The organism is Priestia endophytica, from assembly GCF_026790145.1.
Taxonomy (GTDB): Bacteria; Bacillota; Bacilli; order Bacillales; family Bacillaceae_H; genus Bacillus_I; species Bacillus_I endophytica_A.
Genome location: NZ_JALAMS010000024.1, coordinates 1 through 57,671, shown reverse-complemented (window position 1 = coordinate 57,671; position 57,671 = coordinate 1). Strand labels below are relative to the sequence as shown.

The window sequence follows — 57,671 nt, the reverse complement described above, 5'->3', positions numbered from 1 at the left end:
GCAGCTATTCTAGAGCTTTCCTTAGTTAAATAATTCACATTATGTTGAAAAAAGGCTGCTATAGGTATTCTACCATACCTATAAAGGAGAGTTAAAAAGGAATATTCGTATAGGTAGAAAGTGCAAAGACAGATGACTAAAAATAGTGTATAGTCAAACATAAGGAGGAACTAAAGTGGGGTTTACTCATTTTAACGAACAAGGTCGCGCTAATATGGTCGACATCTCAGAGAAAGCTGAAACAACAAGAGTTGCAACAGCTGCTTCAAGCATTGAAGTAAACAAAGAAACATACGATAAGATTACATCACAAGAAATTGGAAAAGGTGATGTATTAGCTGTTTCTCAAATAGCAGGCATCATGGCGGCCAAAAAAACGTCTGATCTTATTCCAATGTGCCATCCTTTATTTATAAAAGGAGTAAATATTGAATTTAATTGGGCTGAAAAAGAAGGAAAATATCGCTTGCTTATTGAAGCTACTGTAAAGACAAAGGGGAGTACAGGAGTAGAAATGGAAGCGCTAACGGCAGCGTCCGTATGTGCTTTGACCGCTTACGATATGTGCAAAGCCATCGATAAAGGAATGGTTATTGGTCCAACGTATTTGCTTACAAAAACAGGTGGGAAAAGTGGAGATTTTACAAGGGAACAAGGGTTAACAGATTGGGGGGTATAGTGTGAGTACAGAACAATTAAAAATACCGCAGGCAACAGCCAAACGCTTGCCTTTATACTATCGTTTTCTTAAGAATTTACATTCCTCAGGAAAACAGCGAGTATCGTCAGCAGAGCTAAGCGAAGCGGTCAAAGTAGATTCAGCAACAATTCGTCGTGACTTCTCTTATTTTGGAGCTTTAGGAAAAAAGGGATATGGTTATAACGTAAACTATTTACTTACATTTTTTAGAAAAACGCTAGACCAAGATGAATTAACAAAGATTGCGCTAATTGGTGTTGGTAATCTTGGAACAGCATTATTGAACTATAATTTCATTAAAAATAATAATACAAAAATTGAAATGGCTTTTGATGTTGATGAAAGCCGAGTAGGCCAGAAAATTAGTAATGTGCCTATTTATCATCTTAATGATTTAGAAGAAAAGCTAGGTAACGATATAAGCGTTGTTATTTTAACAGTACCTGCAACAGCTGCTCAAGGTATAACAGACAGATTAGAGCATACTAGTGTAAAAGGGATATTAAATTTTACACCAGCGCGCATCAATGTGCCAGATTCAATTCGTATTCATCATATTGATTTAGCTGTTGAGCTTCAAGCGCTCATTTATTTTTTACGCAACTATCCAACAGAGTTAGTCAACTGAGGGAACGTGTAACACATTCCATTTAGAGGAGGTGGGAGAAGATGCTTAGCACGGGAAGTATTATTCTCATTGTCTTTGCAGCTCTCTTAATATTCGGTCCTAAAAAACTGCCTGAGTTAGGAAAGGCAGTTGGAAAAACACTGCGTGAATTTAAGCAAGGTGCACAAGGAATTGCAGATGATGAAGGGAAAGAAAAAGCAAAAGCGGATCATACTGATGTTAAATAATGCAAGGGTGAAGCGATATGAATGAACAAAACATGTCGATTTATGAGCATATTGGAGAGCTTAGGAGAAGAGTTTTAATTGTTGCAGCCGTTTTTTTAGGTGCAACAATAGCAGGCTTTTTTCTTGCCGACAGTCTTATTGTCTATTTACAAAGTGCAGATGAAGTGAAAGACCTTGAGATGAATACATTTCGTCTGACAGATCCAGTGAAGATTTATATGCAGTTTGCCTTTATTATTGGATGTGTTCTTTCTTCACCTGTGATTCTTTATCATGTATGGGCATTTGTAAGTCCTGGATTACTTGAAAAAGAAAGAAAAGTAACATTAAGCTATATACCATTCTCGGTGCTATTGTTCTTAGCGGGGGTATCATTTTCTTATTTTGTTCTCTTTCCATTTGTCGTTAAGTTTATGACAAGCTTAACAGAGCGTTTAGACGTAAATCAAGTGATTGGAATTAATGAGTACTTTGAATTTCTTTTTCAATTTACATTACCATTTGGGATTTTGTTTCAAATGCCTGTTGTTGTCATGTTTCTCACTCGTTTAGGCATTATCACACCAATGACATTAGTGAGCATCCGCAAGTACGCATATTTTGTATTGCTCGTCATCGCAGCGATTATTACACCTCCAGAGCTTTTGTCTCATCTAATGGTGACGTTACCGTTGCTAGTTCTATATGAAATCAGTATTGGAATCTCTTATTTTTCTTACAAAAAGAGTATGAAAGTGCAAGAAGAAGAGGAAAAATTCCATGTACAATAGAATATAAAATAAAGACAGCCTTTCATAGCTAAAGCTTGTGAAAGGCTGTCTTTATCTTCTACTGTTTCTTTTTCATCTTTTTGATACGAAAATGAAGGATAAACGCTCTAATGGCAACCCCAATTTCTAGCGTTGCAAAAATGGTAAATACAATCGTCATAAAGTTAAAGACTGTTTCATGCGCATTTCGAATCGCAAGAAACGTAAAGATAAGTCCTAAAAATCCATACATAATTCCCAAGTTGAGGGGAGTAGTTCTCATAGCTGAAAGCCTCCGAAAATTTGTTGAAGTTTCTCCTGTTGGTCGATGTATTTTTCAATATCGTCTTTAAAAACGTACTGCATCATCACAACGAATGTATTCATTGAAACATGTGCGAAGATGGGAACAAGAATAGACGATGTTTTAACATAGAGAAAAGCAAATGTTAGTCCCATCGACATATAAACGAGAAGGTGTGAAAAATCTTGATGAACAAGAGCAAAGATAAAGGAACTAATAATGGCTGCGATAAAGAAGTTAGATCGCTCGTAAAGCGAACCAAAAATGATTTTACGAAATACTACTTCTTCTAAAATAGGACCTATTATAGAGACAACAGCAATTAGTAACGGAACAACCTCTACTAAGCTCATAATATTCTGGGTATTTTCTGATTCAGGGTTCACGCCAAATACTTTTGTTTCGATATTAGATGCAATTCCTTGCGCTAAAAGTGCCATAAAAACGCCTAGAATTGCCCAAGATATAATTTTAGACCAGTTGTATTTTTTACGCATGTTCATATCTGGTCTTAATAAGAGAAGCGTAATGATTAAAGCAAGGATAAAGCTAATGATTGTCCAATAAATGTTTGCCGTGACAAGCTCAGATCTTGTAGAAAATACATTCATCTTTACGAGGGCATACAAAACTGGATATACAGAAAGCTGCATTAATACGTACGTTAAAATGACATACCAGTAACGTTTAGTCAAGAAATGAAAACCCCTTTATAATATATTTGAAGGTAAAACTTATGTACATTGCAAAACAATTCACCTTAGCTATTGTAACATATGATCGAAATGAGCTAATACTAAACGCAATCAGCGGTTTATCTATTTTACGCTCCACAGTGAACAGAAATACATAGAATATCTTGTCATGTGCGCTTGAAGTCCTCTATAAAAAGAAAACCCTTACTAAAATTTTCGGACTGAGCAAAAGTGTTTTAAATTTTTAATACTTTTTACTTGCAAAAGATACCCAATTTATTTAATATAATAATTGTGTTAGCACTCATAGAGGTTGAGTGCTAATAAATAAAACTTACACATTATTGAGGAGGTTGTTTTACTTGTTAAAGCCATTAGGTGATCGCGTAATAGTTGAACTTGTAGAAGCTGAGGAAAAAACATCAAGTGGTATCGTATTACCAGATACTGCAAAAGAAAAGCCACAGGAAGGTAAAGTGGTAGCTGTTGGTACAGGCCGAGTATTAGAGAGCGGTGAGCGTGTAGCGCTTGAAGTTTCTGAGAGCGATCGTATCATCTTCTCAAAATATGCAGGTACTGAAGTTAAATATGAAGGAACAGAATACTTAATCTTGCGTGAAAGCGACATTTTAGCTGTTATCGGCTAAGCACGTAATTTACTTTTAAATATCATAACGTACAATACATGAATAAATACTAGGAGGTTTTTAACATGGCGAAAGATATTAAATTTAGCGAAGACGCACGTCGCTCAATGCTACGTGGTGTGGATGTTCTTGCAGACGCAGTAAAAGTAACGCTTGGACCAAAAGGACGTAACGTTGTTCTTGAGAAAAAATTTGGTTCTCCACTAATCACAAACGACGGTGTAACAATTGCAAAAGAAATCGAACTTGAAGATGCATTCGAAAACATGGGTGCAAAACTTGTTGCTGAAGTAGCAAGCAAAACAAATGACATTGCTGGGGACGGAACAACTACAGCAACTGTTTTAGCTCAAGCAATGATTCGTGAAGGCCTTAAAAACGTAACATCTGGTGCTAATCCAGTTGGCGTACGTAAAGGGATCGAAAAAGCAGTTGCAACAGCTGTTGCTGAACTTAAAGGCATTTCTAAACAAATTGAAGGCAAAGAGTCTATCGCTCAAGTAGCGGCAATCTCTGCAGCTGACGAAGAAGTTGGTCAACTAATTGCTGAAGCAATGGAGCGTGTTGGTAACGACGGCGTTATCACAATTGAAGAGTCTAAAGGATTCTCAACAGAGCTTGAAGTTGTAGAAGGTATGCAATTTGACCGTGGATATGCTTCTCCATATATGGTAACAGACCAAGATAAAATGGAAGCAGTTCTTGAAGATCCATATCTTTTAATCACAGATAAAAAGATTACAAACATTCAAGAAATTCTTCCAGTACTAGAGCAAGTAGTACAACAAGGTAAACCACTACTATTAATCGCTGAAGATGTTGAAGGGGAAGCTCTTGCAACACTAGTAGTGAACAAACTTCGCGGTACATTCAACGCTGTAGCTGTTAAAGCACCAGGATTTGGCGACCGTCGTAAAGCAATGCTTGAAGACATCGCTACTTTAACTGGCGCAGAAGTTATCACTGAAGATCTTGGTTTAGATCTTAAATCTGCAAACATTACTCAACTAGGCCGCGCGTCTAAAGTTGTTGTAACAAAAGACAACACAACAGTTGTTGAAGGTTCTGGAGATTCTCAACAAATCGCAGCTCGCGTAAGCCAAATCCGTGCTCAATTAGAAGAAACTACTTCTGAATTTGACCGTGAAAAATTACAAGAGCGTCTTGCTAAACTAGCTGGCGGCGTTGCCGTTGTTAAAGTTGGTGCAGCAACTGAAACAGAACTTAAAGAGCGCAAACTTCGCATCGAAGATGCCCTAAACTCTACTCGTGCAGCAGTAGAAGAAGGAATTGTTGCTGGTGGTGGTACAGCTCTAGTTAACGTATATAACAAAGTAGCTGCTCTAAGTGAAGAAGGCGACGTTCAAACAGGTATCAACATCGTTCTTCGTGCGCTAGAAGAGCCAGTACGTCAAATCGCACACAACGCTGGTCTTGAAGGATCAATCATCGTTGAGCGTCTTAAAAAAGAAGACGTTGGCACTGGTTACAATGCAGCAACTGGCGAGTGGGTAAACATGGTTGAAGCTGGTATCGTTGACCCAACAAAAGTAACTCGTTCAGCTCTTCAAAACGCAGCATCTGTAGCAGCTATGTTCTTAACAACTGAAGCTGTTGTAGCTGACAAACCAGAAGAAAACGCTGGCGGCGGAATGCCTGACATGAGCGGTATGGGTGGAATGGGCGGCATGATGTAATTCATGTTTCCTAAATCCCAGTGAAAATGGGATTTCTAGACCCTTATATACTCTTGAATTAACCATCGGGTAACAAAAGGGTAACATTTTCTTAAATAAGGGTCTAAATTAGAGGTTTTCCATTAGTTCTTTGAACTTTTGGGAAGCCTCTTTTTTCATCTCTTTTGTTACATGTAAATAAACATTTTTAGTTGTATCTTCATCTTTGTGTCCTAACCGCTCCATTATTTGTGGAAGGCTTACCCCTGCTTGTGCTAATAAAGAGGTATGAGTATGGCGTAATGAATGCGGGGTAAGTTTAGAATTTAATCCCGCTATTTTTAATAAACGTCTCATACGATTTTCTATTTTTTTAATGTAGAGGGGGTAACCAGGTAAATCCTCATCTATGCTTGCAAAAACAAAATCTTCATTATGGTATATATTGCGGTGTTTTATCATCGTTTGCTTTTGAGCTAATCTATGCTTACTTAATTCATTAATCACAGTCTCATCAATATCAATTATGCGTACTGCTGTTGGTGTTTTAGGTGTTAATAATTTGTATTCTTTTCTGTTGTTAGTTGGATTGTAATATGTTTTTGAAATGCTAATCGTCTGCTCTTCAAAATCAATATCCCGCCATTTTAAGGCACACAGTTCACCTGCCCGTAAACCAGTATAAGCCATCAATAAAAGGAGCGGGTAATCTTGAGCTAACCCCAACTTATTCGCTATATTGAGAAAGTGCTTGAGCTCCTCTTTTTCTAAATAGTTTGGTAAACTTTTTCTACCCTCTAACTCTTCAATGGTGGTTTGATTTTTAGGAACCTGAGTGTATTCTGTTGAATCTTTTTTTAGTATTTCTAATTCTACGGCTTTTTTAAAGATCATTCTGCCAGTTCGATGAGCGCCTTCAATTGTATTCTGAGCATACCCTCTTTTCTTTAAGTCATTTAAGGCATTCTGGTATTGTCTTCTGGTGATGTCTTTTAATTTTAGTTTGGCAAAATAGTCCGCTAGTCGTTTTATTTCATGGTTACGAATGCGTATAGTACTTTCTTTTACCATACCAGTTCCTTCATAAAGAGCTAACCACTCCTTGGCAAACTCCTCAAATGTTACATCACTTTCTTCTACATATAGGCCTTGATTTATTTCGTTTTTAAGCATGGCAACAGCAACTTCCGCCTCCTTTTTAGTTCGGAAGCCGCTTTTTTTCTTTTGCTTTCGTTTTCCAGTTTTGGGATCTTTGCCGATATCGACAATATAAGCCCAACTTGCTCCACATTTACATTTCTTACTATTGCATTTACAACGTGGTCGATATATATGGCTCATAGGTTATCCCTTCCTTCCTTTTCTTCTAAACGTATTCTGTATGCTTCTTGCTTACAAGCCTCATTACAATACTTTTTACGTCCAGATTTTATAAAGGGTAACCGACAGTTCTTATTTTCACAAAGATACACATTTTTAGAATCGTTAATTGTTTGCCATAAATCATAATAAATTGCGGCAAGCAAATACTTAGTATATCTTTTTTCCGTAATCATAAATCCTTTTGTTGGAGGTTTAGAGATAAGGTCACCTACACTTAAATTGATCCCTCCTGATATATGTGACTCCAGAACTTTGGCCAGTGTATATTGGGCAATTTCTAACATAGTCTTTTCTTCAAAATCTTTTGGTAACATGAGAATTGCTTCCCCTTTGGTCCAATGAATAAAATAACGGTCCATTATCTCTCTATCTTCAGTTAGACTACCAAACATTCCTCTATGAATTTTAATCTCAACTATTTCGTTTATTAGCTCATCAGAATTTGTCTTTCTGACGACATGATATAATCTCAAAATTTTTTGAACTTCATTTATATTCCATTTCCATAATTCAATAGGCTCAAAAATACTAAAACCATAATTTGTGAAAATATATGAGGATTGCAAGGTTGCCTTTATTGCTGGAGATTGAGAATTCACCTGTATACTATCTGGCTGTTGAATTCCTAATAACCCATACTTCTTTGAAAATACTTCTATATCTTTGTTGGTTTTTAAACTAGCAAATTTACTCATTATGCCATCATTATTAAAAACAATCTGATGGGAATCGGATTCTAACCCAGCCAATTTTAAAGCAAATGACATTTTCCCCCTTAAAGCTTTATTCCAATTATCAATACTGTTTTTTAGCATTTCTTTGGAGGCAGGCCCTAAATTCTGCTCTTCAACTATTATGTGTTCGGTTTTCGCAAATTCTACAGGGTATAAATTGATTTTTGAACTACGAGATAACGGATAATAGTTATACATTAAATTCCTCCTTTTAAATTAGTTACTATTTGTTACGTTACTTAGCTATAATTAGTTGTTTTAACGTAACAAGATTGAATATAATGATTGTAACACCAACACCAACACCAACACCAATCAATACCGAAGGAGGGTTACTATGAAATATTTTATGAGAAATGACGAAATCAGAAGAGCTAAGGGATTAGTTCCTAATTGGCTTATTGCCGAAAAGTTAGGTATTCATGAAAATTCTTTCTATCGACTCTTACGACAAGAATTACCGAAAGAAAAAAAGGAAGAGATTTTAAAAATAATTGAAGAATTAAAGCAGGATTAGCTTGTTTAAAGGAGGCCTTTCATAATGAGTGAACAAGAACTACCTCAAATATTAACTGCTCAGCATATTGCTAAATATTTAGGGATCTCTCGACGTCGTGTTTATGAGCTTTTACAGATGAGTGAAGACATTGGTGGGATAAGGTGTTTTCAAATTGGTTTATCAAAGAGAGTAGATAAAGAAGACTTTTTTAAGTGGATTGAAAGGAAGAAAGAGAATAGATGATATGAACTTGATTAAAAGGAGGTACTCAATTGATTACATTCAATATATCCCCGAACGGAAAAGCGGCTATAGCGTATGCAAGTAAATTAAACTGGTCAGTCTTTCCGCTTCATACACCAAACGGTAATCTTTGTTCCTGTCATAATCCTAATTGTCAAAGTGCTGGTAAACACCCTCGTACAAAAAATGGTTTAAAAGCAGCATCAACCAATCTCAGTGTTATAGATGAGTGGTGGAAAAAGTGGCCGGATGCCAACATAGCGATAGCCACAGGACAAGCGAGTAAATTTGTTGTTTTAGATGTTGATCCTCGACATGGTGGAGAAGACTCATTGGGACTACTAATAAATCAGTATGGACCACTTCCAAACACGATAGAGGCTATTACAGGGGGAGGAGGTCGTCACATATTATTTAAAAATCCAGGTCAGGTCAAAAGCCGAACTAACATATTACCTGGATTAGATGTTAGGGGTGAAGGGGGGTACATTGCAGTAGCTCCCTCAATTCACATTAGTGGACAAACATATGAATGGGAATTATCCAGTAGACCTCTAGAAGTATCTTTAGCAGAAATGCCTTGTTGGTTACTGCATAGGATAACTGATCCAGTAAAGGATCAACTATCAAAGAAAACGGAAAGTTATTGGCTAGATATTCTGAAAGGGGTTGAAGAAGGAGGTCGAAATATATCCGCAGCCTCTCTTGCCGGATATTTGCTGCGTCATGGTATTGCAGCCCCAGTTGCCTATGAATTAATGGTTTTATGGAATGAAAGGAATAACCCTCCAGAATCTATTGAGGTTATAGAAACTACCTTTAATAGCATTTTAAGGAGTGAATTAAGGCGAATGAAAGGAGGCAGGAAGTATGGGGCTTAATACGGATTTAATGGCTGAATACGATGCACTTAAAGAGCTTAGTAGAAGAGAACATAGCAAACAACAACCGGTTGAATAGCATGAACCTATACCATTTGATGAGCATAAACTGCCTATCTTCCCGGTGGATGTGTTCCCAGCTTGGTTGAGGGAGTATGTAAAAGGAGTGGCGGAATCTACACAAACACCCATTGATGCACCTGGCATGGCAACCATAGCTGTATTATCAACTGCGTTAGCTAAAAAATTTTGTGTCCGGTTAACAGGAGAGTGGAGTGAATCTTTAAATACTTATTCTATATTAGCGCTACCCCCTGGTAATCGGAAAAGCTCAGTCTTTAAAGCATTACAAGAACCAATTACAGCTTTTGAAAAAGAGGAAAGGGAACGCCTAGCTATGAAAATTTCTGAACAAAAAGTAAAGCTGAGAGCCAAACAAAAACGCGTGGATCAGTTAGAAAAGGAATATGCCAAGAATGGAGACAAAAGCACGCTAAATGAAATATACGCTTTAACCAACGAGATGGAAGAAGAAGATATATTATCTATACCTCGTTTTATAACTGAGGACGTAACTCCGGAAAAGTTAGCAGATTTAATGGCCGAGAATAACGAAAAGATGTCCTTATTGTCAGCGGAAGGCGGTGGAATATTTAGTATTATGGCTGGTCGTTATGCATCAGATGGAAAAGCGAATCTTGAAATGTTTCTAAAAGGTTTTAGCGGTGATTATTGTGCAATAGACCGGATAGGGAGGGAGACAAAAGTATTAGAGGAGCCTGCATTAACTATTGGGCTTTTTCTTCAACCGCACGTTGTCTATTCTGTTCCATCTAGTTTTCAAGAGCGTGGATTAATGCCGAGGTTTCTATATTCTTTCCCAAAATCATTGGTTGGATACCGTAAAATTACCCCCCCGTCAATAAACGAAGAAGTAAAAAAACAATATCGTTTAAACATAAAAAAGCTTTTACGTATAGATGTTAACGAGTCGGTTCAACTTACCCTTACTAGTGATGCTATACAAGCAGAAGAAAATTTTAGAACGGAAATTGAAACCATGTTTTTAGAGGGAGGAGAATTGGCTGAGATGAAGGAATGGGGAAGCAAGTTAGCTGGTCAAATTATACGAGTGGCAGGCTTACTACATGTTGCTGAACAAGCCGAAACCTTGCAACTGGATAGTCCAAACCCTAAGGAGATAACAAGGGAGATTAACAAGGATACGTTCATGAAAACGCGAAATCTATCTGGTTATTTCATAGAACACGCCAAAGCCGCTTATGGAAGTATGGGAGCTGATAAAGGGCTACAAGATGCAAAGTATTTGTTGGGAGTAATTAGACGACAGGACAAACCTACAATTGCGTACAGAGATATTCAATTATTAACCAACAAGCGTTTTAGTACTGCTAGTGAATTACAAGACTCATTTCGTGAGTTAGAGGAGCGTGGATTTGTCTACCAAAGAAAAGAAGGAAGAAAGACGTTTTACGATGTGAACCCTTTCATATTATCCCCTAAGAAAAATACCTACATGGCCTACAATTCACAGCAACACCCGGTAGAGAGGGAAAGGGGGGGGAGTTCTCCTCAACCTACACCAATCTACACAACCTACTAGTCATTGATTAAGGAAACAAGTGTAGGTAAGGTAGACCACTGTAGTAAGAAAGGTGGAAACGAACAAAGCGAAGAGTTACAAGAGATTAAAGAAAATGTAGGAAGTGTAGGTGAAAATCGAGAGATAAAAAATCTGGACGGTGAGGATTTAATTATTTAATGAATGCTTTAAAAGTTTTTCAATTAATTGAACAGTTAGGTTTTGGTTTAATAGCTGAAGGTAATGATATCCGGATAAAAAGGGGGGAGGTTCTGCCAGCAGCACTTAGAGACAACGTCATAGAGTATAAGCCGCAAATATTGGCTATGCTCAAAAGGGACAAAAAAGCTAAGGTAAATGGATTGATGATTGGTATTCCAGGTAAACTTTACACTGTCACTTTAAGCAAGATTAGCAGCATTTATATTGAGCAAATAGAAGGTGGATGGGAAGCATGGAGGGAAACCCATTACCCGTGCCAACGTAAACTAATCAGTAGCAAAATTATAGCTAATGGCAATACATTTGATTTTGTTCTTCTAAGAGTAAAACAATACCTTGACTATATTAATAGAAAGAGGAAGCCAACATGATATTTAGCTTATTAAATTTATAGGTGTATGTGTAAAATCTCTTATATGCAAAAAAGGATGTAATGTACTAAACCTTGCTAAAAGATGTACCGTAATAGTAGCCGGATAGGTTGTGTTAAAGCCTTTTTAGGGGGGGGTAAAGAAGTGGTTCCACTGTATAAAAACGAAGTGAGATTAAATAGACCGCAAGACGTTAGGAGGATGTTGTCAAGGGTTATTAACCACTTATTAACTACTGGGGAAATGACTAATGAGAAAGCAAAGGCTATTAACGCTTTATCAAATACAACTCTAAAAAGTATGGAAATGGGAGACTTGCATGAAGAACTAGAGCAACTCAAGGAAGTGGTACAAAGACTGGAAGGGAGGGGCAAATAAGTGAGTGTTAAAGCTAATATAAATGCTTTGAAAAAAATGAACGAAAAAATGTATCCGAAATTAAGTACTGACGAACGTTTTAAAATGGTTCTCAGAACATTTGTTACTGGTGACGAGGTCCAGCGTGAAAAGCTGGTTAAATCATGTCCAAAGGTTACCTATTACGAATCGGAACACGCCTACATTGAAAGAATAGAAGCTTCCAGGGATATTGTTACAGTTTTTATAATACAACTTTTAGAATATGACAAGATAATATCTATTATGAAAATCCTGAAGGGGGTTAATAGTAAAGCACATGGGTTCAATGCTGAAATGAAAATAGTTAATGAGGTCCAGGCTTTTCTATTAGCGTTCGAAACTTTTTGTGAGGAATATGTGGGGATAGATTCGAAGGACATGATTCAGGCTTGGTACGGTTATGATGAAAGATATATTTGTAAAATTAAAAAAATTATGGATTTTTTAAATTGTTATCAATTGGAACTAGATATACTAACAAAGGATATTTGGTTAGAAAAGGTCTTCATTAATGGATGGGAAGAACGATTGGAACCTTATTTAAACCCAAAGATATAGCTATCTCCTGTAACCTTTGGTTGGGAATAGAATGTATCCATGCAATTCCAGATGCTGATTTAAACTATGTTGGAGTTATCGAAGAGGAAATTGATTGTGATTTATGCTGGTGAAGTAAATGGAGACTTTGACTTAAGCAAAACAAAAATCAAGATCAACCCTGAAAAATATAAAGGACGAAATAATCCTCCAATTAAAGGAACTGACTTAAACAACGAAGAACTAAAGTCTTATATTAAACGAGTTTACTACGTACTGCTAATATATAACCACAATTGTAGAATTAAATTACCTAATTTTATAAAGGTGGTTCTAATATATCTTCTTATGGAATTATACAAGAGGAAATAAAATTACGTACAGAAATTAGAAGAAAAATAGATGATAATGATCTTGCTTTTTATAAGTGCTTTTACAGAGTATTCGTTTAGTGTAGCTAAGTTAACACGCCTTATTACTGACAAAGTAAATTATACTTTTGGGAATGACGAAGACTATTCGGATGAAGATGAAGTCAATGATATCGACGAGTATTTTTACAATGATGTCCTACATGCGGACGGGGATTAAGTTTTGTGAATGATGCCGATAATGGTTTCTGTACGGACTTCTCACGGTCATAACTTTCACACAATAACTCTTTCCTTTTACTATATTGAGATTCACTTAACATAAGGAGAAAAACTGTCTCTTCTACGAGAATCAGTTAAAGGAATAGAATTTAAGAGAAACCTATGATTAATAGAGAAATGCGTAGTCTGCATTTAAATAAAAATAGGTTAATGAATGGATGGGATGTTTAGCTCATCCATTCATCGGTTTGACAGCAAAAATAAACAATGGTTGATGGCACCAGTTTTAATCGCTTTTCTCAATGAATTTCTTGTAAATATAACAGAGAAAATTCTCGTTAAATTTTAAAAATAGTAAGAGAGGGGATTATTATAAAAAAGAATAAAGGGAAATTAACTAAATTACTATTTGAAGAATGGCACCCAACATTGAATAATGGGTTAGACCCGGAAAATGTAGCCCCTTTTTCAAATAAATATGCTTGGTGGATTTGCGAAAAAGGACACGAATGGAAAGCAATAATCAGTAGCCGAAGCCAGGGAAGGGGATGTCCATATTGTTCAGGAAGGTATGTAGACAAGAAAGATAGTTTGGCAATTAAAAATAAAAAAATCACAAAAGAGTGGCATCCAACAAAAAATGGTACCAAAACACCCTTTGACTATTTACCAATGAGTAATCATAAGGTTTGGTGGATTTGCAAAAATAATCATGAATGGCGAACTTCAATATACCATCGAAGTTTAGGTTCTAAGTGTCCTTACTGTATTGGAAAGAAGGTAACTCCTGATAACAGTCTTGCCCTTAAAGATTCCCAGCTGTCTTCTTATTGGCATCCTCACTTGAATGGTAAGTTAACACCGTTAGAAGTAACATGTTATTCAAATAAAAAGGTTTGGTGGATTTGTGAAAATAAGCATTCTTGGAGGTCTTCAATAAATAATAGAAAGAGAGGTAGCGGATGCCCGATTTGTAGTAAAAGTAAAAAAGCTTATTAGATTTATAAAGAAGTGTTTATTAATAAGTTATTATTGAATAAAAAATTGAAAAGCGGAAAGGATGATACCATAACATCTACTCGGATTAAATATTAAATTGGGGGTCACTCCTTATGTCTGAAATAGCAAAGTTCAAAGTTATAAATAATAAGATAAGCGCTTGTTGGAATGTAAAATTGGATGGTACTTTCACAAACCATGTTATGGAGAAGTATTTTAGTAAGATGGATGATGAAGAACGTGAAAAACTTAAACACGCATCTGCAAAAATTTTAAGCTACTGCGTAAATCCTTCTGGTGATAATGGCATTTCCACTTTATTAGGGTTAGGAAAGGTTCAAAGTGGGAAAACCTCTTGTATTAATACCGTAACAGCTCTTGCTCTAGATAATACTTTTCCTTTAGTAATTTTACTTACAGGAACAAAAAAGAATTTATTCAAACAAAGTATGGATCGTGTTAAAGAAGATTTAGGAATTGAAAAATGGGGTAATGACATTGCTTTCTTCTCTACCTTTTCAGCAAAAAGTGATTTACCTGAACAAGACATTATTCGCTTAATTAAAGGTGGAAAAAAGAAGATTCTAATCACCGTATTAAAGGAAAGAACTCATATAAGTCATTTAACAAAAATCTTTTCATTAATAGATACCACGTCTCTTCCAACAATAATTATAGATGATGAGGGGGATCAAGCATCATTAAATAATAAACCAAAGAAGCCCAAAGGGTCGACGACTTTTGAGAACATTAAACAACTAAGAGAAACCTTTAACTTACACTCGTATATTGCTTACACCGCAACTCCGCAAGCAAATTTAATAAAATCCTTTGATATTTTGTCCCCAGAAGCTTGTGTACTAATACCTGCAGGTAAAACTTATACAGGAGGATCCACATTCCATGGTAAAGAGCAGCATAAATATATAAGGACATTTTCTGAGGAAGAGGGAGACATTATTTCCCTGGGAGATGCAACTATTCAGCTGAAAAAAGCTATGGCTGATTTTTTTATTGGTGCAGCTATTAGGTCCCTACGCAAAGATAATGATAAACATTCAATGCTCGTTCATATTAGTGGGAATAAAAATGAACATTTGTTTGGTTTTAAAATTGTTGAGCAGTTAGTTGGAAGTTGGGCTGCAATTCTTTCATCTAATTCAGTAAACAATATAAATAAGAAAGAGTTAACTTCTATATTTAAAGAAAGTTATCAGGATTTTAAAACACACACTTTTAAAAAAATTGATTCTTTTGAACGTATATTAAAACAAGTACATGATGAGTTTTTAGATTTGAAAATTTGGTTAGTTAATAGCTCAAAAGAGGGGCAAGTACCTACTAAAGATAACATGCATTTTAAGAATAACATTCTTATAGGTGGTAATATGCTTGAACGGGGAGTTACGGTTGAGGGTTTAGCGGTGACATATATAACTCGGTGGGCTAAAAAACCTAATGCAGATACTATGGAACAGCGTGCAAGGTGGTTTGGGTATAAGGGTAAGTATTTAGATTTGTGTCGTATCTATTTAACGGAATCGCTACAAAAAGGATTTTCTGATCTTCTAGGTCACGAAGATGATCTTTGGTCAATCTTAGAACAACTCGAGGAAAATGGAGAAAAAATTGAGAGTTGGAAATCAAGAATATTTCGTTTATCTAGCCCGTTTATCCCCACTCGTAAATCTGTTGGATCGGCAGAGGAACTCAAGTATGGATGGATATATCTTGATTTTGCTGAAGAAAAAAAATCACTTGCACGAAAGAATGTACATTTGGTAAATAAGTTTTTTAAAGAAAATGGTGTTGTTAAAAAATATGGAGATTTGTCCCATGTGTTATGTTCCAACTGTAACATTGATACAATTATTGGTCTCTTGGGAGATTTACTTTATCTGAACGAGGAAAATATAAAAACGAAACATTTGATTGAAAACATAATAAAAAGACTATCAAATTATGATAGTTTATCCTATATTGATTCCGTGCTAATAGATCCAACTAAACCTAGAGAGAGAAGCATTTCATCAAAAGGAAGGTTTATTAAGCTACCTCAGGGACATAGCCCAAGAAGAGTTGAAGCAGACCCCAAATATTATTGTGGTGATGCAAACATACTCAAGGGAAAATACCAGCTTCAGTTTCATATTGTAAAACCCAAAAAGGAGGATATCCCTGAAACGGTTGTACTTGGATTGTTTGTTCCGGAAAATACAAAAGAACATACAGGGAGAATGTTAAAAGCAAGTGTATAGTTATGAATATCTTTTGGGGAAATTAGGTATTAGCAGCGATGAGTGTGACTATTCTGGTGTTTTACTAAATGATAAATTCCCAGCTTATATTGCCTTAGACCAAAATAAACATCTTGCTTTAATTGTTTTATCTGAAGATGGATTTGTTGAGCAACATTATTGTACGGATTTAGTTTCATTAAAATTAGGTGTATTGTGTAAATTGAGGGTTGATAAGCAAACTTTTAAAAAAGAAAAATATCATGTGCTTGTTTGTCATACTAATAATGTTCAGATGAAAAAGGATTTTTTAACTTTATGTTTAGCCTTCGTTCGGAGAGAAGATTACAAAAAAATTGGCGAGGAACTTTTTTCGTTCTTTAATTCTTTAGTACAATTGTTCACATCATCTCCATCAAAAAGCTTAGAAAGAGAGAGGCAAGGACTTTGGGGAGAACTATTTTTTATTACTCAAACGGGTAATATAAAAAGTTTCATGAAGTATTGGCATAAAGAACCAAACAGAAAATTTGACTTTGTTAAAGATTGCTTACGGTTAGAAGTGAAATCTACATCCCTACAAGAAAGAATTCATGCCTTTAGTCATCAACAATTATGCAATAGCAAGCCGAATGAAACTATTATTGCCTCTCTAATGTTGAGAAAAGAAGATGAGGGTCTTTCATTAAGAGATTTAATAACTACTGTGTTTGAGCATATTAGCGACGATTTAAGTTTAATTATTAAATTAGAGAAAGCTAGGAAATTCGCAGGTATGGAAACGTCAACGGAAAGAGGCCCAATATATGATGAAAGGTTTGCTAAAGAAAATTTAAAGTTTTATCATGTAAGTAATGTACCCCAATTTCCTCTGCCTGAACCACCTGGTGTTACAGATACTAGGTATAATGTTGACTTATCAACAATAAGAAATATTCCTGATAATGAGTTAGATAAGTGGATAAAAAAATGGTAGGGCGAACTAAAACATGAAAAAGTAAGTAAAAATATTATTTAACCAAAGATATTTTTTTAGGGAGATGTTAATTAAAGTTAACATCTTCCTTGGTTTTATTATAGAATTTGGAATGAATTTAATCATGGTGGATCCCTATATAAAAAGAAATTCACTTTCAATTTGGGCATGAACTAAGTAGTCAATGCATTTAAGAATAAAAATGACATAGTAAGGAATGTTGACGGTTGGGTTGAAGATGCCGAGCAAAATTGTAACTATGGAAAAGTCCTTCAGTTTTTAGAATCCCAAACAGATATTAATATTTTATCTTTGAAAACGAATTTTGAAACCTTTGCTAATAACTATGTTTTTGTAGGCAACAAAACTTCTGTAAGAAGTCTCGCTAACGACATTAAACACAAAAATAGCCTTAAAGTGAAAGAGTTATATAAACCATATGAGTTTAATGTAAGAGACAAAAATGGAGTAGAAGTAAATCTTCGACAGGGGAATATTGGTTTATCTTATGACCACAAGTTTTTTGATATTAATAATCCTAGTGATGAACTTGGGGACATGCACATAGAATACAGTGATGATTTATATATTGATATTGAGTACCAACAGGGAGAATTGTTTAGGGCTAAAGATTATGTGAAATCAGATTCACTTTATGGTCTTGATGATATTTATAATGAATTAATTTTATATCGAGATAACATCATTACCTTATATAATGATTTGTATAACATTATAGATCCAGGACTTGATTTCAACCCAATTCTGGAAAACACCAAATTCAAAACTTCTACTCCTGTTAACTTAGATGAATTTTTTAAAGATGTTTGAGAAAAAGGACCGAGATAGAAAGCGGTCCTTTCTTTATACTCTAAATTTCATTGGTTTATAAAAGGTATTCATTAAAAGATTTATACTTCATTACAAAGCCAAGATTGACTGCTTCCCATAAATATAGTGAAGCAAGCGACCGATAAGGATTCCAATACGCACCTTTTTCAATTAATGCTTTTTTTCCATCATCAGCGTTATATAACCATTTTACCCCTCGTTGTAATCCTACATCTGCTAGAGATAGTACATTTTCCCTTCCTAGGGAAAAGATTAAAAACATTTCAGCTGTCCATGTTCCTATACCTTTTACTTTGGTAAGAGTACTAATAACTTCATCGTTGTTTAATGCATTCAAGGTTTCTAATTCAATCTCTTTTTCAAATACTTTTTGTGATAAATCTTTTATATACCTTATTTTTTGATAGGATATGCCAATCCCCCTAAGTTCCTCGTCTGAAAGCATTAATACTATCTCGGGAGAAACGAGGCTATTTGTCAATACAACAAAGCGGCCAAATATCGTGTCTGCTGCTTTGACAGAGAGCTGTTGACCGATAATTGATTTAACGAGTGATAAATAAAGGTCATTCTGTTTTTTTAATTTTAAGGGACCTATAATTTCAATAAATCTCCCCAACACAGGATCACTTTGACTTAAAATATCTAGTTTTTCTTGCATTCATTATCACCTTTTCAATGTTAAATGTTGTGAAAAATATGGGGTTTATTTCTTGAAAAAGTAAATAGAGAATACCCTCGCACAGCAACGAAGGTATTTCTCTTTATAAAGCTTTTGCTTTTTTATTCCTTATATAAGTCAATAAACCCTTCTTTTAAGTCAATAAACCCTTCACCACTATCAATAATGGAATTGTTATTCCGTTCGACAAGGTCATCAAATGTTAATTGACTTTCTCCACTTGTTATGTTTTGTGAATTATCCAGTTCTTCCAAAACTGCTTTGGCTACAGCTTCTGCTAACAAGCAAGGGACTGCATTACCAATCTGTTTATATATTGAGGTTTTACTACCTTGAAAATTATAGTCTTCAGGAAACGTTTGAATCAATGCAGCTTCATTAATTGTAAGCCTTCTTAGTCTGGTAGGAGGACTACTAGCAAATTGAGGTTTAATGGTTCCTTCGTATAACCCTTTATGATAGTTTACAACCCAATTTTCTCGAGCTTGTCCATGTAGAAATTCCTCATCAATTATAGGTGTTTTGTTTCCCCCCATAGAGGCTGGCAAAGTATTAGAAGCTTCATCCAAATTTAATGGTCTACCCATTCCATTAAAGACATTACCCGCATAAGGGGATTTTCTCATAATGGGATTTGTCGCAAAAGTAATTTTTGCTGTACAGGTTAAAGGATTCTTCTCTGTACCAGCGGGTCCTAAATGAGCGATAGTTTCTCTAATATTTTTGGGATGTCTTTCCTGTTCGATCAATCTTCTTTCAAAGGCTTCATGTTCAATATTCTTGTTTAAGAAACCAACAAAAAATACACGCTCTCTTTTTTGAGGTACACCATAATTTGCTGAATTTAATATATAGGTATTACAACTATAACCCATCTCACTAGCTAATTTATAAATCTTTTCTCTTACTAATTGCCATTTTTCTAACTTACCTAAAGCTTTAACATTTTCAATTACAAAAGCTTTTGGCTTTACGAGTTTTACTACATCTAAAAAAGTCCATACTAATGTGCTTCTTTCATCGTTTGGATCCATCTTTCCTGCCACCGAGAACCCTTGGCATGGGGGTCCTCCGAATACTATATCAACGTCTTTAAATTGCTTTAACTCTGGATAAAGTTCTCGAATATCGCCTTGACGCAAGAGTGTGTGTGGATTATTTAATTGGTACGTTTTACTAGCATCCTTGTCTAGTTCATTTGCCCATATTACCTCAACGCCTGCTTTTTCAAAGCCAATATCCATACCTCCAGCTCCTGAAAATAAGGAGATGCCTTTAAATTTTTTATTCATTTAATTCAATCCTTCACTTATTTTAATTTGATTTTATTAATATTTAAGGTAAAATTTTCTTGTATTATATTTTTATAAAAGGTGGTCGATTTTTTGGAAACCAAAAGTTCAATACTTATTGATGCTTGGGAGGTCATCAATAAAGCGTACGACATTGCTACTAAAGAAGATTTTACTCCTGTCTCGAGTTTTAAAACAGAGATTTATACTGTATTAAGTGAGACACACCTCACTTATAGATACATTATGGTTAATGCATTTTTAGCAAAAGCAACAGATCCTAAAATTAATCCGCTTTGTTTACAAAAAAGTTCAAAGCTTGATGGGGCTTATGACGCTAGAACCTTATGTCATAAAGTATTAGTCCGTTTTGAAAAAGAAAAATTATCTGGAGCACTGGGAAGCTCCAATGAACCATTTTTAAATAAACCAGCAAGAATACCTGAATTAAGTACTGATAACCCAGTAAGAAAAGGCAAAGATAGCAAGTTATTAGGATTACTCTGCGCTTTTTTACCAACGATAATTACGAAAGAGCAAGCATTTGATGCTTTAACTGACGCTATTTATTATGCGTTACAACTGGCCAAAGATAAAGAAGAAATGATTGGCGCTTTAACAATTAATACGCCTTCCTTTATTGAGTTGGAAAACTTTGTTCAAGAATTGCTCACTAAATCATTTGGTGGAGAATCCCTAGCTTTAGCTATAGGTGCTTTAATGAACATTTTTACAGAATCTCTAGCAGGAGAAACCCGAGTAGAAGTTCATGTTGTTAATCAATCTGGGGCTTCTTCTCAAGAAATCAGTGATATAGATGTTTATTTAAATAATGAAATTTTATATGCTATTGAAGCAAAAGACAAAGAATATGCAACTCAAGATGTTATGCATGCCGTTGATAAAGCAGCGATTTCAAATTGTTCTAGGCTGATGTTTATAACGGGTCCAAACGGGAAGTTAATTAGTTCAGAAATTTCTCACGCTGCCCTAATTAACAAGGCTTTAGAAAAAGGTGTTTACCTAACCTTCCTTGGACATCTGGCTTTTACAAAATTAATTCTGTCTCTTAGCCTTGAGAAATCATTTGAAGAATTTTTTCAAATCCTACTTGATATTTCAAATGAAGCAAGACTAAAACCAGATACTGTAAAACACTTTATCGAGGTGGCAAAAAGAAATGGTTTGGCTGAAGTGACCACATCCTGACCACTAAACATATGGAACGGTTATTATATTTTTTGATTTTATAAAAAGCTTTGACTATAGCGTCTATAACAATGTTTAATTTCCTGTTCTTTCTTATTATAAAAGTAAATGAAAGAACGTAAGATATATGGTCCTAAAAGATTTAGATAATGTAACTGAGTTACTAGTTTAAGTTCTTACAAGTAACAAAATAATACTGTACAGAATAAAAGTCTATAAATAAAATGTACCATTGACTAAAAATGGAGTAACAAAAGGGTAACATAGCCCTGTGTTAAACCATTAATTATCGTTAAAGAAATTACATTACCAATCTTAAGAAAACGTTTGATTGCTCGGATTAATCAACTTACGTTAACTTTCATTAAACATGTTACAAAGCGGTGGACTTATGGGCGGCATGATGTAATTCATGCTCTCTACTCCTTAACAGGAACAGCTTATAAAAGCTATCTCTGTGAGAGAAGGTCTCTCATCAGTTTACAAAACTGGTGGGAGGCCTTTTCTTTTTTAGGATGGTTTCTAACATAAAACAATTATTCTATAGGGAGTTGTTTGAGCTGGAATGCTTTTAGTTGAAGCTCCGTAAATAACAATTAGATCTCGGTTTACAGGTATTCTTGAAAAAAATTGTCCGTTTGTTAATAGTATTTGAGTATAGGGTGCTATATTTATTTGTAATTGTCCATCACTACTCACTAACTGGCTATTAAAGTAATCTACTTTCACATTTCGACTTGTACTCTCTTTTACAATAACGAGTGCCTGGTATTGTGGGGGATAAATAAGAGGAACAGGGGCATCTCCGTCATAATATCCCGTTATATAATCTCCTACTGATACTGCAACATGATCTACAAAGTAAGTTGAAGGTCCTGCTACAAAATTTACGACTGCTCCTAATTCATTTTCTACGGAAATTAACTTGTAACACCCTGCATTGCCCTCATTCTCTCCTACATTCAAATCTGTAATCATCTTAATGACTCCATTAAAAAAATAAAAATTTGTCATCTCTATTCCTCCATTACTACACGAATGAACCGGTTATTTTCTGATGTACCATATGCAAACTTATGCCTACATGACACTTATAAAGAAAATGGTGGGGATGGATAAACCGCTAAAAAGGCTATTTAATCCACAAAATTTGCAACAATAATTATGATATGTAGGTAAAGGCCCATTTCTTAGCGAACAAGTTGATAGGCAAACAACTAAAGAATATGATGCAATAAGATTTGAAAATAAAGGAGTTTAATATTATGTATCCTTATCATAAAAACGTTGATTATGGCTATTTAAATCATCAACAAATACCTTCTCATTTAGACCACACAGGCTTTGATGCAAGACAATTCAGTGGGTTTTTTCCTTCTCCACCACCTACATCCCCGCCACTGGGACCACCTGGACCTCCTAGCCAAGGCCCAACTTCCGGCCCACCAACTGCTCCACCACCAACTTTTGTTCCTCAACAACAAGTAGAAACATTTGCGGTTGATCCAGGTGGGATTGCAAGATGTTTATTCAACTATACGTATGTATGGTTAAGAGGAGCTGAACAGTTCTGGTTCTACCCAATATTTGTTGGTCGAACTTCTGTTGCAGGATATCGCTGGACTGGATTTGGATGGGTTTATTTCGGAATTGACCTGCGTCAAATTCAATCGTTTACTTGCTTTTAAACAGATATGGTCTACTATGATTTGATAAAGGTTTGTTAATGATAACAGAAGAAAGATGTTGATATAAAAAAGTTGCTCTAAGGAGAATTAACCTTTTGAGCAGCTTTTTTATTGTGATAAATTGAGAGTAATAAGGGGGATTACTCATGAACTTTATACACGATCTCACTGCAGAGTCTAAAGTTGCTACAGGTTTAATAATTGCTGAAAAACTGTTTTACATAATAAAATCCAAGGAGCCTGGATATCAAACAGGCAGAGAGGCTCTTGATGACTGTTGGAAATGGCTTGCAGGGGAAAATGTAACTGGAGATTATCTTTATAACTACATAGATAGTGGGGATTACATTGATATAACTGAATTTGCCAATGATGAAGAAGATAGATTAAAACAACACGCATGGTATGCCGTTTTAGATGGAGTTTCCTATACAATTTATCAAGCATATCAAAATGAAAACGTAAAAATTGTTCCTCAAGCAATGGAAAGTATTAATGACGATACATTGAAAACGTTAGGAGAAAATGCAATGGAATCAGGTTTATTTAATTTTGAAAGTATTAATAATATCAAAACATATATATTAGAAAGTTATTCTTCAGGCTCAAAATTTAAAAGACCGATTTCTTTAACATTAAAGCTGTTATAGGTAATAAATGTTGATAGCAGTCGATGCCCTGTATATATAGGTTTAGTAGTAGTAAGATAGAAAGAAATAATCACATCTTACTAGCAAATAAAAGCCTGTTCAAAAGCTTAATTAACTTTTGAACAGGCTTTTTTATTGATCTTTCTAATATTGTTCTAATAAAAAGTCTTCCTATATTACTCACTTTATTTAAGTTATTAAACAAGAGTATAAAAAGATGGAATAAATTTATAAATATTCAATTTACAAGCAATACCTCAAACCTATATAATAAAAACCAACTAATATCACAAAAAACCACAAAATATCAACAAACTATTAACAATGTATTAATAGTCACTTTACAATCATTTTTTATAATTTGAGTAGAAAGCAAAGGAGAATGAATGATGTCTTTATTAGCTGAAGAAAGAAAGAAGAGAATTATAGAGATAGTGAATAATGAAGGACAAGTGAAGGTAAATGGTCTTGCAAAGATTTTTAACGTATCAACAGAAACTATTCGTCGTCATTTAGAAGAATTAGAAAGTGAACAAAAAATTAAAAAAGTTCACGGCGGGGCAGTAAGAATTGAAGAGGATTCTAATGAGTTGTCTATGTTTAAGAGAAGAATCCTCCATATTGATCAAAAAATCATCATTGGTCTAAAAGCTGCATCTTTTGTGGAAGATGGAGAAGTTATTTTTATTGATGAAGGAAGTACGACGTTACAAATGGCTTCTTCTATCAAACGAAAGAAAGATGTGACAGTTATTACAAACTCTTTTCCTTTCGCAGCTAAGTTAATGGAATATGAAGAGGATGAACATCCGTTTAAAGGAGAAATGATTTTCCTTGGGGGGCATGTAAAAGGTGATCATTTTCGTACTTCTGGTTCTTTAGCAGAGAGAATGGCTAATGAGCTTTTTGTAGATAAAGCCTTTATTTCTATTGATGGACTTGATCATCATGCAGGTATCACAAGTTATGATTTAGACAAATGTATGCTTTCTAATATCTTTATGGCTAATGCTAAGCAAACTTATATCTTAAGTGATTCCTCAAAGATTGGTAATATTGCTAATTACAAAATACAAGATCTAAGTGAAGTGGACTATATTATTACGAATGTACCGCATGTTAAGGATTTTGGAATAGACGATTCTAAGTGGATTCAAGCTGATTAGGAGACTAGGATTGAGAGCACTTCAGCTCAATTACCTCCTAAGGCATCTATAAATATGTGCGTTTAACTTTAAAGGTGGAGGTGAGTTGTTTGCTAAAGCTAGAGCAAATTAGTAAACAGTATGATAATAAGGTAGTGCTTGATAACATTAGTTTGGAAATTAATAAAGGCGAAATTGTTTCGTTACTTGGACAAAGTGGAAGCGGGAAAACAACGCTATTAAATATTATTTTAGGTCTCACAAAAATGGATAAAGGGAAAATCATTTTTGACAATGAAGATTTGACGAATGTAAAGATGAAAGATCGAGGATTTAATATTGTATTTCAAGATTATGCCCTTTTTCCCCATTTGAATGCCTATGAGAACATTGTATATGGGCTGAAGAATAAACGAGGGTTAGTGACTGAAGAAGAATTAAAAGAGTATATCAATTTCCTTGAGCTAAAGCCTCATCTGAATAAAAAAATTAGTGAATTATCTGGAGGTCAAAAACAGAGAGTGGCACTAGCTAGAACTTTAGTGATGAAGCCAAAACTTCTTCTTCTTGATGAACCATTAAGTGCCCTTGATGGGGTTATTAAAGAATCAATTAAAGAAAGAATTAAATCAATTGCAAAGGAATTTCAGCTCACAACTATTATTGTAACCCACGATCCAGAAGAAGCATTAACTTTATCTGATAAGATTCTTATTATTAATCAAGGGAATATCTCTCAATTTGGGACACCCCATGAAATTATTCACCAACCAAAGAATGAATTTGTGAAAGGATTTATATTAAAACAATTACAGATTAAAAGACAAAATATCTTTCATTTATTTGGTGAGCAATATGCTTAATGTACGTACAGAAATGAGAGTGATATATGGGATAATCTTGATGATCTTCTTCTTGTTCTTGGTATTACCGCTTGGGATACTTGTTGTACGTTCCTTCGAAGGCAGTCAAGGGTTTGACATATATAATTACGTAAACGTTCTATCTAATAGTGAACTAATGGCAGCTTTTGCAAATAGTATCAAGATTTCTAGTATTACCGCAGCTATTACAACTATTCTTGCTTTCTTAATAGCGTACGCGTTTCATTTTACTAATATCTTTAAGCCTTTAAAAAGTGCAATAAAAATAGGGATTTTAATTCCAATGTTGCTGCCGACCATTACATATGGGTTTGCCATTATGTACTCTTTTGGTAATCAAGGTCTTATTACACAAATATTAGGAGAACCATTATTTAATATCTATGGATTTAATGGTTTGCTGTTAGGATACGTTATTTACACATTGCCTTCAGCATATCTCTTAATTAATAACTCATTTTCGTATATCGATAAGAAGTTTATGATTGTTAGTACATTAATGATGGATAGTTCAATAAGAAGTTTTTACAATACAATTTTAAGACCAATGCTTGGTACACTAGGAGGAGCATTTGTTCTTTCCTTTATCCTAAGTTTTACAGATTACGGAATCCCAGCTTCACTTGGAGGAACATATTCTGTTGTAGCGACTCACTTATATCAAGTTATGTTAGGAACGATACCAAATTTTAGTGATGGGGCAGTTATTGCTGTATTCATGCTTTTACCAGCATTATTCGCTATTATTTTACTCAAGTACTTAGAGCGTTTCAATTTTCACTATGATAAATTTACTCCTATTGATATTATTCAAAATCGAGTTCGAGATTGTGTTCTAGGAATCATATCTATTGGGGTAGTAGTTGGGATGTTTTCTATCTTTCTCGTCATGTTTATTGCACCATTCTTAACGAACTTCCCTTACAATTTAACATTCACATTTCAGCATTTTGTTAATGTATTTACAACGAGTGGTTTAAGCATGGTTTATAAAAATTCCGTCATTGTGGCCATTTTTACAACGGTTATAGGAATTGTAATTGCCTATTGCTCAGCTATTTTAAATACGAGGACAAGCTTAAAAGGAAGAGGGACCTTTGATCTTGTATCCATGGTTACAAATACACTACCTGGTATGGTACTTGGTCTTTCTTATCTCTTATTATTCAATGAAAGTACCCTAAAAGGAACTTTTATTATCATAATATTCTGTAATATTGTTCACTATTTTACGACACCTTATTTAATGGCAAAAAACTCTCTGTCTAAAATGAATCCTACATGGGAGACAACAGGTGGTTTGCTTGGTGATAGCTGGTTTAAAACGATTTATCGTGTTATTCTGCCGAACTCAGCTTCCACTGTTACCGAGATGTTCAGCTACTATTTTATTAATTCTATGGTAACTGTAAGTGGGATTATTTTTCTAGTATCTGCACAAACCTCTCTTGTATCAAGTGAAATTAAGGAACTCCAGCACTTTGCTAAGTTCAACGAGATTTTCGTACTATCTTTACTCATATTTTGTACAAACATTGTAGTTAAACTCATTTGTGATTTTATACAGAAGAGGCAATTTCAAAAAACTTAATGAAGTGAGGGACAATAAATGAGGATGAAGAAAAGGCTACTTATGATATTAATTGGACTTGTCGTCATCATGGCAGGATGTGGAGCAAAATCAGCAAACAGTGGTGATGACAAAGTTGTGATTTACTCCAATGGAGATGAAGAAGCAATAGCAGCGATGGAGAAATCGTTAAAAGATGCTGGGTATGAAGGGAAATATATCATCCAATCTCTTGGTACATCTGAATTAGGAGGAAAACTAATGGCTGAAGGAGAGCAGATAGAGGCTGACTTAGTCACCATGAGTTCTTATTTTCTAGAAAGTGCCGAAGAGCGGCATTCAATGTTTAAAGATTTAGCGTTTGAAACGAAAACAATTGATAAGTATCCAGCTTTTTATACTCCCATCTTAGCTAATACAGGTGCTGTATTTTTTAATACAGAAATGATGAAACAAAAAGGGGTAGATATACCAAAGTCTATTAAGGATTTAGCAAGTCCGGAATATAAGGGATTGGTTTCTATTCCTAATATTATGGATTCCTCTACAGGATGGATGTTAATCCAAGCCATTATCAGTGAATATGGGGAAGAAGAAGGAAAGAAAGTAATGGCAGGAATTATAAAGAATGCAGGGCCCCATTTAGAAAGCTCTGGTTCAGGTTCAATTAAAAAGGTACAAGCTGGAGAAGTTGCTGTAGGATTTGGTCTTCGTCATCAGGCGGTGGAAGTGAAGCAGTCAGGAGCACCTATAGACTTTATTGACCCTGTTGAAGGGAATTTCTCTAATACAGAATCATTAGCAGTAATCAATAAAAAAGATAAGAAGACAGAACTAGCAATGGATATGGCAAAGGTTATTGTAGAAGATGCAAGAGCTGAACTTATTAACTATTACCCTGTTCCTTTGTATGAAGGAGAGACCGTAGATGAAGAAAATAAAGCTGCTAATAATAAAGTGTTTAAAGAACCATTGACAGTTGAGCTTCTCGAAAAACATCAAGCATTTTTTAATTCTGCAAAATAAAAGGGGACGAGTATTATGAAACAATATAAACTTTTAACTCCGGGACCGTTGACAACAACAGAAAACGTGAAAAAAGAGATGCTTTTTGATCGTTGTACTTGGGATGATGATTACAAGATTATCACTCAAAAAATTAGAAGAGAACTTTTGGAGTTAGCTCATGCAACAAGTGAACACTATACGGTTGTATTAATGCAAGGGAGCGGCTCTTTCACAGTAGAATCCGTTATGACAACGGCATTAACGAAACAGGACAAGGTACTAATCATTACGAATGGAGCGTATGGGGAGCGTATTGTCAAAATGGCAACATACCTAGGGCTGAATTTTGTGGAATTGGCAACGAAATATAATGAACATCCAGATGAGCAGAAAATTAGAAACCTACTGGAAGAAGATAAGAGCTTCACTCATATTGTCATGGTTCATTGTGAAACAACAACTGGCATTTTAAATCCAATTGAGATGATTTCACGTGTGGCAAAAGATTTTAATAAAAAGCTTATTATTGATGCTATGAGTAGCTTTGGAGGTATGGATATTAATGTTCCTGCATTAGGCATTGACTTTTTGATCAGTAGTGCAAATAAATGTATTCAAGGAGTTCCAGGGTTTGGATTTGTGATAGCTAAGATTGAGAGTTTAGAAGTTTGTGAGGGGAATTCTAGGAGTTTATCGCTAGATTTATATGATCAATGGAGAGAAATGAATAAGGATGGAAAATGGAGATTTACTTCCCCTACTCATGTTGTGGCAGCCTTCTCTAAGGCCATAGATGAGCTCAGGGAAGAAGGTGGCATTTCTGCACGTTATAATCGATATGTCAACAATAATAAGCTTCTTTGTAAAAGAATGAAGGAGATGGGATTTGAATCGTACATTGGGGAAGAAAAGCAGTCTCCTATTATTACCTCATTCTTATATCCAAACGAACACTTTAGTTTTGAACCTTTTTATAGATACATGAAGGAAAGAGGATTTGTCATTTACCCGGGCAAGTTAACAGACATAGATACATTTAGAATTGGTAACATTGGTGAAGTTTATGAGGAGGATATAAATAAGCTATGTAATATTATAAATGAATTCATGGGAGTGAAGGCGTAATGAGTAAAATAGAAGGTGTTATTTTTGATTGGGCAGGAACGACTGTAGATTTTGGATGCTTTGCACCAGTAAATGTATTTGTAGATATTTTCAAGCAAGCTGGAATCGATGTTACAATAGCTGAAGCGCGTAAGCCAATGGGAATGCTGAAGATTGATCATATACGGACTATGCTGTCCATGCCGAGAATCTCTAAGCTTTGGGAAGAGCTTTATGGAAGAGCTTTTAATGAAATGGATGTAGAGAATTTATATGAGGAGTTTGAGCCTGCATTACTTCAATCCTTATCCCAATATACAGATCCAATTCCAGAAGTAGTGAATGTCGTAAATGTGCTAAGAGAAAAAGGGCTAAAGTTGGGTTCAACTACTGGATATACAAACAAAATGATGGATGTAGTTGTACCTAATGCCTTAAAAAAAGGATATGAACCTGACTTTTATATTACAGCTGATGAAACAAACTCCTATGGAAGACCTTATCCATATATGATTTTTAGAAACATGGAAAAATTAAAAATTTCATCCGTTCGTCATGTAATAAAAGTTGGAGATACAATTTCAGATATAAAAGAAGGAATCCAGGCAGGAGTATGGGCAGTTGGTGTAATTGTTGGTAGCTCAGAAATGGGGTTATCTCAAAATGAATTTAATGCTTTGTCTCCTGATGATAAAGAGATAGCTATTAACCAAACAAGACAATCATTTCTTGATAACGGAGCCGATTTTACGATAGAAACGATAAAAGACCTTCCATTATTAATTGATAAGATTAATGGAATATTATCTAAAGATCAATTGGTAATAGAGCATAGATAAAAAAGAAAGAGCTTGGTAGATAATTTGAGCCCTATGATTCTTAGAATTTGAGATATTTCGTTTTTAATATTGATAGGTGATAAAAGAGAGCAGCAATAAGAGAATGTAGATTGAGAGGTTATCTATAAGTTCCTTGAACTTTTGGAAAGCCTCTTTTTTCTACTTTTAAATTTAGGTTTTTATCGATATAGATTCTATTTCAAACGACTCGTCATTAAATAAAAAAGTCCTTAAAGTACAATATAAAGGCTTTATTGTACAAATACTTTTTCCGCCGTGTTGTTTTATAATAATTTATAGAAACAGTCATTTATCCTTACGTTCAAATGATAACGATTTCACAATTTAAATTTTTAAGGGGGAATAGGGAATGAAAACAGGATTAGTAACAGATATTTTAGGATATATGCCATTTGAAGAGATGCTAGATAAGTGTGTAGAATTAGGAATAGAATCATTAGAGCTTGGGTGTGGAAACTGGTCAAAGGCTCTACATATTAATGTTGATGAATTATTGGAAAGCGCTATCAAAAGAGAGCAGTTTATGGATTCCTTAAAGAAAAGAGGGATTGAGATTGCAGCACTCAACTGCTCAGGAAATCAGTTGAATCCATCAGAAGAGGGAGAAATGCATAAAGTAGGTGTCGAAAAAACGTTTCAGCTTGCAGGACTTTTAGGAGTTGAGACTGTTGTGATGATGTCTGGTTGTCCTGGAGGAGGTCCGGATGATAAAACGCCAAACTGGATTACACATCCAATTTTACCGCAGCACTTTGACATGCTTGAATGGCAATGGAATGAAGTAGCCTTCCCGTATTGGGAAAAAGCTGTGAAATCGGCAGAAGGATACGGAGTTAAAAAAATTGCAATTGAAAACTTAGGATATAACCTCGTACACAATGCAGAAACAATGTTTAAGCTTCGTAATGAAGTAGGAAATATGGTAGGTATGAACTTTGATCCTAGCCACTTGTTCTGGATGGGTGGGGATCCTATAACAACAGTTCGAACATTAGGCGATGCTATCTATCATATCCATGCGAAGGATGTTCGGTTAGAACGAGGAATTGTTGATGCGCAAGGATTAATTGATGTAAAACCAATGGAAAGTTTTGCATCTCGTTCTTGGAATTATGTTGCACTTGGGTATGGCCATGATAGTGCATGGTGGAAAGAATTTTTCACAGTTGTAAAAATGACAGGCTATAAGGGACCTATTGTTTTAGAGATGGAAGACTTAACAATGGAACCAATCACAGGTGTAAGAAAATCAATGGATATATTAAAAGAAACGTTACCAAGAGAATTTGAAACAAAAGCTAGTGTCTCCGTAACAATATAAGGTTGATAGAGCTCGGCATAGAAAGCAAGAGACTTTAAGAGGAGAGATCAATATGGGTGGAGAGAGGAAACAAAAGTCATTCTTAACTACTATTATTGTTATTTCAACCTTCGGAGGACTTCTTTTTGGTTATGATACAGGAGTTATTAACGGTGCTTTGCCTTTTATGTCTGAAACACTTGGACTTAATGCATTCACAGAAGGAGTTGTCGCTAGTTCGCTCCTTCTGGGTGCTGCGATAGGAGCTATTATTGGGGGTAGGCTATCTGATTACATGGGAAGGCGAAAGAACATTATCTATCTTGCTGTTTTGTTCTTTGTTGGAACGCTTGGATGTACATTTGCTCCTAATGTAACGGTAATGGTCATCTTTCGTTTCCTATTAGGGCTTGCTGTTGGAGGGGCATCTGTTACAGTTCCTACTTATCTAGCAGAAGTATCGCCTGTAGAGCGAAGGGGAAGAATGGTTACACAAAATGAGTTGATGATCGTAGGCGGACAACTATTAGCTTTCACTTGTAATGCTGTATTAGGAAACATGATGGCTGATGATGTTAACGTTTGGCGCTATATGCTAGCCATCGCATCCTTACCTGCTGTATTTCTATTCATCGGTATGTTAAGAATGCCTGAAAGTCCACGTTGGCTTATTTCAAAAGGAAAAAATGAAGAAGCTTTAACCGTGCTCCAGAAGATTCGTACAAGAGATCAAGCTCAGATTGAGCTTGATGAAGTTAAGGGGACGGTTTTAAAAGACAGTAAGCTAAAGCAGGCTTCTTTAAAGGATCTATCTATCCCTTGGATACGACGTATTGTATTTTTAGGAATTGGGATTGCGGTTGTTCAGCAGATTACAGGCGTTAACTCGATTATGTATTACGGTACTCAAATTTTAAGGGATTCAGGCTTCGAAACAGAAGCGGCTTTAATTGCCAATATCGCAAATGGTTTAATTTCTGTTATTACGGTATGTATCGGGATTTGGTTGCTTGGCAAAGTACGACGCAGACCAATGCTTTTAGTTGGTCTTGCTGGAACTACCACTTCCCTTTTACTTATTGGCATATTCTCTAATGTACTTGCTGGAAGTGATATGCTTCCTTATGTGGTTCTATCACTAACAGTAACATTCCTTGCCTTTATGCAAGGTGCTGTTGCACCAGTAACATGGCTTATGCTTGCTGAGATTTTTCCTTTACGTATAAGAGGATTAGGAATGGGAATTAGTGTTTTCTGCTTGTGGATCGCTAATTTCTTTATAGGCTTAACATTTCCGCTACTTCTTGAGAAAATCGGCTTATCAACAACCTTTTTCGTTTTCACAGCTCTAGGAGTAATAGCAATCGTATTTGTAAAAGGCTTCTTACCTGAAACAAAAGGTAAAACACTAGAAGGGCTGGAATCTCAATTTCGTTCTCATGGGGACAAATATAGTCAAAAAGAGGCTTCTGAAGAAGTGCTTTAATTCTACACTCGTATATGTTTTAAAATAGAAATGGATTTACTGAAGGAGGATGCTTAATGAGTTTAGCAACTACTATTCGAACTTTACAACGTGGAGCCAGTTGTTGTGTCGGGCGGGACCTTTCTATCCGTGTACACTATTGGGGAGCTGACAGGAAACATCCTGGTACTCCAATCCATAAGCATTCATTCTTTGAGATCTGCTATGTTGTAGATGGCACTGGGCTTTATTCTGAGAATAATGAGGATTTTCTTCTTGAGAAAGGAACATTCTTTCTTTCACGTCCTCATCAACTTCATAGAATTCATAAAGGAAATAACTTATTTCTCTTTTGGGTTGCCTTTGAAATAGAGAAGGAAAATACCTCAGAAAAACAGCAGCTTCTCTTTGAAAAATTAGCCATTGAAGACAGTATCTATATTCCAAATAGCGAGGATAATGCAACCGTTTTGCTGTGGAAGTCGTTAATGCAGCATGCTGAGCAAACATCTTCGGCTGATATTTTAAACACTCTGGGTGTATCGCTTATATTGTCTTTGCAATCTCTATTTTGTGGAACAGAAGATGATCAACGCCCTAAGCCTTCTTACGATAAAGGAAGAAAGATTGTAGAAGAAGCTCAAAGGTTTATCAAAGATAATTTGGACCAACCTCTTTCACTAAATGATGTAGCATGCTTCTTTCATGTTTCTCCACGCCACTTGTCACGTTTATTTAGTGAGACAGTAGGGATTCCCTACACTTACTATGTACGACATGAAAGGATCAGAGAAGCAACAAAGAAAATTCGCTCAACAAGTCGCTCTATACAATCTATTGCAGATGAGTGTGGATTTACTTCCGTCCATTATTTTTGCCGCGTATTTTTACAAGAGACAAGCATCACTCCTGCTGAATATAGAAGGAGAAATCAAGTCTAGGTACTGGGCTATGTTAGAAGAGGAAGTCTAAAAAATGGCCTTAAAAGACAAAAAGTCGACTTCATAATCTAAAGAAAAATATCAGATTATTCTTATAATTATAGTTGCATATAGACAGTTTTGCTTATTTCATTCAATAACTCAACAATGAGAGGAGTTTTTAATATGTTAAATGGTGAAAGAAAGATTTCAAGACCTTTACGCTGGGGAATGGTAGGTGGAGGAAGACTTGGACAAGTTGGATATAAACATCGTCTTGGGGCTTTGCGTGACAATACCGCTTTTACATTAAAGGCAGGAGCTTTTGATATTGATCCTGAACGTGGAAAAGATTTTGGGATAAATATTGGAGTTGAAGATTCCCGCTGTTATCCAAACTACCAAGCTATGTTTGCTGAGGAGGCTAAACTGGAAGATGGTGTAGAAGTTGTATCAATTGCTACACCAAACGGAACGCATTATGAGATTACAAAAGCAGCGTTAGAAGCTGGCCTTCATGTTATTTGTGAGAAGCCATTATTCTTTACATCAGAAGAAGGAGAAGAAATTAAACGTCTTGCTGAACAAAAAGGGAAGATTGTTGGTGTGACTTATGGATTCTCTGGAAATCAAATGCTACTTCAAATGCGCGCTATGATTGAACAAGGAAAAATCGGTGATATTCGAATTGTAGATCTTCAGTATACACACGGTTTTAGTTCAACAGAAGATGCAGATAAATTTAGCGATGCCCAAAAGTGGAGAGTAGATCCTAAAATAGCAGGACCAACATTTGTATTAGGTGATCTATCGACACACACGTATTATATGTCTCAGTTAATCATGCCGAATATGAAAGTTAAAAAGTTGCTTTGTGACCGACAAAGCTTTATAAACAGCAGAGCGCCATTAGAAGACAATGCATTCGTTTCAATGCACTATGAAAATGGAGCTGTTGGTCGACTTTGGACTTCTTCAGTTAATGCGGGGTGCATGGATGGACATCGGATTCGAATTGTCGGTTCAAAAGCTAGTCTAGAATGGTGGGATAGTAAGCCAGGAGAACTACGCTATGAAGTACAGGGAGAGCCAGTTCAAACTTTAATTCGTGCGATGCCATACCTTGATGACCAGTGCAATGCTGATGAGCGTTTGGGTGCTCTTCATACAGAAGGATTATCAGAATCATGGGCAAATATATATTTGAAATTTGCAATAGCAATTGATGCGAAAAATCGTAATGATGAAGAAACACTAAGAAGTTTAGTATATCCTGATATCGATGCTGGAATTGACGGAATTCGCTGGCTTGAAAATTGTGTACGCTCAGCAGAAAAAGGATCTGTATGGGTAGACTTTGCTGATCGTCCACTATTAGATGTAAATTAAGTGGAGGAAAAAGTATAACTTAACTGAATGAGGAAGGGTTCTTCAAGGTCCAAGGAACTTTGGAGAGCCCTTTTTCTATTATCCTGATAACACAAATAAATTTATTCTTGTATAATTCATAAGTTCATGATATTCTACTTGTGTAAACGGTTACACAAACCTGAAGGAGGGGAGCAAATGGCAACAATTCGAGATGTAGCGAAAGAAGCAGGCGTATCAGTTGCAACCGTATCTCGTGTTCTGAATGAGAATGGCTACGTTCACGAAGATACAAGAAAACGAGTAGCAGCTGCCATGGAAGAGCTCAATTATAGCCCAAATGAAGTAGCCCGCTCCCTTTATAAAAAGAAGTCAAAGCTGATCGGCTTATTGCTACCAGACATTACAAACCCATTCTTCCCACAACTAGCACGAGGGGTAGAAGATGAAATGCAAAAAGAAGGGTTTCGCTTATTATTTGGAAATAGTGATGAACAGCCTGAAAAAGAACTCGATTATATTCATACATTTGTTCAAAATAACGTAGTTGGCATTATTTCAGCTACCAATGATAGAAGTGATACAAATTATAAAGATTTATCGATTCCAGTTGTGTTTCTAGATCAAACGTCGAAAGACTATCCATCAGTTTATGGAGATGGAAGAGAAGGCGGTAGAACAGCAGCCAGGGAAATGGTAAAACGAGGGAGCAGACGAATAACGCTACTAAAAGGCCCAGCTCATATCCAGCCTGCTCAAGATCGATTTCAAGGGGCGCTAGAATACTTGAGTGAATCAAATGTTGATTTTTATGTGATGGGAACAACATCCTTTGCTTTTGAAGAGGCTAAAAAATGGGCAAAAGAATTGTTTGAAACATACCCAGATACAGATGGAGTCCTTGCAAGTAATGATATTGTGGCAACAGCAGTTTTACATGAAGCCCTTCGTCTTGGGAAGTTTATTCCGAAAGAGGTTCAAATCATTGGGTTTGATGATATTCCGCAGAGCAGCCTGCTTTTTCCGTCATTATCAACAATGAGACAGCCTGCTTATGAAATGGGCAAAGAAGCTGCTCGTCTCTTAATCAAGTTAATGAGAAAAGAATATGTTGAGCAAAATCATGTTGAAATGCCTGTAACATTTATAGAACGAGAAACGACAAGAGAGGTTGAGGGAAATGAGTGAAATCGTAGTTATTGGAAGTTCATCAATGGACTTAGTTGTAACATCTGCAATACGACCAGGGGCTGGAGAGACCGTTCTTGGAGAATCATTTGAAACAGTACCAGGGGGAAAAGGGGCAAACCAAGCGGTTGCATCTGCTCGATTAGGAGCAAACGTAAAGATGATTGGCTGTGTAGGAGATGACCATTACGGAGAAGAAATACTAGCTAACTTTAAAGAAAATCATGTTAGTGTAACCAATGTGAAACCGGTTACAGGTGTGAGGAGCGGAACGGCTCATATTGTATTAGCAGAAGGCGATAATAGCATTGTTTTTGTAAAGGGAGCTAATGATTATATTACACCTGAATATGTGAAAAGCGTGATTGATGAGATTAAGAAAGCTAAAATTGTGCTCATTCAACAAGAAATTCCAGAAGAAACAGTAGAATATGTGAGTGAAATTTGTGAGGAGTATAATATACCACTTCTTCTTAATCCGGCGCCAGCTCGTCCGCTTTCTCAAGACGTGATTAACCGCGCCACATATATTACGCCAAATGAACATGAAGCAGCAGTGTTATTTAACAATTTAAGTATAGACGAAGCATTAAAAAAATATCCAAACAAAGTATTTATTACAGAAGGAAAGCAAGGGGCTCGTTACTATGACGGAGAGAAAGAAATCCTTGTTCCATCCTATACTGTAGAAGCTGTTGATACGACAGGGGCAGGAGATACATTCAATGCAGCACTAGCTGTAGCCTTAGGAGAAGGAAAAAGCATTGAAGAAAGTTTACAATTTGCCAACCGCGCTGCATCTTTATCTGTTACAAAGTTTGGAGCACAAGGTGGTATGCCAACACGAGAAGAAGTGGAGGAAGCGCTATGAAACGACAAGGAATATTAAATAGCCATATCTCAAAAGTGCTCGCAGATCTAGGACATACAGACCTCATTGCTATTGCCGATGCAGGTCTTCCTATCCCAGATCATGTACAGCGTATTGATCTAGCTCTTACATTAGGTGTCCCAAGCTACAGAGATGTGGTGAATGCGATTACGGATGATATGGTCGTTGAAAAAGTGACGATTGCAAGTGAGATGAGCACTCAAAACCAGGATGTTATGCAGTATATGCAAGAGAGGTTCACTAACACGGATATTCAAGAAGTTTCTCATGAGGAGTTCAAACATTTAACAAACAACGTCAAAGCCGTTATTCGAACAGGTGAAGTTACTCCATATGCTAACTGTATTTTACAAGCAGGGGTAATCTTCTAGAAAGAGGTGAGCGTTATGCATATTAAAATGAATGGTATTCATAAAGCATTTGGAACAAACCAAGTGTTGTCAGGAGTGGATTTCGAATTAAAAGAAGGTGAAGTTCACGCTTTGATGGGTGAGAACGGAGCCGGAAAATCGACGATGATGAACATCTTAACGGGTCTTCATAAACGAGATCAAGGAACCATTTTCATTGATGGAAAAGAAACATATTTTAAGAGCCCAAAAGAAGCAGAGCAGTATGGTATTGCGTTTATTCATCAAGAGTTAAACGTTTGGCCGGATATGACTGTACTCGATAACTTGTTTATTGGAAAAGAGCTGAAAACACCGCTTGGCTTTTTAAAGACGAAAGAAATGAAATCGCTATCAAAAAAGCAATTTGAAAAACTTTCGGTTACGATTCCACTTGAGCAAGAAGCAGGGCTTTGTTCAGTTGGTCAGCAGCAAATGATTGAAATTGCTAAAGCGTTGATGACAAATGCAAAAGTCATTATCATGGATGAGCCAACTGCTGCATTAACAGAACGTGAAATTCAGAAGCTTTTTGAAGTAATCAATGCTCTTAAAAAAGAAGGAGTGTCCATTGTCTATATTTCGCACCGGATGGAAGAGATTTTCACCATTTGTGATCGCATTACAGTAATGCGAGATGGTAAAACCGTTGATACGAAGGCAATTCGGGAAACGAACTTTGATGAGGTTGTCCGGAAGATGGTTGGGCGCGAATTAACCGATCGTTTTCCAGAACGAGCACCAACACTTGGTGAAAAGGTGTTAGAAGTTCGCAATGCTACGAGAAATGGAGCTTTTCAAAAGGTAAGTTTCTCTGTGAAAGAAGGCGAAATCGTTGGAGTCTCAGGATTGATGGGAGCAGGTCGAACCGAGATTATGCGAGCCTTGTTTGGATTAGATAAATTAGACGATGGCGAGATATTGGTGAATGGTCAGAAAGTATCGATTAAAAATCCATATGAAGCCGTCAAACTAGGCATTGGATTTATTACTGAAGACCGTAAAACAGAAGGACTTATTTTAGATTTTTCGATTCGGGATAACATGGCGTTGCCGAACTTAAAAAGTTTTTCTAAAAAAGGGCTTATTGATGATAAGACAGAGAGTGAATTTGTCGATCTGTTAATTAAGCGCTTACAAATCAAAGCAGAATCAGGAAAAACAAGTGCGAAAAACCTTTCTGGTGGAAATCAGCAAAAAGTAGTTATTGCCAAATGGGTTGGTATTGGTCCAAAAGTGTTAATTCTAGATGAACCAACGCGAGGAGTCGATGTTGGGGCGAAACGTGAAATTTACCAGTTAATGAATGAACTAACAGACAGAGGAGTTGCCATTATTATGGTCTCGTCTGAGCTTCCTGAAGTGCTTGGGATGAGTGATCGTATCCTCGTTGTTCATGAAGGTAGAATTACAGGGGAATTAATGAAAGAAGAAGCAACACAAGAAAAAATTATGACATTTGCAACAGGAGGGAAGTAACATGAAACCAGTTATAAACAAAGTAAATCATGTTGATAATTTACTGCAAAAGCTTGGACCATTACTCGGATTTATTATTTTAGTTGCAATCGTATCAATTTTAAATCCAAGCTTTTTAGAACCACTGAATCTATTAAATTTACTGCGCCAAGTTGCGATTAATGCGCTTATTGCCTTTGGAATGACATTTGTTATTTTGACGGGTGGGATTGATTTGTCAGTAGGGTCGATTTTGGCTCTATCTAGCGCGCTAATTGCTGGAATGATTGTATCAGGTATTGACCCGATTTTAGCTATTTTAATTGGATGTATCTTAGGTGCAGTAATGGGAGCGATTAACGGTCTTCTTATTACAAAAGGAAAAATGGCACCATTTATCGCAACGCTTGCAACAATGACAATTTTCCGTGGTTTAACGCTTGTCTATACAGATGGAAACCCGATTACAGGTCTTGGTGAAAACTATGCCTTCCAACTATTTGGACGTGGTTATTTCTTAGGTATTCCAGTTCCTGCAATTACGATGATTATTGCATTTGCAGTGCTATGGGTGATTTTACACAAAACATCATTTGGCCGTAAAACATATGCCATTGGTGGAAATGAAAAAGCAGCTCTTATTTCAGGCATTAAAGTACCACGAGTAAAAGTGATGATTTATGCGCTAGCAGGACTTTTATCGGCTTTAGCAGGAGCGATTTTAACATCTCGTTTAAACTCAGCGCAACCAACAGCAGGAACTTCTTATGAGTTAGATGCGATTGCAGCTGTTGTATTAGGTGGAACAAGTTTATCTGGTGGCCGTGGTTTAATTGTTGGAACATTGATTGGTGCTTTAATTATTGGAACGTTAAACAATGGTTTGAACTTATTAGGTGTATCATCATTCTTCCAGATGGTTGTAAAAGGTGTTGTTATCTTGATTGCGGTGTTAATTGATCGAAAAAAATCAGCATAGGAGGGGTTCTCATTGAAAAAGGTCTTACTTGTACTCATGTCGTTTTCACTTCTTATTCTAGCGGCTTGTTCATTAGAGCCTCCAGAATGGGCAAAACCAAAGAAAAAAGGAAATTTAGAAGATATTAAAATTGGCTTATCGGTTTCTACGTTAAATAACCCGTTCTTTGTTTCATTAAAAAATGGAGTTGTAAAAGAAGTGAAAAAGCAAGGAATGGACGTTGTGATTGTTGACGCACAGAACGATTCAGCTAAGCAAGTTAACGATGTTGAAGATTTACTACAACAAGGGGTTGATGTTTTACTGATTAACCCAACAGATTCAGCAGCTATTTCAACAGCTGTTCAATCAGCTAACAATATTGGCATTCCTGTTGTTACATTAGATCGTTCAGCAGATAAAGGAAAGGTCGAAACGTTAGTTGCTTCTGACAATGTAAAGGGTGGCGAAATGGCAGCTGATTACATTGTTGAAAAGTTAGGTGAAGGAGCGAAAGTAGCTGAACTTGAAGGAACTCCAGGAGCATCTGCAACACGTGAACGAGGCAAAGGATTTCATAATGTAGCAGATCAAAAACTTGATGTTGTGGCAAAACAGTCTGCAGATTTTGATCGTACAAAAGGTTTGAATGTAATGGAGAACTTACTGCAAGGAAACTCAGATATTAAAGCAGTATTCGCTCATAATGATGAAATGGCATTAGGAGCTATCCAAGCAATTAACAGCTCAGGTCGAGATGTTCTTGTTGTTGGATTTGACGGGAATGAAGATGCTGTTAATGCTGTAAAAGAAGGGAAGTTAGCGGCAACTGTGGCACAGCAACCAGAATTAATTGGTGAGCTAGCTGTTAAAGCTGCAAGTGATGTTTTAAAAGGCAAGAAAGTTGAAAAGAATATTGCAGCACCGTTGAAGTTAATGACGAAGGAATAATGAAAAGGCATCATGTGCCCTTTAGGGGAGTGTGATGCTTTTAAAATTGTACAAACGTTAGAAGCTAAAATATAATAATATTGACAATAAATATTTTACAGGGGAACTCATACGAGTTGAGAAGGTGAAAACCTGACCCTTTGAACCTGAGAGTTAATACTCGCGTAGGGAGTAAAAGTATACAGTTTGTACATGAAGAATGTTCAGCCCTTTTACTTTTGACGAGTGAAAGGGCTTTTTGTATTCACTCTCTCTTTCAAGTTTATTGTAAATACGAAATTGAAAGGAATTTGTTCGATGAAAAACTTCAAAGGAATTGCATTAGTAACAGGAGCGAGTAGAGGATTAGGATCTGAGATTGCAAGAACGTTCGTAGAAAATGGATACGGTGTTGTGGTGAATTATTATCAGAACAAAGAAAGTGCCGAAATTTTAGTAGATGAGTTAGGGAAAGAAAACGCAATCGCACTTTATGCTGATATTACAAATAAACATGAGGTTGAAAAGTTAGTGAACCAAACGATTAAGCATTATGGATGTATTAATATTATTATCAATAATGCTCTTATAAATTTTAAATTTGATCCAAATGCACAAGAGCCTGTCCATGAGTTAAGCTGGGGGAAATATGTAGAACAGTTTGAAGGATCTGTTCATGGAGCATTGAATACTATTCAAGCAGCTTTACCATATTTGAAAGAAACAGATAATGCGAGAGTCGTGAATATTGGTACAAATTTATTTCAGAATCCCATTGTTCCTTATCATCAATATACAACAGGAAAAGCAGCTCTAGTTGGATTTACAAGAAACATGGCAAAAGAGCTCGGACAATATGGCATTACGGTCAATATGGTATCAGGTGGTCTTTTACAAACAACAGATGCTAGTGCCCTTACAACAGAGGAAGTGTTCAACATTGTCGCAAATAGTTCTGCTTTAAATCGTGTCACCACCCCAAAAGATGTAGCTGAAACAGTGGTATTCTTAGGATCTGACAGAGCTAAAGGAATTACAGGACAAAATATTGTAGTTGATAGTGGCTTAACGATGAACTAAAGATGCACTTCATAAGGAGAATGGAAAACGGAATATGCTACTAAGAGGGCGTATAGGATATTTTATAAGCATATGAAAGGAATGAAGAGAAATGTATTATTCTCCTTATATGTATTCCTATCCTTATTACGTACAGTATCCAGTATTTCAAGCAGAGTACAGGTCTAATCCATATGAAGCTTATTCCTATTGGTACAGCAGAGAAAAAATGGAGTTAAAAGATTATGGAAGACAGCCGTTTGTAGTAAATATTAATGAAGCCACTAAGCAAAATAAAACGTTTCGTACAGCCTTATGGACAGGACGTTATCTGCAGGTTACATTAGATGAGTATTAAACAAGGAGAAGACATTGGGCTTGAAATTCATCCGAAAACAGATCAGTTTTTAAGGATTGAAGAAGGCCGAGGACTTGTTCAGATGGGAAAAACAAAAAATAACTTATCCTTTCGGGAAAGAGTTTCTGATGATGATGCCATTATGGTACCTGCGGGGACATGGCATAATGGCACAAATATAGGGAATAGACCATTGAAGATTTACTCTATTTATGCACCCCCTGAGCATCCGTTTGGTACGGTGCATCGAACGAAAAAAGAAGCAGAGGCTGCTGAACGAGAGAAGTAATTAGTGTAAATTATGTTTATAAATAAAGAGATAAAGATGAAAGAAGGGTGTTTCTCTGTTAGAGAAACACCCTTCTTTTTATATGAGTTCTGTAATTAACAGACTTTTTAAAAAATATAGACAATAAAAATGATTGCCTGTATACTTGTATTGTAAGTTAGTTGTATTACAAGTATACAGGTTAGTTTTTAAAAAAATATTTAATATAAGAATTGCAGAACAAAAAGAGGCTGAAATTGCAGTAGGACTTGCAACAAGTAAAACTCCTTTTGTAAGCACTTACAAAATATTTAATTTACATCGAATGGCAGAGTAGATTGGAAAGGAAGTTTATTATCAGCATTACAGTCGATAATAGCATCAAAACAACAAAAGAAATGCTGTAGTAATACAAACACAATTAAATAATAAAGGCAGGGGAGAAGAGAATGTTTAGTTTAATCGAAAGCGCTTAATTTAGGATGGTTGATATCAGAGGGATAAGGAAGCAAGGTTAAAAGAAAAGGCCAAAAAAGCCTAAAAGGGGGATTTATCTTGAATCAGCTTGAACTAGAACGTTCTACAACAAGGAAAGTAACACTTCGACTAATTCCGTTTCTATTCTTATGTTTTATTATCGCAATACTAGATAGAGTAAATATCGGATTTGCGGCGTTACAAATGAACGAAGATCTTTGGTTCTCCAATGCTGTCTTTGGATTAGGAGCAGGAATTTTCTTTATTGGTTATTTTTTGCTAGAAGTTCCGGGAAGCGCTATGATGACAAAGATTGGGGCAAGAAAATGGATTAGCCGCATTATGGTAACATGGGCGATTATCGCCATCTTTATGGCATTTGTCCAAACTCCTACACAGTTTTATATTGCTCGTTTTCTTTTAGGAGTGGCGGAAGCTAGTTTCTATCCTTGTATGGTTTATTATTTGAGCGGTTTCTTCCAAACAAAACACCATGCTAAAGCTATTGCAGGATTTATGCTCGCTATTCCAGGAGCAAATGCTATAGGTTCGCCTCTTTCTACATTTCTATTAGGAATTGACTGGTTGGGTTTAGCAGGGTGGCAATGGCTATTTATTTTAGAGGCTATTCCAGCACTCATTCTAGGTATTATCTGTTACTTCTATCTTGATGACAGGCTTGAAGATGTAAACTGGTTAAATCGTGGTGAAAAGGAATGGCTAATGAGTGTAATTGCAAAAGAAAGACAGGAAAAGGAAGAAGTGAAGCATTATACTTTTGCGCAAGCTTTAAAAGATCGGGATGTATTGATCTTATCAATTGGATACTTCTGTTGGATGGTTGGCTATTACGGTATTAATATGTTTCTCCCTACCATTTCTCAAGGTCTGGCAGAAGAAACATCACTAAGCACACAAGGTATGGGGTGGGTACTAGGATTGATGTATACGATTGCCATGGTCGTAATGATTATGGTTGGTAATCACTCTGATAAAAAGAATGAAAGGCGTTGGCATGTGGCGGTTTGTTTAACAACTAGTGCAGTGGCTATGATTGCGAGTAGCTATGTAGCAAGTACAAGCATTGTCTTATCATTTATCTTTTTAACCATTGCTTTATGTGGAGCATTTGGAGCATACTCTCCATTTTGGGCTATTCCTCCTTCATTTCTAACAGGGGCAGCTGCAGGAGGAGCAATTGCGCTCATTAACAGTGTTGGAAATCTTGGTGGTTTCTTTGGTCCTTATATCGTTGGGTATATTAAAGATGTTACAGGTTCTTTTAATACAAGTATGATTTTTCTAGGAGTTAGTTTAGTGATTGGAGCAGCGATTATTCTATTTTTAGTAAAGCAATCAGGTAAGGCAGTTAGTCATAAAGTGGAGGAAGATAATGAACAATCTGAGTTAAAGAACTCTATTAATACATGATCATTAAGAATCTTTGTTGGCTTATTTTATAAAACGATGTAACGCTTTTTATACAAAAAGGATGCACATAAGGTGCATCCTTTTTGTTAGCTCAAAGAACAAGCACAGATCTGCAATCATTTCTTTGTGGAATGGTTTACACTTTCCAGTACCGTTCAAAAAGGTTTTTCATATGAGAAGTCATCATTTCAACTGCTTTCTTCTCATCATGATTTTCAATTGCCTCAATAAGCATTTTATGCTCTTTAAAATTCACTTCTCGATAATCTGGACGAGTTACTGTACGGTCGCGAATAAACTGCCACATTTCTTGTTTTTTCATTGCGTTGCTAATATCCGCCATGAAAGTAATAAATAAATCATTATGAGAAGCCTTTGCAATGCCTTTATGTAGTTTCTCATCTGTTTCAGGCACATAAATTCCCTGTTTTGTTTCTTCTTCCATCATATCAATAGTTTTTCTTAAGTCTGCGATATCTTCAGCAGTAGCTCTCATTGCTGCAAGCTTAACAATAAGAGGTTCAATTGTCATTCTTGCTTCCACAATATCTTCAGGCGATACATTTTCTAAAAGAGAAGAAGACTGAGAAGTTCCCGTTGTAATTTTTGTGTTTTTTACGAAAACTCCTTCACCTTGTCTTGAATAAATAATTCCGTTCATTTCAAGTGCACTTAATGCTTGTCTTACAGGTGCACGACTAACACCGAAGTTCGCGCACAGCTCTCGTTCAGAAGGAAGTTTATCTCCAATTTTGAATGTACCGAGTTCAATTTGTGAAAGAATTTGGTCATAAATTTGAATGTATAATTTCTTGTTTGATACAGGATTAAAACTGATAAAAATCACTTCTCTCACTATAAATTCATCGTTACTAAAACGTAGTTTTATTATATACTTTTCTGTTTTGAAGGGCAAAAAATTCTCTATTTTAAGAATCTATTAGCTTGCTTTTACTGTAACAAATTTGCTGAGATTCATACTTAATATTTATATGAAGTTGGCTAGTGTGAAAATGAAGCTTGTTATTTATTTACATAGTAAGTAAGTGTACGAATGAGTGAGGAGGAGAGAAAATGGTAACTTTGATTTATCATACTTGTAATACAGTTATTGATCATCTAGAGAACGAAAAAGCTCGTTATCTTTATACAGTATGAGAGTGTAGAACGTATCTTAAAACAGGGTGAAGAAAATCATAACTAGTTGTTTGTTATTCTTTGAAAAGGTTTACAAATCAGAAGGGTTACCTTTATTATTAGTGTATAAGTTAAAGGGACAATTAAATTATTAAAACAGATAAAGCCCTGTACAAGTAGGAGTGAAAATCATGAAAATCATGAAAATCATCATTGCCTCTGATCACGGAGGAATAAACATTCGCAAAGAAATCATTTCTTTGCTTGAAGAAATGAACGTAGAATATGAAGATATGGGATGCTCATGTGATACATCTGTTGATTATCCAGATTATGCTCTTCCAGTTGCAGAAAAGGTGTCAACTGGAGAAGCAGACAGAGGGATATTAATTTGTGGGACAGGTATTGGAATGAGTATTGCAGCCAACAAAGTAGAAGGAATCCGCTGTGCTCTTGTTCATGATACATTTAGTGCAAGAGCAACAAGAGAGCATAATGATTCAAACGTGCTTGCAATGGGAGAACGAGTTATTGGTCCAGGACTTGCACGTGATATTGTGAAAATCTGGTTAGAAACACCTTTTGAAGGTGGAAGACATAAAGTACGAGTTGATAAAATTAGTAACATAGAGAAGGAATATAGTTCGAACTAAAAAAACCCTGTTCCTTAAATAAGGAATGGGGCTTTTTTAGTTGATTATCTTTGTGAAGCACGATATCCATGATTCTTTGCTTCGCTTGTTGAGCAAAACATTTTTTCTGCAATTGTTCGGTCGTAATAAGCACCGCCTGGCATATGATAAATCTTTTCTCCAGAGCTTGAAATATTTCCTTTAATAGTACAAGAACCTGTTTCTTTTGCAGGCTCTGGCGTATTTTGCGTTGAAGAGGTAGTGTTGGTAGATGTCTTTTCTGATGATTGAGATGAAGATTGATCAGAAGAATATGTACTTCCAACAACAGTATCATTATATCCCTTATCTGTTACATAGTTTTCATATTGCCAGATGCCTAGTTTAGCGGCTTTTGCTTTTTGTTCAAGCGCTTTAAACTCATCTAGATAGCGGGTGTTTGGTGGGAAAACGGCCACACGAGCTAAGCCTTTTTCAATAAGCGTTTTATTGAACATTTTTCCATCTACATAGATATACGCTAAAAGGCGACCATACTGGTCACGTTCTTGAACACCAGGTTCAATTTCAATTTTTTTATTTGAAAGCATCTTTTTTGTAAAAGAGGATGCTTCAGGTCCTACAGGTTGAACTGGTTTGGAAGGGTGAACTGTTTCTGGTGTATCAACAAGAATTAGGCGAACTTTTTCTTCTTTTCCATTCACGGTTGCTCTTAACGTATCTCCATCAACTACGCGCGTAACAGTTGCTTGAAGACGAGAAGAAGCGGTTTCCGATTCCTTTTCCGTGTTTTCATCTTTCTTTTCCTTATTTATATCAGCACTTGATGAAGATGAATCGTTTGAACTGCTTTCTTCTGTGGTAGTTGAGGAAGTTGACATTGAATCAGATGATGTACCACAGCCAGTTAAAGCGACAAAAAAGCTAAGCATCAAAACAACACAAAGCAAATAATGTTTTTTCAAAAAGAATCCTCCTTTATTCTCCTTACAGTATAGAAAAAAGAAGGCGTAAATATCACCTTCTTCGTAACTACGATTATTAATATTACTGCTAATTTTTGTATAAGTAAATGGTTTCAAAGTTATTTTATTCTAGAAGAGAAGAATCAAACCGGCAGCAGCAGGTGTAGCAAAAATGGCGGTTTTTAAAAGGGATTTTGGAGCTAGATTTGTGAATTTGGCTCCAATATAGGCACCAGACATTGTACCAATTAGCACTTTTAGAAGGAGAAGAAAATCAACATATCCTTCTGTAATATAGCCAAGACCGCCGCCAAGTGAAATTGGAATAATAACGAGCATTGTTGTTCCAACTGATTGGCGAACAGATAAATTTAATAACATAAGAAGACCAAGCTGAATAAATGGAGCTGAGCCAATTCCAAAGGTTCCAGACATAATGCCTGTTATAATTCCAAGAATAATACTCTTTATCCAAAGTTCAGCATTTCCCATTAATTTTTGGTTTGCTGTATCTTTTAATAAAAACAGTTTTACTAAAATGAGAATAGCAGATAAGAAAAGCATACTAGCAGTAAGGTAATGTAGGAAATCTGCAGGGATGAGAGCAGCAAACTTAGCTCCAATAAAGGACCCGATTGCAGCAAAAATCCCAACAATAAGACCAATCTTTAAATGAATATTTTTCTCTTGAAAATGACTATAAGCTCCTGATAGGCTAGTAAAAGACATTGCAGCAAGAGAGGTACCAAGTGCTGTATGGATATCAATACTAAATACAACGGTTAAAAGAGCAATTACGAACCCAGCACCTCCAGCTCCAATAAAGCCAAGAAGAGCTCCAAGCACGAGCATGGTAAGAATAATAAGCATGTTGTATATCCTCCTAATGAAATAATTAAAAGAACAGAGGAGGAAAAAAGTAAAGTTGATAATTCCTGACCGTTCCTCTTATACTTTTATAGTCGACTGAATCTTGTCGACCACTAATTATTTTACAAAACGAAACTTATTTATACAAGAAGAGAAAAAGAAAAGAGTGATAAAGTGAGTGACTTTAAAGTTCAAAAGCCATTACCATATTATGAGCAATTTTATAATCAAATAAAAAAAATGATATTTACAGGGAAGTTTAAACCAGGAGAGCGTATTGTAGAAACTCAGCTTGCAAAAGATTTTAATGTAAGTAAAAGTCCGATTCGGGAAGCGATTCGTCTTTTAGAAAAGGAAGGGCTTGTGCATGTTGATGAAAAATCGAGAGTTATAGTCTACAACCCAACAGTACGGGATGTAGAAGAGATTTATTTTTGTCGTATGGCTCTTGAATCATTTGCGACAAAGTTAGCAACTGAAAAAGCAAGTGAGGAAGAAATCTCTCAATTAGAACACATCTTAAAGAAGACAGAAGAAGCAGCCGTAAAAGAGAATTGCCAAGATGAGCTGATTCACCTTAATGAATCTTTTCATTATATGATTGTTGAATATACAAAAAATGCTCGTTTAAAGAAACAGATTGATGAGCTTAATTCTCTCGTCCACTTTTGTCGTATTTTAAACTTTCGAGGAGAAAAACGAACAAGCATTATTTTAAGTCAGCACTACGATATTTTTGAGAAAATGAAAAACCGGGACAATGAAGGGGCTTCTGCCTCAATGGTACAGCACCTTGAACACGATTTGGCTCATTTAAAAGAAGTATTAGTAGAAGAACAAGATTATAGTTAACGTTAAAAGACTCTTTCTCATGATGAAAAGAGTCTTTTTTATTATAAGGTTCTAATAAAAAGCAGGAAAACTAGAGTGGTGTCGGACGTTTAAATAGTAAAATAAGCGTAAATAATATAAGATGATAGAAAATAAAGCAAGTTTAGAAAATTTAAAAAGAGGTATTGCATTGATAATTATATGTAAAAAATAGCAAAAAATTAAAAAAGAAAGAAACGAACATGATAGACTAGTAAATAGGTAAATATTTGGAGGTTAGGTGATGATACAAGCGCAGTTTGTTCAAAGAAAAGCGGAAGAAATTATAAATAGTATTGAAACGATTCTAGTTGGAAAAAGAGATGTTGTAATGCTTAGTTTGGTTGCTCTTCTTTCTAAAGGTCATGTTCTTCTTGAAGATGTTCCAGGAGTTGGAAAAACAAAAATGATGAAAGCATTAGCAGCGTCAATTGGAGCAGATTTCAAAAGAATTCAATTTACTCCAGACCTTCTTCCATCAGACGTTTTAGGTGCATCTATTTACAATCAACGTGAGAACGAATTTGAATATAGACAAGGTCCGATTATGGCTCAGTTTGTGCTAGCTGACGAGATCAATAGAACATCTCCAAAAACCCAATCGGCTCTTTTAGAAGCAATGGAAGAAGGGTTTATTACAGTTGATGGAGTAACGCGTCCTTTGCCAGAACCTTTCTTTGTAATGGCAACCCAAAACCCCGTTGATTTTGAAGGAACGTATCGCCTTCCTGAAGCTCAGCTTGATCGATTTCTACTTAAAATTAAGATGGGATATCCAACGCCAGAGCAAGAAATGAATATTTTAAAAACATCACTCACATCCCATACAAGCATTAATTTACCTTCTATTATTACAATGGATGAACTAAAAGAACTTCAAAAGGAAGTTCAGTTTGTTCATGCAAGTGATTTAGTGAAAAGATATATTGTAAGCATTGTAAATAAAACAAGAAACCATCCGCTCATTCAATTAGGTGTAAGTCCTCGTGGTTCTATTGCTCTTTTAAAAGCCGCTCAAGCATTTGCGCTGCTTCAAGGAAGGGATTATGTCATTCCAGATGATGTCCAACTTCTTGTTTCATCCATTTTGTCTCACCGAATTACTGTTAATGCACAAGGAAGTTTTGAACGTAAAGATGCTGCAGACGTTCTTCAAGAACTTCTGCATGAGACATCTGTACCTGTGATTGGATAGGAGAGGTGTGCTTTGAAGATTTTAAAAACGATTCGTGAACATTATATAACTCAGCTTTTTACAGTAGTTTTTATGGTAGGGTTTCTTTTTTCATATGCTATGTTTCAAGGTGGGTTTGTAAGTTGGTTTTTACTTTATAGCTTTTCTCCTATTCTGCTTTATAGCTTTCTTTTGCTTTTGTATCCGGTAAAGAGAGTAAAAGTGAAGAGAAGTCTTGAAAAATCCTCCTATTTTTACGGAGAAACAGTAAAGTTCTCCATAGAAATTGAGCTCAAGAGATTCTTTCCAATCGCATTTCTCATTGTTGAAGAGAAATGCCCAAAAGGATTAGAGGGAGAAACAAATAAGCTAAGAAAGATCTATTCGCCATTTTTTAAGCGTCATATCACATTTCACTATGAAATCCCGAATGCTAGAAGAGGGGAACATGAGTTAACAGAACTTACGATTAAAGCAAGTGATTTATTTGGTCTTGTTTTTAAAAAAGGAAGCATTAAAACTGAAGATTCTTTTATTGTGTTGCCAAATGTTCTAGATGTTCAGCCGTTTATTCAAAGCTATAAAGAACAAGAAGGGGAAAAGCTAAGTCTCCACAAAGGAAATCAGTCAAATATTGTTTCGGGAGTACGAAATTACATTGCAGGGGATAAGTTTTCACAAATCCACTGGAAAGCCTCCGCTCGTATTCAAGGACTTGTTTCAAAAGAATTTGAACCAAGAATAGAGGAAGATGAAGGGATTGGGCTTTTAGTAGATTTACGAAATGACAACTACTTTGAACAGCGAATGTCGCTTGCAGCTTCCTTTATGTATTGGATGGCTACAAATGATCAAAAATTTCAAATCCTCCTTATTGGCCGAAAGGGATACAGTGGAAAAGTGGAAAGTCTTGCTGAGATGAAGCAGGTTCTCTATTATTTAGCAACTGTCAAAAGCGAAGAAGACTACCCATTTTGGGAGCGAGCTCCACATGAACTTCAGAGGTGGAGTCGAATGAGAGAATTACTCGTTTTTCCAAGTGAGCAAGGAATAAGAGAAGCTGCAATGCTGGAAAAAGCACCAGCAGCAAAACTCCATATGATTATTCCGAACGAGGGAGTGCAGCATAGTGCGCTGAAGTCCTCTTCGTTTGTTTTACATGAAGTAAATATGGATGCTTTTGAAAATGGAATAATTGAGGTGAATCGACAGTGGGGTAACAGCGCGTAACAAAATGAATGTTTTTACACAGCTTCTTTTATATTTTGGCTCGTTTTTTCTCTTATGGGAATGGTTAAAACCACTCGAAACCGTTACAAATACAGGAGGCATTCATTACTTTCTAGCCTTCATTATCTTGAATTTTCTGCTAGCGATCTTTGTGCCGTCTCTTCTTATTAAGTGGACAGTCAAACTTGTTTATATGTATTGGAGCCTTTATCAAATGTTTGGAGAAGGAGAAATTGCTGACTTTTCATTGCTTTCTATCTTGATTGAAAATCTTTCAAAAGATTTTGTGAGTTCTTCATGGATGGATGTTTATAGCTTAACAACCTTATCGAGAACAGTTCTGTTTTTTCTCATACTATGGGTAATGTGTTACGTTATCTACTATTGGGTGATTTTACAAAAAAACATCTTCTTTTTCTTACTCTTAACGCTTATATACGTTACAATTCTTGATACTTTTTCACCGTATGAGGCATTTGTGCCAATCATTCGCATCGTATTTATTGGTCTATTTTTACTGAGTTTTTTGCATTTTGAACGCTTAAAAGAAATCACAGAGAATAGAAGAACAAGTCGGAAGATGACGGTGTTATCACTAATCATTATTATGATTTCTATGACCGCAGCATATATTGCGCCAAAACCTTCTCCACAGTGGCCAGATCCTGTACCATATCTCCAAGGATATGCAGAAGGGGTATACAATGGTGACTCAGGAAGCGGCCAAAAGAAAGTTGGATTTGGGGAAGATGATTCTGAATTAGGGGGAGGGTTTTCAGGAGATGATACGCTTGTCTTTACAGCAGCTACAACTCAAGATAACTACTGGAAAATCGAAACAAAGAACACCTATACAGGAAAAGGGTGGGTTGCTAGTGAAGATGAGACGAATAAATATGAACTTGATAATTTAAAAGGCATTTTTCAGTACAATAAAGAAACGGTGCCAAATGAAAAAGCAGAAGCAGAGCTTACATTTGCTAATCCTTCTTCATTAATTATGTATCCAGCTTCTTTTAATACAATTAGCAGTAATCCTGAGAGCGACTTTTTAGTTCAATCAGTTGAAAAAGAGCGTATTATTTCAGAACAAGGAGAAGTGAATTCTCTTCAATATACGTATGATTATCCTGAGTATAAAGTAGAAATATTACGAGGTCTTGGAAGTGAGAAGGATGAAAAAGAAGATAATCCTTTATTTCAGCAAACATATACACAGTTGCCTGAAAACGTACCACAGCGTGTACGAGATTTAGCTGTTGAGATTACAGGTGATCAAACTAATCGTTATGATAAAGCAAAAGCTATTGAATACTACTTTTCAGAAAACCCGTATGTGTATGATACAGAAGATATTGCGGTACCGAAGGAAAATGAAGATTATGTTGATCAGTTTCTGTTTGAAACGAAAAGAGGATACTGTGACAATTTCTCTACCTCAATGGTTGTGTTACTTCGCTCTGTTGATATTCCAGCTCGTTGGGTGAAAGGATATACACAAGGGTCTTATGTGGAGACAAAGGGAGACAAAGATATTTATGAGGTGACAGAGAACAATGCTCACTCATGGGTTGAAGTTTATTTTCCAACGCTTGGTTGGGTTCCATTTGAGCCAACAAAAAGTTTTAGTAATCCGTATGATTTCACATACGACCTAGAAGAAAATGAAAATGCAGCAGTAGAAGAAAGTGATGATATAAGAGCAACTCCAGCAGCTGCACAACCAGTTCAAGAAGAAGAAAAAAGTACTGCAAAGGAAGCGAAAGAGAGTGGAAATAGCTTGTTATCATCTGTTAGTATAGATAAAATTTGGGTAATCCTTCTTTTCTTGATTGCTCTAATTGGAGTTCTCCTTTATGTAACAAGACAGAAATGGATGCCAACATTTTTAATTAGAATGTACCGCCCAAAAGACGATAAAGCATCTTTTAATAAAGCGTACAAATCTCTTTTAAAACAGTGGCAGCGTAAAGGGGTAGCAAGGGAGAAAGGACAAACTCTTCGCCAGTTTGCTGCAGAAGTTGATGAAAGAATTGGAACAAAAGAGATGAGCAAACTAACGTTTTATTATGAAGAAATGGTTTATAGGGAACAGTATAAAAGAGAAGATTCAAAAGCGATAATTGAATTGTGGGAAAATTTAATTAAAAAGGCAAGTTCTTGACCGTCTTATCGCACATTGATAGAATAATGTCAATTGATACAGTAGACAAGCTTAACGTATAGACGAACATGTTCCGCTTTGCTCTGTTGCATCGTTTGAAAAGAACGGTTGTCCTTCATATATACTCGATAATATGGATCGAGAGTCTCTACCGGAACACCTTAAACGTTCTGACTATGAAGGCAGAAGATTTAGATTGAGGTTTTCTCAAGCTAGAATTCTGCCTTTATTTTTTATGAAGGTAAGAGTTCTAGCTTTTTATTTTTATTCTGTTTTTATGTTAGGTACAACTGTGTGACAAATTTACTGAAGAGGTGAACGTTGTGGAAGGCATGATTCTTGTTTTAGACTTTGGAAGCCAATACAACCAGCTAATTACTCGTCGAATTCGCGAGTTTGGTGTGTATAGTGAGCTTCATCCTCATACAATTACTCCTGAGGAAATTAGAGAAATGAATCCAAAAGGAATCATTTTATCAGGTGGACCAAACAGTGTGTATGGAGAAAACTCATTCCGCTGCGATCCAGAAATTTTTGAATTAGGCATTCCAGTGCTAGGTATTTGCTATGGTATGCAACTTATGACTCATCATTATGGTGGAAAAGTAGAAGGAGCAAAACATCGTGAGTACGGAAAAGCATCTATCCAAACTCAAAATGAGTCTCTTTTATTTAAAGACTTACCAGATGAGCAAATCGTTTGGATGAGCCACAGCGACCTTGTTGTTGAAACTCCTCCAGGATTTGATATTGATGCAATTAGCCCAGCTTGCCCAATTGCTTCTATTAGCAACAAAGATAAAAATCTTTATGCAGTACAATTCCATCCAGAAGTGCGTCATTCTGTATACGGAAATGAACTATTAAAGAACTTCGTGTTTGAAATTTGTGACTGTGAAGATAACTGGTCAATGGAGAATTTTATCGAGATTGAACTCGAAAAAATTCGTGAACAAGTTGGCGATCGCAAAGTTCTTTGTGCACTTAGCGGTGGCGTAGATTCTTCTGTTGTTGCTGTTCTTATTCATAAAGCAATTGGTGATCAGCTTACATGTATCTTTGTTGATCATGGTCTTCTTCGTAAAGGTGAAGCAGAAGGCGTTATGAAAACATTCAGCGAAGGTTTCAATATGAATGTTATTAAGATTGATGCAAAAGAGCGCTTTATGAGCAAACTAGAAGGCGTTTCAGATCCAGAGAAAAAGCGTAAAATTATCGGTAACGAGTTCATTTATGTTTTCGATGATGAAGCAGCTAAACTAGAAGGTATGGATTTCCTTGCTCAAGGAACTCTTTATACAGATATTATTGAGAGTGGTACAGCAACTGCTCAAACAATTAAATCACATCATAACGTAGGTGGTCTTCCAGAAGACATGCAGTTTACGCTTATTGAACCATTAAACGCGTTATTCAAAGACGAAGTACGTGCACTTGGTACTGAGCTTGGTATTCCAGACGACATCGTTTGGCGTCAACCATTCCCAGGTCCTGGTCTAGGAATCCGTGTACTTGGAGCAATTACTGAAGAGAAGCTAGAAATTGTTCGTGAATCAGATGCCATCTTACGTGAAGAAGTAAGTAATGCTGGATTAGAACGTGATATCTGGCAATACTTCACAGTTCTTCCTGATATCCGTAGTGTAGGAGTTATGGGAGATGCACGTACGTATGACTATACAATTGGTATTCGTGCGGTAACATCTATTGATGGTATGACATCTGACTGGGCTCGTATTCCATGGGATGTACTTGAGAAAATCTCAACGCGTATTGTTAATGAAGTATCACACATTAACCGCGTTGTGTACGATATTACAAGTAAGCCACCTGCAACAATTGAGTGGGAATAAGATCAAAAAATGTAAAAGCGAACGAAAACGAACATTCTTCATAAGAATGTTCGTTTTTTTATTGCGCTTTATTTAAAACCCTGCTAAACTAACTAAGGATAATAAAATAAAGTTCTCTTTCCATCGTATAATTTGGGGAATATGGCCCAAAAGTTTCTACCGAGCTACCGTAAATGGCTTGACTACGAGGTACAACAAAAAAAGGGGATAACCTCTGTCAACTTTGTTGTTCTTTGCGTCAGCTTTAAGTACTTTCGGTATAGGAAGTGCTTTTTTGTTTTTTTAAGACGCTATATCTAGGAGGAAAATATACAATGAAGAAGTATTTTGAGTTTGATAAGCTTCAAACTACGTTTCGAATAGAAACATTGGCGGGTTTTACGACGTTCTTATCCATGGCTTATATTTTATTTGTAAACCCAAGTATTTTATCATTAGCAGATACAGAAGGACTTCCAGATTCAATGCATATGGATCAGGGAGCAATCTTTACAGCAACAGCTTTAGCTGCTGCATTTGGTTCGATTATGATGGGGATTTTAGCAAAATATCCAATTGCATTAGCACCAGGGATGGGGCTTAACGCATTCTTTGCTTATTCAGTTGTTCTTGGAATGGGTGTTCCATGGGAGACAGCTCTTGCAGGTGTTTTTGCTTCAGGGCTTATCTTTATTTGCTTAACTGTTGGTGGAATACGAGAAAAGATAATTAATGCAATTCCAATTGAGCTAAAATATGCAGTTGGAGCAGGAATTGGACTCTATATTACGTTTATCGGGATGAAAAATTCGGAAATCATTGTAGCAAGTGAAAGTACATTTGTTGCTCTAGGAGATTTAGCAAAAGGATCAACGCTTCTAGCTGTATTTGGACTAATTGTTACGATTATTCTATTAGTATTGAGAGTTAATGGTGGAATTTTTATCGGGATGATCGTTACTGCTATTGTTGGGATGCTTACAGGATTGATTAATACCCCAACAAGTATAATTGCTCCGATTCCAAGCATTGAGCCAACATTTGGCGTAGCAATTTCTCACTTTGGTGATGTTTTTAACTTAGATATGCTTGTTGTAATTTTAACGTTTTTATTCGTTGCTTTCTTTGATACAACAGGTACACTTGTTGCAGTAGCAACGCAAGCGGGACTTATGAAAGATAATAAGCTTCCAAGAGCAGGCAAAGCATTGTTAGCAGATTCAACAGCAGCAGCTGCTGGAGCTTTATTCGGAACATCAACAACAACAGCTTACATCGAATCAACAGCAGGAGTTGCGGCAGGAGGACGAAGTGGATTTACATCAGTAGTAACAGGGCTATTCTTCCTGGTAGCATTATTTTTCTCACCTTTACTAACTGTTGTTACTTCAGCTGTAACAGCACCTGCATTAATTGTTGTAGGAGTTCTTATGGTAGCAAGCCTTCGTCTTATTAAGTGGGATGAATTTGAAACAGCTGTACCAGCCTTCTTTACGTTAATTATGATGCCGTTAACGTATAGTATTGCAACAGGGATTGCGATTGGCTTTATCTTTTATCCTATTACAATGTTGTTTAAAGGAAGAGGAAAAGAAGTGCATCCAGTGATGTACGGATTGTTTGTTATCTTCCTGCTATACTTTATTTTTCTTGAATAGAACAGTAATGTCGAGGGAGCCTTCTTTATTAAAAGAAGGCTTTTTTGTATCTAAAAGTTTTGTGAATAAAAGGAAAAGGGAAGGGGATTATTTTATAGTAGAAAAATATAAGAAAAGGTATTGACCATTAAAATTACTCGTGGTATATTATTAAACGTTGCTGCAAAACAAACAGTAACTTTAAAAAAAGAAATAAAAAAGTTATTGACTTAACTTTTAAATGATGGTAACATAGTAAGAGTCGCTAACAACGATACAAGAAAGATTGACCTTTGAAAACTGAACAAAATACGTCAACGTTAATTCTATTTTATTTTTAAAACAACGTTTCTTATTAGAAACAAAAAGCTATGGACATCGAAAGATGAAACCAAACTTTCTATGGAGAGTTTGATCCTGGCTCAGGACGAACGCTGGCGGCGTGCCTTATA

Annotated in this window: 57 protein-coding genes, 2 pseudogenes and 3 riboswitches; of the genes and pseudogenes, 49 read left to right on the top strand and 10 right to left on the bottom strand. The window is 35.9% G+C overall.

What is annotated here, in order from left to right; all coding sequences use genetic code 11:
* The first annotated feature begins 175 nt into the window (after window positions 1–175).
* From moaC to tatC, 4 genes are read left to right on the top strand one after another with little or no spacing between them, the layout of a single operon-like run.
* Window positions 176–679, top strand: a complete 504-nt coding sequence (gene moaC, locus MOC86_RS18335; protein ID WP_019390676.1) for a cyclic pyranopterin monophosphate synthase MoaC — start codon at window positions 176–178, stop codon at window positions 677–679.
* A 1-nt stretch (window position 680) separates the two neighbouring features.
* Window positions 681–1,328, top strand: coding sequence for a redox-sensing transcriptional repressor Rex (locus MOC86_RS18330; RefSeq protein WP_243515638.1), 648 nt, complete (start codon window positions 681–683; stop codon window positions 1,326–1,328).
* Between the two features lie 41 nt (window positions 1,329–1,369).
* Window positions 1,370–1,555 carry a twin-arginine translocase TatA/TatE family subunit gene (locus tag MOC86_RS18325; RefSeq protein WP_061803972.1) on the top strand — a complete coding sequence of 62 codons (186 nt, stop codon included), beginning with the start codon at window positions 1,370–1,372 and terminating at the stop codon, window positions 1,553–1,555.
* Window positions 1,556–1,572: 17 nt separating this feature from the next.
* Entirely contained in the window at window positions 1,573–2,325 is a 753-nt protein-coding gene (tatC, locus tag MOC86_RS18320) for a twin-arginine translocase subunit TatC (protein WP_268585422.1), read from the top strand.
* A 58-nt stretch (window positions 2,326–2,383) separates the two neighbouring features.
* Here tatC and MOC86_RS18315 read toward each other — a convergent pair whose 3' ends face one another.
* Together MOC86_RS18315 and MOC86_RS18310 are read right to left on the bottom strand one after the other, a co-directional pair.
* Window positions 2,384–2,587 carry a YdiK family protein gene (locus tag MOC86_RS18315; RefSeq protein WP_243515635.1) on the bottom strand — a complete coding sequence of 68 codons (204 nt, stop codon included), beginning with the start codon at window positions 2,585–2,587 and terminating at the stop codon, window positions 2,384–2,386.
* Window positions 2,584–3,303: a CPBP family intramembrane glutamic endopeptidase gene (locus tag MOC86_RS18310; RefSeq protein WP_243515632.1), complete on the bottom strand. Its 720-nt coding sequence runs from the start codon at window positions 3,301–3,303 to the stop codon at window positions 2,584–2,586. The genes MOC86_RS18315 and MOC86_RS18310 overlap by 4 nt, the downstream gene beginning before the upstream one ends.
* Before the next feature lie 362 nt (window positions 3,304–3,665).
* Between MOC86_RS18310 and groES the strand changes: the two genes are divergently transcribed.
* On the top strand, window positions 3,666–3,950 hold the full coding sequence (gene groES, locus MOC86_RS18305) for a co-chaperone GroES (RefSeq protein ID WP_019390669.1): 285 nt from the start codon (window positions 3,666–3,668) through the stop codon (window positions 3,948–3,950).
* Between the two features lie 65 nt (window positions 3,951–4,015).
* Window positions 4,016–5,647: a chaperonin GroEL gene (gene groL / locus MOC86_RS18300; RefSeq protein WP_019390668.1), complete on the top strand. Its 1,632-nt coding sequence runs from the start codon at window positions 4,016–4,018 to the stop codon at window positions 5,645–5,647.
* Window positions 5,648–5,755: 108 nt separating this feature from the next.
* Here the strand turns inward: groL and MOC86_RS18295 are convergent, their stop codons facing one another.
* On the bottom strand, window positions 5,756–6,967 hold the full coding sequence (locus MOC86_RS18295; RefSeq protein ID WP_268585421.1) for a tyrosine-type recombinase/integrase: 1,212 nt from the start codon (window positions 6,965–6,967) through the stop codon (window positions 5,756–5,758).
* Window positions 6,964–7,941 (bottom strand): hypothetical protein, encoded by a 978-nt coding sequence (locus MOC86_RS18290; RefSeq protein ID WP_268585420.1) that lies wholly within the window; start codon window positions 7,939–7,941, stop codon window positions 6,964–6,966. The genes MOC86_RS18295 and MOC86_RS18290 overlap by 4 nt, the downstream gene beginning before the upstream one ends.
* Before the next feature lie 139 nt (window positions 7,942–8,080).
* Here MOC86_RS18290 and MOC86_RS18285 point away from each other — a divergent pair, with 139 nt between their 5' ends.
* From MOC86_RS18285 to MOC86_RS18230, 13 genes and pseudogenes are all read left to right on the top strand, one after another.
* Entirely contained in the window at window positions 8,081–8,260 is a 180-nt protein-coding gene (locus MOC86_RS18285; protein ID WP_268585418.1) for a hypothetical protein, read from the top strand.
* A 24-nt stretch (window positions 8,261–8,284) separates the two neighbouring features.
* On the top strand, window positions 8,285–8,485 hold the full coding sequence (locus MOC86_RS18280; RefSeq protein WP_268585417.1) for a helix-turn-helix domain-containing protein: 201 nt from the start codon (window positions 8,285–8,287) through the stop codon (window positions 8,483–8,485).
* A 29-nt stretch (window positions 8,486–8,514) separates the two neighbouring features.
* Complete coding sequence (locus MOC86_RS18275; protein ID WP_268585416.1) at window positions 8,515–9,366, top strand: bifunctional DNA primase/polymerase; 852 nt, start codon at window positions 8,515–8,517, stop codon at window positions 9,364–9,366.
* A gap of 166 nt (window positions 9,367–9,532) precedes the next feature.
* Window positions 9,533–10,990, top strand: a complete 1,458-nt coding sequence (locus tag MOC86_RS18270; protein WP_268585415.1) for a YfjI family protein — start codon at window positions 9,533–9,535, stop codon at window positions 10,988–10,990.
* 158 nt (window positions 10,991–11,148) lie between these two features.
* Window positions 11,149–11,562, top strand: a complete 414-nt coding sequence (locus MOC86_RS18265) for a hypothetical protein (protein ID WP_268585414.1) — start codon at window positions 11,149–11,151, stop codon at window positions 11,560–11,562.
* 144 nt (window positions 11,563–11,706) lie between these two features.
* Complete coding sequence (locus tag MOC86_RS18260) at window positions 11,707–11,940, top strand: hypothetical protein (protein ID WP_268585413.1); 234 nt, start codon at window positions 11,707–11,709, stop codon at window positions 11,938–11,940.
* Complete coding sequence (locus MOC86_RS18255) at window positions 11,941–12,519, top strand: hypothetical protein (RefSeq protein WP_268585412.1); 579 nt, start codon at window positions 11,941–11,943, stop codon at window positions 12,517–12,519.
* A gap of 26 nt (window positions 12,520–12,545) precedes the next feature.
* A pseudogene (locus MOC86_RS27390) lies at window positions 12,546–12,870 on the top strand (hypothetical protein); the annotation flags it as partial.
* A 30-nt stretch (window positions 12,871–12,900) separates the two neighbouring features.
* On the top strand, window positions 12,901–13,089 hold the full coding sequence (locus tag MOC86_RS18250) for a hypothetical protein (RefSeq protein ID WP_268585411.1): 189 nt from the start codon (window positions 12,901–12,903) through the stop codon (window positions 13,087–13,089).
* A 344-nt stretch (window positions 13,090–13,433) separates the two neighbouring features.
* Entirely contained in the window at window positions 13,434–14,090 is a 657-nt protein-coding gene (locus tag MOC86_RS18245) for a zinc-ribbon domain-containing protein (RefSeq protein WP_326847741.1), read from the top strand.
* Window positions 14,091–14,203: 113 nt separating this feature from the next.
* Window positions 14,204–16,348: a Z1 domain-containing protein gene (locus MOC86_RS18240; RefSeq protein ID WP_268585410.1), complete on the top strand. Its 2,145-nt coding sequence runs from the start codon at window positions 14,204–14,206 to the stop codon at window positions 16,346–16,348.
* Complete coding sequence (locus tag MOC86_RS18235) at window positions 16,341–17,303, top strand: PD-(D/E)XK motif protein (protein WP_268585409.1); 963 nt, start codon at window positions 16,341–16,343, stop codon at window positions 17,301–17,303. Before MOC86_RS18240 ends, MOC86_RS18235 begins: the two co-directional genes overlap by 8 nt.
* A 312-nt stretch (window positions 17,304–17,615) precedes the next feature.
* Entirely contained in the window at window positions 17,616–18,134 is a 519-nt protein-coding gene (locus tag MOC86_RS18230; RefSeq protein WP_268585408.1) for a hypothetical protein, read from the top strand.
* Window positions 18,135–18,189: 55 nt separating this feature from the next.
* On the opposite strand, the gene MOC86_RS18225 is transcribed toward MOC86_RS18230, so the two are convergent.
* A complete protein-coding gene (locus tag MOC86_RS18225; protein WP_268585407.1) occupies window positions 18,190–18,816 on the bottom strand; it encodes a DNA-3-methyladenine glycosylase family protein in 627 nt (208 codons plus the stop codon).
* Between the two features lie 122 nt (window positions 18,817–18,938).
* Window positions 18,939–20,129 (bottom strand): DNA cytosine methyltransferase, encoded by a 1,191-nt coding sequence (locus MOC86_RS18220; protein ID WP_268585406.1) that lies wholly within the window; start codon window positions 20,127–20,129, stop codon window positions 18,939–18,941.
* A gap of 93 nt (window positions 20,130–20,222) precedes the next feature.
* On the opposite strand from MOC86_RS18220, the gene MOC86_RS18215 reads away from it, so the two are divergent.
* Entirely contained in the window at window positions 20,223–21,338 is a 1,116-nt protein-coding gene (locus tag MOC86_RS18215) for a restriction endonuclease, SacI family (RefSeq protein WP_268585405.1), read from the top strand.
* 522 nt (window positions 21,339–21,860) lie between these two features.
* On the opposite strand, the gene MOC86_RS18210 is transcribed toward MOC86_RS18215, so the two are convergent.
* A complete protein-coding gene (locus tag MOC86_RS18210; protein WP_243515629.1) occupies window positions 21,861–22,352 on the bottom strand; it encodes a hypothetical protein in 492 nt (163 codons plus the stop codon).
* 251 nt (window positions 22,353–22,603) lie between these two features.
* Here MOC86_RS18210 and MOC86_RS18205 point away from each other — a divergent pair, with 251 nt between their 5' ends.
* The 21 genes and pseudogenes from MOC86_RS18205 to MOC86_RS18105 all read left to right on the top strand — a co-directional run bounded on the left by MOC86_RS18205 (window position 22,604) and on the right by MOC86_RS18105 (window position 44,708).
* Window positions 22,604–23,026, top strand: a complete 423-nt coding sequence (locus MOC86_RS18205) for a hypothetical protein (RefSeq protein WP_243515627.1) — start codon at window positions 22,604–22,606, stop codon at window positions 23,024–23,026.
* A gap of 146 nt (window positions 23,027–23,172) precedes the next feature.
* On the top strand, window positions 23,173–23,676 hold the full coding sequence (locus MOC86_RS18200; RefSeq protein ID WP_268585404.1) for an Imm6 family immunity protein: 504 nt from the start codon (window positions 23,173–23,175) through the stop codon (window positions 23,674–23,676).
* A 389-nt stretch (window positions 23,677–24,065) separates the two neighbouring features.
* Window positions 24,066–24,842 (top strand): DeoR/GlpR family DNA-binding transcription regulator, encoded by a 777-nt coding sequence (locus tag MOC86_RS18195; RefSeq protein WP_268585403.1) that lies wholly within the window; start codon window positions 24,066–24,068, stop codon window positions 24,840–24,842.
* An 89-nt stretch (window positions 24,843–24,931) separates the two neighbouring features.
* Complete coding sequence (locus MOC86_RS18190; RefSeq protein ID WP_268585402.1) at window positions 24,932–25,684, top strand: ABC transporter ATP-binding protein; 753 nt, start codon at window positions 24,932–24,934, stop codon at window positions 25,682–25,684.
* Window positions 25,677–27,296, top strand: coding sequence for an ABC transporter permease subunit (locus MOC86_RS18185; RefSeq protein ID WP_268585401.1), 1,620 nt, complete (start codon window positions 25,677–25,679; stop codon window positions 27,294–27,296). Before MOC86_RS18190 ends, MOC86_RS18185 begins: the two co-directional genes overlap by 8 nt.
* A 24-nt stretch (window positions 27,297–27,320) precedes the next feature.
* Window positions 27,321–28,301, top strand: coding sequence for an extracellular solute-binding protein (locus MOC86_RS18180; RefSeq protein ID WP_419146655.1), 981 nt, complete (start codon window positions 27,321–27,323; stop codon window positions 28,299–28,301).
* A gap of 15 nt (window positions 28,302–28,316) precedes the next feature.
* Window positions 28,317–29,408 (top strand): 2-aminoethylphosphonate--pyruvate transaminase, encoded by a 1,092-nt coding sequence (phnW, locus tag MOC86_RS18175; RefSeq protein WP_268585399.1) that lies wholly within the window; start codon window positions 28,317–28,319, stop codon window positions 29,406–29,408.
* The gene (phnX, locus tag MOC86_RS18170) at window positions 29,408–30,226 is read left to right on the top strand and encodes a phosphonoacetaldehyde hydrolase (protein ID WP_268585398.1); all 819 of its coding nucleotides are present in this window, start codon (window positions 29,408–29,410) and stop codon (window positions 30,224–30,226) included. The genes phnW and phnX overlap by 1 nt, the downstream gene beginning before the upstream one ends.
* 370 nt (window positions 30,227–30,596) lie before the next feature.
* On the top strand, window positions 30,597–31,568 hold the full coding sequence (locus tag MOC86_RS18165; protein WP_268585397.1) for a sugar phosphate isomerase/epimerase family protein: 972 nt from the start codon (window positions 30,597–30,599) through the stop codon (window positions 31,566–31,568).
* 52 nt (window positions 31,569–31,620) lie between these two features.
* Window positions 31,621–33,033, top strand: coding sequence for a sugar porter family MFS transporter (locus MOC86_RS18160; RefSeq protein WP_268585396.1), 1,413 nt, complete (start codon window positions 31,621–31,623; stop codon window positions 33,031–33,033).
* 56 nt (window positions 33,034–33,089) lie between these two features.
* A complete protein-coding gene (locus tag MOC86_RS18155) occupies window positions 33,090–33,953 on the top strand; it encodes an AraC family transcriptional regulator (RefSeq protein ID WP_268585395.1) in 864 nt (287 codons plus the stop codon).
* A 165-nt stretch (window positions 33,954–34,118) separates the two neighbouring features.
* A complete protein-coding gene (locus MOC86_RS18150; protein WP_268585394.1) occupies window positions 34,119–35,321 on the top strand; it encodes a Gfo/Idh/MocA family protein in 1,203 nt (400 codons plus the stop codon).
* A 177-nt stretch (window positions 35,322–35,498) separates the two neighbouring features.
* Entirely contained in the window at window positions 35,499–36,488 is a 990-nt protein-coding gene (locus MOC86_RS18145; RefSeq protein ID WP_268585393.1) for a LacI family DNA-binding transcriptional regulator, read from the top strand.
* The gene (gene rbsK, locus MOC86_RS18140) at window positions 36,481–37,359 is read left to right on the top strand and encodes a ribokinase (RefSeq protein WP_268585392.1); all 879 of its coding nucleotides are present in this window, start codon (window positions 36,481–36,483) and stop codon (window positions 37,357–37,359) included. The genes MOC86_RS18145 and rbsK overlap by 8 nt, the downstream gene beginning before the upstream one ends.
* Window positions 37,356–37,751, top strand: a complete 396-nt coding sequence (gene rbsD, locus MOC86_RS18135) for a D-ribose pyranase (protein WP_268585391.1) — start codon at window positions 37,356–37,358, stop codon at window positions 37,749–37,751. Before rbsK ends, rbsD begins: the two co-directional genes overlap by 4 nt.
* A 15-nt stretch (window positions 37,752–37,766) precedes the next feature.
* Complete coding sequence (locus tag MOC86_RS18130; protein ID WP_268585390.1) at window positions 37,767–39,248, top strand: sugar ABC transporter ATP-binding protein; 1,482 nt, start codon at window positions 37,767–37,769, stop codon at window positions 39,246–39,248.
* A gap of 1 nt (window position 39,249) precedes the next feature.
* Window positions 39,250–40,206, top strand: coding sequence for a ribose ABC transporter permease RbsC (rbsC, locus tag MOC86_RS18125; protein WP_268585389.1), 957 nt, complete (start codon window positions 39,250–39,252; stop codon window positions 40,204–40,206).
* A gap of 36 nt (window positions 40,207–40,242) precedes the next feature.
* Entirely contained in the window at window positions 40,243–41,136 is an 894-nt protein-coding gene (rbsB, locus tag MOC86_RS18120) for a ribose ABC transporter substrate-binding protein RbsB (RefSeq protein WP_419146656.1), read from the top strand.
* An 89-nt stretch (window positions 41,137–41,225) separates the two neighbouring features.
* Window positions 41,226–41,324, top strand: a riboswitch (TPP riboswitch).
* Window positions 41,325–41,433: 109 nt separating this feature from the next.
* On the top strand, window positions 41,434–42,195 hold the full coding sequence (locus MOC86_RS18115) for a 3-oxoacyl-ACP reductase (protein ID WP_268585387.1): 762 nt from the start codon (window positions 41,434–41,436) through the stop codon (window positions 42,193–42,195).
* Between the two features lie 91 nt (window positions 42,196–42,286).
* Window positions 42,287–42,821: pseudogene (locus MOC86_RS18110) on the top strand (cupin domain-containing protein).
* 534 nt (window positions 42,822–43,355) lie between these two features.
* Complete coding sequence (locus tag MOC86_RS18105) at window positions 43,356–44,708, top strand: MFS transporter (RefSeq protein WP_268585386.1); 1,353 nt, start codon at window positions 43,356–43,358, stop codon at window positions 44,706–44,708.
* Between the two features lie 136 nt (window positions 44,709–44,844).
* Here the strand turns inward: MOC86_RS18105 and MOC86_RS18100 are convergent, their stop codons facing one another.
* Window positions 44,845–45,555 (bottom strand): FadR/GntR family transcriptional regulator, encoded by a 711-nt coding sequence (locus MOC86_RS18100; protein ID WP_268585430.1) that lies wholly within the window; start codon window positions 45,553–45,555, stop codon window positions 44,845–44,847.
* A gap of 227 nt (window positions 45,556–45,782) precedes the next feature.
* Between MOC86_RS18100 and MOC86_RS27525 the strand changes: the two genes are divergently transcribed.
* Window positions 45,783–45,866, top strand: coding sequence for a GapA-binding peptide SR1P (locus tag MOC86_RS27525; protein ID WP_410914774.1), 84 nt, complete (start codon window positions 45,783–45,785; stop codon window positions 45,864–45,866).
* Window positions 45,867–46,045: 179 nt separating this feature from the next.
* Window positions 46,046–46,498: a ribose 5-phosphate isomerase B gene (rpiB, locus tag MOC86_RS18095; RefSeq protein WP_268585429.1), complete on the top strand. Its 453-nt coding sequence runs from the start codon at window positions 46,046–46,048 to the stop codon at window positions 46,496–46,498.
* Window positions 46,499–46,542: 44 nt separating this feature from the next.
* Here rpiB and MOC86_RS18090 read toward each other — a convergent pair whose 3' ends face one another.
* A complete protein-coding gene (locus MOC86_RS18090; protein ID WP_268585385.1) occupies window positions 46,543–47,442 on the bottom strand; it encodes a thermonuclease family protein in 900 nt (299 codons plus the stop codon).
* Between the two features lie 129 nt (window positions 47,443–47,571).
* The gene (locus MOC86_RS18085) at window positions 47,572–48,312 is read right to left on the bottom strand and encodes a sulfite exporter TauE/SafE family protein (RefSeq protein ID WP_019390641.1); all 741 of its coding nucleotides are present in this window, start codon (window positions 48,310–48,312) and stop codon (window positions 47,572–47,574) included.
* A gap of 174 nt (window positions 48,313–48,486) precedes the next feature.
* Here MOC86_RS18085 and MOC86_RS18080 point away from each other — a divergent pair, with 174 nt between their 5' ends.
* The 6 genes from MOC86_RS18080 (at window position 48,487) to MOC86_RS18055 (ending at window position 57,240) form a co-directional block, all read left to right on the top strand.
* Window positions 48,487–49,164: a GntR family transcriptional regulator gene (locus tag MOC86_RS18080; RefSeq protein WP_268585384.1), complete on the top strand. Its 678-nt coding sequence runs from the start codon at window positions 48,487–48,489 to the stop codon at window positions 49,162–49,164.
* A 262-nt stretch (window positions 49,165–49,426) separates the two neighbouring features.
* The gene (locus MOC86_RS18075; protein WP_268585383.1) at window positions 49,427–50,377 is read left to right on the top strand and encodes an AAA family ATPase; all 951 of its coding nucleotides are present in this window, start codon (window positions 49,427–49,429) and stop codon (window positions 50,375–50,377) included.
* 12 nt (window positions 50,378–50,389) lie between these two features.
* On the top strand, window positions 50,390–51,586 hold the full coding sequence (locus MOC86_RS18070) for a DUF58 domain-containing protein (RefSeq protein ID WP_268585382.1): 1,197 nt from the start codon (window positions 50,390–50,392) through the stop codon (window positions 51,584–51,586).
* Between the two features lie 4 nt (window positions 51,587–51,590).
* Complete coding sequence (locus MOC86_RS18065) at window positions 51,591–53,750, top strand: transglutaminaseTgpA domain-containing protein (protein ID WP_268585381.1); 2,160 nt, start codon at window positions 51,591–51,593, stop codon at window positions 53,748–53,750.
* 95 nt (window positions 53,751–53,845) lie between these two features.
* A riboswitch (purine riboswitch) is annotated at window positions 53,846–53,947 on the top strand.
* Window positions 53,948–54,082: 135 nt separating this feature from the next.
* Window positions 54,083–55,603, top strand: coding sequence for a glutamine-hydrolyzing GMP synthase (gene guaA / locus MOC86_RS18060; RefSeq protein ID WP_268585428.1), 1,521 nt, complete (start codon window positions 54,083–54,085; stop codon window positions 55,601–55,603).
* A 103-nt stretch (window positions 55,604–55,706) separates the two neighbouring features.
* Window positions 55,707–55,808, top strand: a riboswitch (purine riboswitch).
* A 109-nt stretch (window positions 55,809–55,917) separates the two neighbouring features.
* Entirely contained in the window at window positions 55,918–57,240 is a 1,323-nt protein-coding gene (locus MOC86_RS18055; RefSeq protein WP_268585380.1) for an NCS2 family permease, read from the top strand.
* The last annotated feature ends 431 nt before the right edge of the window (window positions 57,241–57,671 follow it).

Coding starts and splice junctions, on each gene's coding strand:
- MOC86_RS18065 (WP_268585381.1), top strand. CDS start 51,591: ATGAATGTTTTTACACAGCTTCTTTTATATTTTGGCTCGTTTTTTCTC.
- MOC86_RS27525 (WP_410914774.1), top strand. CDS start 45,783: ATGGTAACTTTGATTTATCATACTTGTAATACAGTTATTGATCATCTA.
- phnW (WP_268585399.1), top strand. CDS start 28,317: ATGAAACAATATAAACTTTTAACTCCGGGACCGTTGACAACAACAGAA.
- phnX (WP_268585398.1), top strand. CDS start 29,408: ATGAGTAAAATAGAAGGTGTTATTTTTGATTGGGCAGGAACGACTGTA.
- MOC86_RS18225 (WP_268585407.1), bottom strand. CDS start 18,816: ATGCAAGAAAAACTAGATATTTTAAGTCAAAGTGATCCTGTGTTGGGG.
- MOC86_RS18325 (WP_061803972.1), top strand. CDS start 1,370: ATGCTTAGCACGGGAAGTATTATTCTCATTGTCTTTGCAGCTCTCTTA.
- MOC86_RS18240 (WP_268585410.1), top strand. CDS start 14,204: ATGTCTGAAATAGCAAAGTTCAAAGTTATAAATAATAAGATAAGCGCT.
- MOC86_RS18130 (WP_268585390.1), top strand. CDS start 37,767: ATGCATATTAAAATGAATGGTATTCATAAAGCATTTGGAACAAACCAA.
- rbsK (WP_268585392.1), top strand. CDS start 36,481: ATGAGTGAAATCGTAGTTATTGGAAGTTCATCAATGGACTTAGTTGTA.
- MOC86_RS18150 (WP_268585394.1), top strand. CDS start 34,119: ATGTTAAATGGTGAAAGAAAGATTTCAAGACCTTTACGCTGGGGAATG.
- MOC86_RS18290 (WP_268585420.1), bottom strand. CDS start 7,941: ATGTATAACTATTATCCGTTATCTCGTAGTTCAAAAATCAATTTATAC.
- MOC86_RS18145 (WP_268585393.1), top strand. CDS start 35,499: ATGGCAACAATTCGAGATGTAGCGAAAGAAGCAGGCGTATCAGTTGCA.
- MOC86_RS18250 (WP_268585411.1), top strand. CDS start 12,901: ATGATAATGATCTTGCTTTTTATAAGTGCTTTTACAGAGTATTCGTTT.
- MOC86_RS18295 (WP_268585421.1), bottom strand. CDS start 6,967: ATGAGCCATATATATCGACCACGTTGTAAATGCAATAGTAAGAAATGT.
- MOC86_RS18195 (WP_268585403.1), top strand. CDS start 24,066: ATGTCTTTATTAGCTGAAGAAAGAAAGAAGAGAATTATAGAGATAGTG.
- MOC86_RS18285 (WP_268585418.1), top strand. CDS start 8,081: ATGAAATATTTTATGAGAAATGACGAAATCAGAAGAGCTAAGGGATTA.
- MOC86_RS18315 (WP_243515635.1), bottom strand. CDS start 2,587: ATGAGAACTACTCCCCTCAACTTGGGAATTATGTATGGATTTTTAGGA.
- guaA (WP_268585428.1), top strand. CDS start 54,083: ATGATTCTTGTTTTAGACTTTGGAAGCCAATACAACCAGCTAATTACT.
- rbsD (WP_268585391.1), top strand. CDS start 37,356: ATGAAACGACAAGGAATATTAAATAGCCATATCTCAAAAGTGCTCGCA.
- MOC86_RS18180 (WP_419146655.1), top strand. CDS start 27,321: ATGAAGAAAAGGCTACTTATGATATTAATTGGACTTGTCGTCATCATG.
- MOC86_RS18115 (WP_268585387.1), top strand. CDS start 41,434: ATGAAAAACTTCAAAGGAATTGCATTAGTAACAGGAGCGAGTAGAGGA.
- groL (WP_019390668.1), top strand. CDS start 4,016: ATGGCGAAAGATATTAAATTTAGCGAAGACGCACGTCGCTCAATGCTA.
- MOC86_RS18200 (WP_268585404.1), top strand. CDS start 23,173: ATGAACTTTATACACGATCTCACTGCAGAGTCTAAAGTTGCTACAGGT.
- MOC86_RS18155 (WP_268585395.1), top strand. CDS start 33,090: ATGAGTTTAGCAACTACTATTCGAACTTTACAACGTGGAGCCAGTTGT.
- tatC (WP_268585422.1), top strand. CDS start 1,573: ATGAATGAACAAAACATGTCGATTTATGAGCATATTGGAGAGCTTAGG.
- MOC86_RS18265 (WP_268585414.1), top strand. CDS start 11,149: ATGAATGCTTTAAAAGTTTTTCAATTAATTGAACAGTTAGGTTTTGGT.
- MOC86_RS18210 (WP_243515629.1), bottom strand. CDS start 22,352: ATGACAAATTTTTATTTTTTTAATGGAGTCATTAAGATGATTACAGAT.
- MOC86_RS18165 (WP_268585397.1), top strand. CDS start 30,597: ATGAAAACAGGATTAGTAACAGATATTTTAGGATATATGCCATTTGAA.
- rbsB (WP_419146656.1), top strand. CDS start 40,243: ATGTCGTTTTCACTTCTTATTCTAGCGGCTTGTTCATTAGAGCCTCCA.
- MOC86_RS18220 (WP_268585406.1), bottom strand. CDS start 20,129: ATGAATAAAAAATTTAAAGGCATCTCCTTATTTTCAGGAGCTGGAGGT.
- MOC86_RS18205 (WP_243515627.1), top strand. CDS start 22,604: ATGTATCCTTATCATAAAAACGTTGATTATGGCTATTTAAATCATCAA.
- MOC86_RS18160 (WP_268585396.1), top strand. CDS start 31,621: ATGGGTGGAGAGAGGAAACAAAAGTCATTCTTAACTACTATTATTGTT.
- MOC86_RS18075 (WP_268585383.1), top strand. CDS start 49,427: ATGATACAAGCGCAGTTTGTTCAAAGAAAAGCGGAAGAAATTATAAAT.
- rbsC (WP_268585389.1), top strand. CDS start 39,250: ATGAAACCAGTTATAAACAAAGTAAATCATGTTGATAATTTACTGCAA.
- rpiB (WP_268585429.1), top strand. CDS start 46,046: ATGAAAATCATCATTGCCTCTGATCACGGAGGAATAAACATTCGCAAA.
- MOC86_RS18280 (WP_268585417.1), top strand. CDS start 8,285: ATGAGTGAACAAGAACTACCTCAAATATTAACTGCTCAGCATATTGCT.
- MOC86_RS18055 (WP_268585380.1), top strand. CDS start 55,918: ATGAAGAAGTATTTTGAGTTTGATAAGCTTCAAACTACGTTTCGAATA.
- MOC86_RS18185 (WP_268585401.1), top strand. CDS start 25,677: ATGCTTAATGTACGTACAGAAATGAGAGTGATATATGGGATAATCTTG.
- MOC86_RS18085 (WP_019390641.1), bottom strand. CDS start 48,312: ATGCTTATTATTCTTACCATGCTCGTGCTTGGAGCTCTTCTTGGCTTT.